Below are 55789 nucleotides of genomic sequence, written 5' to 3'. Positions count from 1 at the left end.
GTTCGGCGCGGGCTTCGCGGCGGTGCTGCTGCTGCCGTTCTACGGCACGGATTTCGGCAAGGGCGCGGTGCGCTGGGTGTCGCTGGGGTTTCTCTCCGTCCAGCCCTCGGAGTTCCTCAAGCCGGTGTTCGCGGTGTTCGCCGCCTGGCTGCTCTCCGCGTCGGCGCACCCCAACGGCCCGCCGGGGGCGCTGCTGTCGCTTCTGGTGACGGCCGCGGTGGCGGCGACGCTGGCCCTGCAGCCCGATTTCGGCCAGGCGACGCTGATCGTCGCGACTTGGGGGATGATGTATTTCGTCGCCGGCGCGCCGATCCTGCTGCTGATCGGGCTGGGCGGGCTGGTGATCGGCGCCGGCGTGGTCGCCTACGGCGCGTCGAGCCATTTCGCCTCGCGCATCGACAGCTATCTGCTGTCGGACGCCGAGCCGCTGACCCAGATCGGCTACGCCACCGACGCCATCGTGACCGGGGGCCTGTTCGGCGTCGGCGTAGGCGAGGGCACGGTGAAATGGAGCCTGCCCGACGCGCACACCGACTTCATCATCGCGGTGGCGGCGGAGGAGTACGGGCTGGCGCTCTGCCTGCTGATCATCGTGCTCTACCTCGCGATCGTCGGGCGCTCGGTGCTGCGGCTGCTGCGGGAGGAGGACATGTTCATCCGACTCGCCGGCGTGGGGCTGGCGGCGCAGTTCGGGATGCAGGCGATCGTCAACATGGGCGTGGCGATACGCCTCTTTCCCGCCAAGGGCATGACACTGCCGCTGATCTCCTATGGTGGCTCCTCGCTGGTGGCGACCGGGCTGACGCTTGGGATGCTGCTGGCGCTGACGCGGCGGCGCGCGCGGTCGGAGGGCCAGCTGTGAGCGCGGGTTCCGCCTTAGGGGCGGTCGCGTGAGCGCGCCGCTGCTGGTCATCGCAGCCGGAGGCACCGGCGGGCACATGTTCCCTGCGCAGGCGCTGGCGGAGGCGATGCTGGCGCGCGGCTGGCGGGTGACGCTCTCGACCGACGCGCGCGGCGCCCGCTACGCGGACGGCTTCCCGCCCGAGGTCGCGAAGCGCGAGGCCGCGGCGGCGACGACGGCGCAGGGCGGCGCGCTGACGCGGCTCGGCGCGCCGCTGACGTTGCTGAAGGGCGCCGCGCAGGCCTGGGGCTGGATGCGCGCCGACCGCCCGGCCTGCGTCGCGGGTTTCGGCGGCTACCCCGCCTTTCCCGCGCTCGCGGCCGCCTGGGCGCTGGGCCTGCCGCGGCTGATCCACGAGCAGAACGGCGTGCTGGGCCGGGTCAACCGCCTGTTCGCGCCGCGGGTGGGCGCGGTCGCCTGCGGAACATGGCCGCTGCGCAACCCGCCGCCGGGCGCGCGGCTGCTGCGCATGGGCAACCCGGTGCGCCCGGCGATCCTCGCGGCGCGCGCGCGCTACGCCCCGCCCGGCGACGGGGCGATCGAGCTGCTCGCATTCGGCGGCAGCCAGGGTGCGGCGCTCTTCGCGCGCGTCGTGCCGGCCGCGCTGCGGCTGCTGCCCGAACGCCTGCGCGCCCGCCTGCGCGTGACGCTGCAGGCCCGCCCGGAGGATCTTGACGCCGCCCGCGCGGCGCTGCACGGCGTGACGGCGGAGGTCGCGCCCTTCTTCGCGGACATGCCGGGGCGGCTCGCGGCGGCGCATCTGGTCATCGCCCGCGCCGGGGCGTCCACGGTCGCGGAGTTGTGCGCCATGGGCCGGCCCGCCATCCTGACGCCATACGCGGCGGCGATGGACGACCACCAGACGGCGAACGCGAGGGCGCTGGCCGAGGCCGGCGGCGCGGTGGTGATCGCCGAGGACGCGCTGACGCCGGAGGCGCTGGCGGGCAGGCTCGCGCAGCTGCTGGCCGACGACGCCGAACTGGCGGCGATGGCGGCGACGGCGGCGCGGCTGGCGCGGCCCGACGCGGCGGACCGGCTGGCCGAACTCGTGGAGCGGCTGGCCGCGGGAGAACGGATCGAGGGAGAAGCCCCATGATGACCACAGCCCTGCCGCTCGACATCGGCGTGCTGCATTTCGTCGGCATCGGCGGGATCGGCATGTCCGGCATCGCCGAGGTGCTGCTGAACCTCGGCTATCAGGTGCAGGGCTCCGACCTGAAGGAGAGCCCGATCATCGAGCGCCTGCGGGCGCTCGGCGCGACGGTCCACATCGGCCAGCGCGCCGAGAACCTCGGCGCCGCGAAGGTCGTGGTGATCTCCTCGGCCATCAAGCCCGGCAACCCCGAACTGGACGCGGCCCGCGCGCGCGCGCTGCCGGTGGTGCGGCGGGCCGAGATGCTGGCGGAGCTGATGCGCCTGCGCCAGAACGTCGCCGTCGCCGGCACCCACGGCAAGACCACCACCACCTCGATGGTCGCCGCCCTGCTCGACGCCGGCGGCATGGACCCCACGGTGGTCAACGGCGGCATCATCCAGGCATACGGCTCCAACGCGCGGCTGGGGGCCGGCGACTGGATGGTGGTGGAGGCCGACGAGAGCGACGGCACCTTCGTCAAGCTGCCGGCGACGGTGGCCATCGTCACCAACATCGACCCCGAACACCTGGACCATTACGGCGACTTCGACGGCGTGCGCGACGCCTTCCTCACCTTCGTCTCCAACATCCCGTTCTACGGGCTGGCCGTCTGCTGCATCGACCACCCAGAGGTGCAGAGCCTGATCGGCAAGATCGACGACCGCCGCGTGGTCACCTACGGCTTCTCGCGCCAGGCCGACGTGCGGGCGGAGAACATGGCGTGGCGCGACGGCGCCAACCGCTTCGACGTGGTGATCCGCACGGCCGAAGGACACGAGCGCATGGAGGGCCTCGCCCTGCCCATGCCCGGCGAGCACAACGTCCTCAACGCGCTCGCAGCCCTCGCCGTCGCCCGCGAGCTGAAGATCGGCGACGAGGCCATCGCGAAGGGGCTGTCGGGCTTCAAGGGCGTGCGGCGGCGCTTCACCCGCGTCGGCGCGTGGAACGGCGCCGAGATCATCGACGACTACGGCCACCACCCCGTCGAGATCGCCGCCGTGCTCAAGGCCGCGCGGGCCGCCACGCAGGGCAAGCTGATCGCCGTGCACCAGCCGCACCGCTACTCCCGCCTGCAGGATCTGTTCACCGAGTTCTGCGCCTGCTTCAACGACGCCGACGTGGTGGCGATCGCCGACGTCTACGCCGCCGGGGAGGCGCCGGTGCCGGGCGTCAGCCGGGACGCGCTCTGCGGCGGACTGCGCGCCCATGGCCATCGCGGCGTGCGCGCCATCGAGGGGCCCGACGACCTCGCGCGGCTCGTCGCCGCCGAAGCCGGCCCCGGCGACATGGTGGTTTGCCTCGGCGCCGGATCAATCACCGCCTGGGCGCAGGGGCTGCCCGAGGCGCTGGAGAAGGAACGCGCGGCATGAGCATGACGCTTTGGGGCCGGAAGAACTCGTCAAACGTCCAGAAGGCGCTCTGGGCGCTGCGCGAGCTGGGGCTGGCGTTCGAGCATGTGCGCGTCGGCGGCGGCTTCGGCGGCATGGACGACCCGGCGTATCGCGCGATCAACCCCAACGGCTATGTCCCGACGCTGAAGGACGGCGAGCTGGTGCTGTTCGAGTCCGACGCCATCCTGCGCTATCTGGCGCGCGCCTACGGCCATGGCGCGCTGTGGACCGACGAGGCCGACTTCGCGCTGGCCGACCAGTGGACGACGTGGAACACCGCCACGCTCTACCCTGCCGTCGCCGCGCTGTTCTTCCCGACCGTGCGCACGCCGAAGGCGCTGCAGGACATCTCGATGCTGGAGCACGCCGCCGCGGCGCTTGCGGCGCGCGTGGCGGTGCTGGAGCGGGCGCTGGAGGGGCGCGAGCACCTGTGCGGCGGCTTCTCCTTCGCCGACATCGGGCCGGCGATCTCGGCGCGGCGGGCGCTGCTGCTGCCGCACGGCGCGCCGCCGGCCACGCCCAACGTCGCGGCCTGGCTGGCGCGCGTGACCGCCCGCCCCGCCTTCGCGCCGCTGGACCAGCCCATCGGGACATGCCTTGAGGAGTGGATGGAGATCGAGGCGGCCCATGGCTGAGCCGGAGGCCGCGGCGACACGGGCCGGCGAGGGTCTGCACGGGCTGGCCCTGCTCGCCAGCCTGCCCCGCGCCCGCGGCGCGCTGACGCCGATGCGCCCGCTGGACGAGCTGACATGGCTGCGCGTCGGCGGGCCGGCGGAGGTGCTGTTCCAGCCCGAGGACGCCGACGACCTGTCGCAGTTCCTCGCCGCCCTCGCCCCGGACATCCCCGTGACCGTGCTCGGCGTCGGCTCGAACCTGATCGTGCGCGACGGCGGCGTGCCGGGCGTCTCGATCCGGCTGGGGCGCGGCTTCAACGCGCTCAGGCGCGAGGGCGAGACCGGCCTGCGCGCCGGCGCGGCGCTGCTCGACGCGCAGCTCGCCAAGGCCGCCGCCAGCTACGGGATCTCGGGGCTGGAGTTTTTGCGCACCATTCCCGGCGCCGTCGGCGGCGCGGTGCGCATGAACGCCGGCTGCTACGGCGCCTATGTGGCGGACGTGTTCACCGGCGCCGTCGCCATCGACCGCAAGGGTCGGCGCGTCGCGCTGGCGCCCGAGGACATGGCGTTCGGCTACCGCGACTGCGGCCTGCCCGACGACCTCATCTTCATCGAGGCGGGCTTCGACGGCCGCCCCGACGCGCCCGAGGCGATACTCGACCGCATGGAGGCGCTGCTGAAGCGCCGCGCCGAGAGCCAGCCGGTGCGCGAGCGCACCGCCGGCTCGACCTTCCGCAACCCCGCCGGCTTCAGCTCGACGGGACACGCCGACGACACCCACGAGATGAAGGCCTGGAAGCTGATCGATGACGCAGGATGTCGCGGGATGACCCTCGGCGGCGCCCGGATGTCGCCCATGCACCCGAACTTTCTGGTCAACACCGGCGACGCCACCGCAGCCGATCTGGAAAATTTGGGAGAAATCGTTCGCGGTAAGGTTTTGGAAACCACGGGCGTTCAGTTAGTATGGGAAGTCAAGCGGATAGGGATTCCCCTGACGACTTGAGACAGGCTCTGAGGCAACGGGGCCAACATTACACGCCACCGGAAAAATCCGGGGCGCGAATCAGGCGGCGCCGGAACTCCGGCGCGAACACAAAATGGCCCCGGGCGTTAACCGGAGCCGGACATCGAGGCGGGCATGTCGAGCAGGACGCCCCGCATCGCCGTGCTGAAGGGCGGTCTGTCCGCCGAACGCGAGGTTTCCCTTGCGTCCGGCGCGGCCTGCGCCGAGGCGCTGCGTCAGGCGGGCTACGCAGTGACGGAGATCGACGCCGGGCGGGACCTTCCCGCCAGGCTGGCCGACGTCGCCCCCGACGTCGCCTTCAACGCCCTGCACGGGCGCTGGGGCGAGGACGGCTGCGTGCAGGGCCTGCTCGAACTGATGGCGATCCCCTACACTCATTCCGGCGTGCTGGCCTCGGCTCTGGCGATGGACAAGGCGCGCGCCAAGACGGCCTTCGCCGCCGCCGGCGTGCCGGTCGCGGAAAGCCTGCTGGCCTCGCGGGAGGCCGTCGCGAGCGGGCACCCGATGGCGCCGCCCTATGTCGTGAAGCCCTACAACGAGGGCTCCTCGGTCGGCGTCCACATCGTCGCCGAGGGCGCCAACGGGCCCGCCCGGCTGGGTCCGGACGCGCCGGAGACGCTGATGGTCGAGGCCTTCGTTCCGGGGCGCGAGCTGACCGTCGCCGTGATGGGCGACCGCGCGCTGACCGTGACCGACATCGTCTCCGCCGGCTGGTACGACTATCACGCGAAATACAGCCCCGGCGGTTCGCGCCATGTCTGCCCCGCCGAACTGCCCGCCGAGGTGTTCGACGCCTGCCTCGACATCGCCCTGAAGACCCATCGCGCCGTCGGCGCCCGCGGCGTCTCGCGCACCGACCTGCGCTGGGACGAGGCGCGCGGGCTCGACGGGCTGATCGCGCTGGAGATCAACACCCAGCCCGGCATGACCGGCACCTCGCTCGCGCCCGAGCAGGCGGCGTCGGTCGGCGTCGACTTCCCCGCGCTCTGCCGCTGGATGGTGGAGGACGCCTCATGCGACCGGTGAGCTCGGGCGCGCGCCCCGCCGAGCCGGGGCGGCTGCGGCGGCGGCTCAACCGGCTGTGGCGGCGGCGCTGGGTGCGTCGCGCCGCCACGACCCATCTCCCGGCGCTGGCGCTGGCGGCGGCGGCGGCCATGCTGGCCTCGGACCCGGCGGTGCACGCGGCGGCGCAGGCGAAGCTGGCCGAGGCGCGCGCGGCGCTGACGGCGCGGCCCGAGTTCGCCATCCGCCGCATCAAGGTCGCTGGCGCCGACGCGGGGCTGGAGGGCGAGATCCTCGCCGCGCTGACCGACGCGACCGGCGCCTCCTCGCTCGATCTCGACCCCGCGGTGGTGCGTCGCCGCGTGGAGAGTCTCGGCTGGGTGGCGGGGGCGGAGGTGCATCTGGAGGCGCCGGAGGCGCTGCGCGTGATCGTGCGCCAGCGCAAGGCCGCCGCGATCTGGCGCATCGAGGGCGAGCCGGTGCTTGTCGACGCGGGCGGCGCGGTGATCGAGCCGGCGTTCTCCAGAGCCGATCACGCGGAGCTGCCGCTCGTCGTCGGGCCCGGCGCGGCCGAGGCGGTGGCGGACGCGCTGGCGGTGCTCACCGTTTCCGGCCCGCTGCGCCCCCGCGTGGTGGCGCTGACGCGCATCGGCGCGCGGCGGTGGGACGTGGCGCTGCTCGGCCCGGCGCCGGGCGAGACCATGACGCTGATGCTGCCCGAGACCGGCGCCCCCGCCGCCATGGCGCAGGCCGCCCGGATGCACGAGCGCATCGCGCTCTTCGACCGCGACCTCGCGGCGGTGGACCTGCGGCTGCCCGGCCGCCCCACCGTGCGGCTGACGGAGCGCGCGCTGACCGGTCTTCAGAAGGAGAACCAGACATGACGGCGCATCCCGGCGTCTCCCTCCACGGCCCGACCCTGAACGGGCTGCGCGCGATGCGCGAGCGGCTGAGGGCGGCGGCGCGCCGCGGTCTGGTGGCGGCGATCGATCTCGGCTCGGCCAAGACCGCCTGCTTCATCCTGCGCATCGACGCCCAGCGCCTCGCCCGCGCGCAGGAGATGGCGGAGGCCGGCGACGCCGGCGCGCATGACGCGCTGGGCGCGGTGCGCGTCGTCGGCGTCGGCGTGGTGCGCTCCGGCGGCGTGCGCCTCGGCGAGATCGTGGACATGGAGGAGGCCGGCCGCTCCGTCCGCGCCGCGCTGGAGCTGGCCGAGAAGATGGCGGGCGAGCGCGTCGATCAGGCGGTCGCGACGCTTTCCGGCGGCCGCCCGCGCAGCGCCGCGGCGCACGGGCTCGCCATGGTCGAGGGCGTCGCCGTCTGCGCGCGCGACGTCGCCCGCGCCGCCACCAGCTGCCGGCTGCCGCGCGAGGAGGGCCGCGCGCTGCTGCACGCCCAGCCGGTCAATTTCGAGATCGACGGCGTCGGCGGCCTCAACGACCCGCGCGGCATGAGCGGCGAGCGGCTCGGCTGCGACGCCCATGTGCTGACGGTCGCCGCCGGACCGCTGCGCAACCTCGCCCAGTGCGTGCGCGGCGCCGACCTCGAGCTCGCGGGCGTCGTCTCGGGCGCCTACGCCGCCGGCCTTTCGAGCCTCGTGGAGGACGAGCAGCGCCTCGGCGCCGCCTGCGTCGACATGGGGGCCGGCGCCACCTCGCTCTCGATCTTCCTGCGCGGCCACATGATCCACGCCCAGAGCGTGCGGCTCGGCGGCGACCACGTCACGCTCGACATCGCCCAGGGGCTCGCCATGCCGCAGGCCGACGCCGAGCGCGTCAAGACGCTGCATGGCGGCGCCGTCGCCACCGGCCTCGACGACCGCGAGATGATCGAGGCGCCACGGCTCGGCGACGACGACCCCCACGAGCGCCGCCGCATCTCCCGCGCCGTGCTGATCGGCGTGATCCGCCCGCGGCTGGAGGAGACGCTGGAGACGGTGCGCGACCGGCTGCGCGCGGCCGGCTTCGAGCACCTGCCCGGCCGGCGCATCGTGCTGACGGGCGGCGCCGCGCAGCTGCCGGGGCTGGAGGAGGCCGCCCAGCGCATCCTCGGCCGCCGCACCCGCGTCGGTCGGCCGATGCGCATCGCCGGCCTGCCGCAGAACGCCGCCGGCCCCGCCTTCGCGGCGGGCGTCGGCCTCGCGGTCTACGCCGCGCGGCCCCGCGACGAACTCTGGGACTATGACGCCCCGTCCGCCGCCGCAGGGAGAGGGCGCGTCGCCCGCGCCGTGCGCTGGTTCAAGGAGAACTGGTGATGTGTCGAAAAACGACCTGAATTCGCATACACTCTGAGCAATCAACGAAAAAATCACCCGATCGAGCAACAGAACAAACAGGCGGAACCCACGATGGCGCTCAACCTCAAGTCGCCCGAGGCCCATGACCTCCGGCCCCGCATCACGGTCTTCGGCGTCGGCGGCGCCGGGGGCAACGCGGTCAACAACATGATCCAGAAGCAGCTGGAGGGCGCGGAGTTCGTGGTGGCGAACACCGACGCGCAGGCGCTGGCGCAGAACTCCGCGCCGCGCCAGCTCCAGCTCGGGGCCAACGTAACCCAGGGGCTCGGCGCCGGCGCCAAGCCCGGCGTTGGCGCGCAGGCCGCCGAGGAGAGCCTCGAGGAGATCGTCGACCATCTCGCCGGCTCCCACATGTGCTTCATCACCGCCGGCATGGGCGGCGGCACCGGCACCGGCGCCGCCCCGGTGATCGCCCGCGCGGCGCGCGAGATGGGCATCCTGACCGTCGGCGTCGTCACCAAGCCCTTTCACTTCGAGGGCACGAAGCGGATGAACCAGGCCGAGGGCGGCATCGCCGAGCTTCAGCAGGTGGTGGACACGCTCATCATCATCCCCAACCAGAACCTGTTCCGCATCGCCAATGAGCGCACCACCTTCGCCGAGGCCTTCATGATGGCCGACGACGTGCTGTACCAGGGCGTCAAGGGCGTGACCGACCTGATGGTGCGCCCCGGCCTCATCAACCTCGACTTCGCCGACGTGCGCTCGGTGATGGACGAGATGGGCAAGGCGATGATGGGCACCGGCGAGGCGTCGGGCGAGACCCGCGCCATCGACGCCGCCGAGAAGGCCATCGCCAACCCGCTGCTCGACGAGGTGAGCCTCAAGGGCGCCCGCGGCGTGCTGATCAACATCACCGGCGGCTACGACCTGACGCTGTTCGAGCTGGACGAGGCGGCCAACCGCATCCGCGCGGAAGTCGACCCGGAGGCGAACATCATCGTCGGCTCCACGCTCGACCCGGAGATGACCGAGGTCATGCGCGTCTCGGTCGTCGCGACCGGCATCGACGCCGCCATGGCGCAGGCCCAGCGGCCCGAGGCCGGCGAGAGCCGCGTCGAGGGTCGGCGCGAAATGCGTGAGGCGCCGCGCCCAGCCGCCGCCGCCCACCAGGCGCCCCAGCCAATGGCCCAGCCCGCCCCGCCGCCCGCCCCCCAGCCCGCCATGGCGCGCGAGCCCGTGGAGCGGTCGGCCCCCCGCCGCGAAGCCGACCGCCAGCGGCAGGACGAGGCGGCGGCGCGCATCGCCTCCGCCAACCTCTTCTCGCTCGACCGCGACGAGGACGACGGCGCGGTGGCGCCGGACGCGCTGTTCGACCTCGACGACGGCTCGCTCGCCCGGCCCGCCCTGGCGGCGGCCGAGCCCGCCCGCGACCATCCCTTCGTGCCCGGCGCTCAGGAATCCCGCGCCGAGATGCGCCCCGTCCAGCGCCCGCAGGCCGTGCGCGCGGCGGCGCCGGCCCACCAGCAGCGGCAGGCGGCCGACGCCGAGGATCGGCCCGCACGCTTCGGCTTCAACAACCTCATCACGCGGATGACCGGCGCCGCGGCGCGCGATAAGGAGCAGCCCTCCTTCGTGCCCCGGCCCGGCGCGGTGCGACGCGAGCCGGAGGCCGCGCCGACGCAGCACCCCCACGACGACGAGGACGCCCGCATGGAGGTTCCCGCCTTCCTGCGCCGCCAGGCGAACTGAGCCCGAAGCGCCCGCGCGCGCTGCAGGGGGCGCCGCAGGGCGGCCCGTCTGAAACGACGCGCGGCCCCGGATCTGATCCGGGGCCGTTTGCCTGCCGCGCGGGGCCCGGCCGCCCGCAGCCTTCGCGCCGATGCGACGCCCCGGACCCCGCTCGCAGGCGATCCGCCCTCAAGCGGCGCTGCGCTCCGACGGCGAAAGCCGCCGCAACTCAGGCCGGAACGGCGGCCGCGTCCTGCGCCACCCAGGCGCGCCAGCCGCCATGGGCGGTGATGTCCTGCGCCGTCTCGCAGGCGGCGGCCTCCGCAAGGAAGCCGATCACCTCGCCGCCGTCCTCGAGCGTCACCCGGCCGAGGCCCAGCGGCGCGGGAATGCCGGCGAGGAACGGCCCGATCCGGTCCAGCGGCATCGCCCAGACCTCGGCCCTGATCGCCGCCCCGCCAGTGTCCGCCCCCCCAGTCTGCGCCCCCCCAGTCTGGGCCACGCGCACGAGGCCGGGCCGCGCCGGCGTTCCCGGCAGCGCCTTCAGCCGGTAGCGCGGCGCGGTCGCGGTCTCGCGCAGGAAGCGCGCGCCATGGGCTGTCATCTGCGGCGCCAGCGCCATGCCGCGCATGTGGGCGCCGACCACCAGCACCTCCGCCTCGTCGGGGCCCAGGGGCGCAGGCGCGGTCGGCGCCGGCGGGGCGACGGCCGTCGTCGCGCCCAGCCGCGGCGCGCAGAGCCCATGCAGCGCCGCGGCCAACGAGGCGGTCAGCCCGTCCCGCCCCGCCGCCGCCAGCAGCGTCACCGAGCCCGGCCGCCCGTCGGCGCGCGGGTCGACCGGCACGGCGATCCCGCACAGGTCGAGCAGGTTCACGAAATTCGTGTAGGTTCCGAAATCGCTGTTGGGCCCGATCGGGTCGGCCTCCAGCTCGGCGACGGTGTGAAAGGCGGGAAAAGTCGGGACCGCCAGCGCGTCGACGCCGGCGAGGATCGGCGCGGTGACGCGACGCGCCTCCGCAAGCCGATAGACGCCGTCGAACGCGTCCACCGCCGAGAGCGTCGTCGCGCCGCCGACGATCTGCTCCGTGACAGGGTGCAGGGCGCCGGGGTTGGCGGCGCGGAAGGCGGCGACCGCGTGCAGCCGCTCCGCCACCCAGGCCCCTTCGTAGAGCAGCGCGGCGCAGTCGTAGAAGGGCTGGAAGTCCACCTCCACGATCTCCGCGCCGAGCGAGGCCAGCCGCCCCAGCGCCGCCTCGAAGCTCGCCGCCTGCGCCGCGTCGCCGGAGAAGCGGCGCGTGGCGGGCGTCGGGACGCCGAGCCGGAGCCGCTCCGGCGCGGAGCCGAAACCCTGCGCGGGACGGTCTCGGGAGAAGCTGTCGAGCGGATCGTGGGCGGCGGCGGCGGCGAAGGCCGCCCAGGCGTCGGCGACGGTCAGCGCGAACACCGACACCGCATCAAGCGTCCGGCAGGCCGGCACGACGCCGCGCGTCGAGATCGCGCCGAGCGACGGCTTCAGCCCGACGATGTTGTTCAGCCCCGCCGGCACCCGGCCCGAGCCCGCCGTGTCCGTCCCCAGCGCGAAGCTCGCCACGCCCATCGCCACCGCCACCGCCGAGCCCGACGAGGAGCCGCCCGGCGGGATCGCCGGATCGAGCGCGTTCCTCGGCGCCGGATAGGGCGTCCGCAGCCCGTTCAGGCCGGTGGCGAACTGGTCGAGGTTGGTCTTGCCGAGGCAGATCGCGCCCGCCGCCTTCAGCCGCGCCACCACCGGGGCGTCGACCTCGGGCTCATAGGCGAAGGCCGGGCACGCGGCGGTCGTCGGCAGGCCGGCGACGTCGATGTTGTCCTTCACCGCGAAGGGCAGGCCCCAGAGCGGGAAGGCCGCCGGGTCGAAGGGCGGCAGCGCGCGCGCCGCCGCCTGCGCCGCCTCCAGCGGGGTCAGGGCGATGAACACGCCGGGGTTCTCCGCCGCCGCGAGCCGCCGGTGCGCCTCGGCCAGAACGGCGACGGGGTCGCCGCCGGCGGCGTAATGGGCGTGCAGGCTGTCGCGGTCGAAACTCAGGGCGCGCATCGGGCGGTCTCCATCAGGGGCGTCTCCGCGGCGAGCGCCGGCGGGACGGGCGCGGCGTCGAGCAGGCTGCGCGTGTAGGGGTGAGCGGGGCGCTCCATCACCGTCTCGGCGTCGCCCTCCTCCACGATCTCGCCGCCGCGCATCACCATCACCCGGTCGCAGAGCAGGCGCACGACGTGCAGATCGTGGCTCACGAAAAGATAGCTCATGCCGAGTTCGGCGCGCAGATCAGCCAGCAGGTTCAGCACGACGGCCTGGATCGAGACGTCGAGCGCCGCCGTCGGCTCGTCGAGGATCAGCAGCTTCGGCGAGGTCGCCAGCGCGCGCGCGATGCCGACGCGCGCCTTCTGCCCGCCCGAAAGCTGGTGCGGGAACCGGTCGAGCAGATGGAGCGGCAGCCCGACCTGCTCCGCCAGCGCCTCCACCTTCGCGGCGCGCTCCCGACCGCCCAGCGCCGTCAGGCGCATCAGCGGGTCGGCGATGGCGCGGCGCGCGGTGAAGCGGGGGTTGAGGCTGTCGGTCGCGTCCTGGAACACCATCTGGATCGCGCCGCGCCGCCGGTCGCGCGGGAAGTGCGCCGCCGGCACGGTGCCGATGTCCTCGCCGCCAAGCAGGATACGCCCCGAGCTCGGGTCGAGCAGCCGCATCACCATCGAGGAGGTGGTGGACTTGCCGCAGCCGGATTCGCCCACCAGCCCGAGGCTCTCGCCCTCGCGGATCGTGAAGCTGACGCCCTTCACCGCGCGCACCCCGTCGGCGAAGGTCTTGGCGAGGCTCTCCACCACCAGAAGGGCCGCGCCGGGCGCGGGGCGCGGCGCCTCGGGCTTCGGCGTCTCCAGCAGGTCGCGCAAGCGCGCGCCGGGCCGCGCCGTCGCGCGCATCAACTTGGCGGTGTAGGCGTGGGCCGGTCGGGCGAAGACCTGCGCCGAGGGCGCCGTCTCCACCACCTGGCCGTCCTTCATGACCGCGATGCGGTCGCAGTAGGCCGCCGCCAGCCCGAGGTCGTGGGTGATGAGGATCGCGCTCATCCCCCGCGCACGGGTCAGCCCCGCGATCAGGTCCATCACCGCCTTCTGCGTGGTGACGTCGAGCCCGGTGGTCGGCTCGTCGGCGATCAGCAGGCGCGGGTCGCAGGCCAGCGCCAGCGCGATGACGACGCGCTGGCACATTCCGCCCGACAGCTCGAACGGATAGGCGTGGGCGCGCGCCTCGGGGTTGCGGATCTCCACCGCCCTCAGCGCCTCCACGGCCCTGTCGTGGGCGGTCTGGCGGGTGGCGCGGGCATGGCGGATCAGCACGTCGCCGATCTGCCGCCCGACCTTGCGGATCGGGTTGAGCGCGGCGCGCGGGTTCTGAAAGATCATGCCGATCTCGCGGCCCCGGATCGCCCCCATCTCGCGCTCGCTGGCCGCGCGCAGGTCGACGCCCGCATAGCTGACGCGCCCCTCCGCGATGCGCCCGCCCCGGTCGAGGATGCGCATCACCGCGTAGGAGGTGACGGATTTTCCCGAACCCGATTCGCCCACCACGCCCAGCGTCTCGCCCTTCTCCAGCGTGAAGGAGACGTCCTGCACGGCGGAGACGACGCCGTGGCGGGTGGCGAACTCCACCCGCAGGTCGGAAACGTCGAGCAGGGCCGTCATGTGCGCCTCCGCGGGTCCACGAGGTCACGCAGCCCGTCGCCCAACAGGTTGAAGGTGAAGACCGCGAGCATCAGCGCCAGCCCCGGGAAGATCGCCAGCCACCACTCGCCGGAGACGATGAAGTTGGCGCCCTCGGCCACCATGATCCCCCATTCCGGCGTCGGCGGCCGCACGCCGAGGCCGATGAACGAGAGCCCTGCGGCGTTCAGGATCGCCCAGCCCATGTTGAGCGACAGCTGCACCATCATCGGCGGCAGCGCGTTGGGGAAGATGTGCAGCGCCAGCACGCGCAGGTCGGAGTTGCCGGCCAGCCTTGCGGCCTGCGCGAAGCCCGCCTCGCGCCGGATCGCCACTTCCGCGCGCGCCACGCGGGCGTAGAAGGGCAGGTTGATGATGGCGGTGGCGTAGACGATGTTCTCCACCGTGTTGCCGAGCGCCGCGACGATGCCCATCGCCAGCACGAACAGCGGGAAGGCCATGATGGTGTCCACCACCCGCCCCGTCACCGCGTCCACCCAGCCGCCCCAGTAGCCCGCCGCAGCCCCGATTGCGGAGCCCGCGCAGAACGATAGCGCCACGGCGGCGACGGAAATGGCGAGGTCGAGCCGCGTCGCGACCAGCACCCGGCTGAACACGTCGCGCCCGAGGCTGTCGGTGCCGAACCAGTGGTCCGCCGAGGGCGGCTGAAGCGCCCGCGCCGCGTTGCTCTCCAGCGGGTCGTAGGGCGCCAGCAAGGGCCCGAACACCGCGCAGAAGACGATGAACAGGAACAGCGCGAAGGCTATCAGCGTCACCGGATTGTCCCGCAGCACATAGGCGCCATGGGCGAGGAAGGCGCGCAGGCCCGTGGGCCGCGCCGGCGTCGCTGCGGTCATGCGCCCTGCCTCGTTCTGGGGTCGATGAGGGTGTAGATCACGTCGATCAGAAGGTTCAGCGCCACGAACAGCACCGCCATCGCCAGCACGAAGCCCTGCACGGCGGCGTAGTCCGACACCACCAGCGCCTCGACGGCGTAGGAGCCGACGCCGGGCCAGGCGAACACCTTCTCCACCAGCACATTGGCGCCGAGGGTGAAGCTGAACACCATGCCGAGCGTCGTCACCACCGGCAGCATGGCGTTGGAGAAGGCGACGCCGTAGAGCACCCGCGTCGGCGACAGCCCCGCCGCGCGCGCCGTGCGCACATAGTCCGAGCCCAGCGCCTCCAGCATCGCCGCCCGCGCCATGCGCGCCAGCGGCGCCATGGTGAACAGCGCCAGCGTGACCGCCGGCAGCGCGAGTTGCGCCAGCGCGCCGCGCAGCGTCTCCAATTCGCCGGCCAGCACCGCGTCGACGGTGTAGAAGCCGGTGACGGGCTCGGGCGGAAAGTAGAGAAGATCGAGCCGACCGAGCGGCGCCGGAGCCCAACCCAGGACATAGTAGAAGACATAGACCAGCGCGATGCCGGTGAAGAAGGTCGGCAGCGAGACGCCCGCCGTCACCACAGCGCGGCAGGCGTGGTCCACCCATGTTCCCTGTCGCGCCGCCGCCGCCACGCCCAGCGGCACCGCAACCAGCGTGGAGAGGATCAGCGCCGAGAGCGTCAACTCCAGCGAGGCGGGCAGGCGCCGCGCCAGTTCCTCCAGCACCGGCTGGCCGGTGGAGATCGACTGGCCGAGGTCGCCGCCCAGCAGGTCGCCGACATAGACGAGGAACTGCTCGGGCAGCGAACGGTCCAGCCCCAGCTGGGCGCGGATCTCGGCGATGGACTGCGCGTCCGCCGCCGGCCCGGCGAAATAGGCGGCAGGGTCGCCCGGCAGCGCGCGCGTCAGCACGAAGCTGACGATCACGACGCCGACGAGCGCCGGCAGCGACAGCAGCACGCGGCGGCCGATCATCCGCGCCCGCGCCCGCGCCGCCGCCCTGCCCGCCGCCAGCGCAATGGCGGCGTCCTCGCCCAGCCGCTCGCCCTTGAGCCAGCGGCCGAGCGCGGTGGGCGACGGCCCGCGCCGGGCGTAGGGGGCCGAGCCGCCCATCACCCCCGCCGCGCCGCCGACGCCGTGTCCGCCGCTCTCGGCCATGGTCAGGCCCGCTTCCAGCCGCGGATCGTCGGCTGGCGGTGGAACCAGTACTCGTAGCCGGTCATGTCGCGGTAGGCGGCGTTGACCGCCGGCTGCCACAGCGCGATGCGAGGAACCTCGTCCCATGCGATCTCGATCATGCGCTTGCACATCGCGATGTATTCGGGGTCGTCGACGGGCAGGTGCAGCGCCTTCGGCACCATCGCCTCGATCTCCTCGTTGCGATAATTCGCCGAGTTGAACAGGTTGCCCTCAAGATAGGCCCAGTAGAAGTAGTAGCAGGGATAGTTGAGCCAGCCGCCAAAAGTCTCCAGATGCAGCGGCAGGCGCTTCTCCACCAGCGAGGCCGTGCGCCAGTTCGCGCCCGGCACCTTCTCCAGCGGCGCGCTGATGCCGATCTTCGCGAGGTTCTCCTGGATCAGCAGCGCGGCGGGCTCCATCCAGTCGCTCTGCGAGAGGTCGATGTAGAACGGAACCTCGAAGCCGGCGCCGTAGCCGGCCTCCTCCAGCAGGGCCTTCGCCCGGTCGAGATCGGTCGAATAGGGGAAGGGCTGCGGCCACTCGATCGTCTCGGGCGTGAAAGACTTGCCGCCATGCATCGGCACGCCGCGCCCGTAGGCGGCGGTCTGGAACACGTCGTCATAGGGCACCGACCACGCCACCGCCTGACGCACCAGCTTGTTCTTGAACGGCTCGAAATTGAGGTTCGTGCCGAGGATGTAGATGGCGTTCTCGACAGGGGTGGTGTTGACCGTCAGCCCGTCGGTCCCCTCCAGTTCCTTGGCGTCCTTGTTGGGGATGTCGAAGCTCATCTGCACGTCGCCGCGCTCGATCAGCGCGCGGCGGGTGGCCGGCGACGGCACCTCGCGCACGATGACGCGGGCGATCTGGGGAACCGGGCCGGAGGTGTAGCCGTCGTTGCGCTCATAGACGAGCGACTGCCCCGGCTCCCACCGCGTCACCCGGAACGGGCCGGAACCGACCGTGTTCTTGTGGACGTATTCCAGCGCCCAGGGGTCGTCGGCGGTCGCATTCGCCAACGCAAGCCTGCTGTTGAGGATGAAAGGCACCGGCACCGCCATGTCGGGCAGGCTGAGTTTCGAGGGCCGCTTGAGCGTCACCCTGAAGGTGAGGTCGTCCACCGCCTCGAACTGCTCGGGGCTCTCCAGCCCGCCGGCGCGCATCTGGGTGGAGGGGAAGCCGCCGACCGTCACGGCGCGGTCGTAGGACCACTTCACGTCCTGCGCCGTGATCGGCGAGCCGTCCTGGAATTTTCCTTCGGGGCGCAGCCTGAAGGTGATCACGAGGCCGTCGTCGGAGAATGACCACGACTCCGCCACGCCGGGAACCAGCGTCGCGTAGTCGTAGGACAGCGAGCCGTCCGGCAGCGTCTTGACGCCGAACTCCACCAGCCGGTCATAGGCGTTGACGGCGATCTGGTAGCTCGGGCGGTTGGTGCCGGTGCGGTGCAGATCGAGGCTGTTGATGGTCTGGCCCATCACCATCACCACCGTGTCGGCGCCCTGCGCCGCGGCGGGCAGGACTTTCAGGAAGGGAAGCGCGGCGGCGCCGAGCGTCACGGCGCCGGCCCCGCGCATGAAATCGCGTCTCTGCATCAGTCTCTCCCATCGATGGCGCCTGCGGCTCTTGTGTGCAGGATCGCATGCAATTCAACAGGAGAAGTGCAAGATGCGGGCCAAGGTCCGCTACCGCGGATCAGTCAGGTTTTTCAACGGGCGGTCGGCGCGCCGCGCGACCCGGCGTTGCGAGCGGCGCCTGCTGCTTCGGCGGCGGGTCCGTTCAGCGCCGCATTTTGCGGCGCCGCATACTCAGGGATAGGTGGCTTCGGGCGCGCCAAGATGAGCGAAGGCGCGATAGGCGTCCTTCACCTTGAGAATATGCTCGCGCATGGCCGAGCAGGCGGTCTCGGCGTCCTGCGCAAGGATCGCGGACACCACCGCGTCGTGCTCTCCCCAGCTCAGCGAGGGCCTGCCATGCACCTGGAACTGAGCGCGGCGGAAAGGCGCCACGCGATTGCGCACGTCGCGCGTCGTCTCGACCAGCGCGGGATTGTGGGCGCCATCGTAGATAGCGAGATGGAACAGGCGGTTGGCGTCGGCGTAGCCCTCGACGTCCTCGGCTTCGGCGAGCCTGCGGGCGGCCTCGTGACCGGCCAGCAGGCGGGCGCGCTCGGCGTTGGTCATTCGCAGCGCGGCGAGCCGGGCGCAGACGCCTTCGAGCTCCGTCATCAGTTCGAACAGGTGCAGCAGCCGCTCCAGCGACAGCCCCGCCACAACAACGCCGCGATGCGGGCGGCGCTCGACCAGCCCCATCGCCGCAAGCTGCGCCAGCGCCTCGCGCACCGGCGTGCGCGACACGCCGAAGGCCTCCGCCAGCGACTGCTCGTCCAGCCGCACGCCCGGCGCGAGCGCGCCCTCGACGATCTGCGCCGAAAGCCGCTTCACCAGGAGCGCCACGGCCGTCTCGCGCGGCGCGCCGGCCTGCGTTCCCGTCCCGCCCGCCATGGATGCTCCTGCACTCATCGCGCGCAGCATTGCATGCAATCTCACATAGGCCAAGCCGTCGCGGGAAGGTCAGACGTCGAGGAACGCGACCGGCTTCGTCCACTGGATAAGCACGACGCAGCCCTCGTCGCTCCAGACGGAGTGGCTTGAGCCCGGCGTGTTGACCACCAGCGCCCCGGCCTCCCGTCGGCCGCGCTCGTCGGTCTGGGCGCCTTCGAGCACAAGGATGGTCTCGAGGCCGGGATGGGCGTGCGCCGGCACGCCGGCGCCGGGGGCGTAGCGCAGCAGCGCCAGCGCGGGTTCTCCGCGCAGCAGGTGGCAGATCTCAACGCCCTCGCGGAACGGCTCGAACGTCGCGTCGCGCCAGCCGCCCGAGAGGAGGCCGGGCACCGCGAAGGGCTCGGGAGCGGCGTCAGGCGGGGGCCGGGACATCGAGCGCCTCCAGTATCGCGTCCGTCGGCGCCGCCCAGCCGACGATGCCGCCCTGGGCTGTGATCATGGCGATGGCGGCGGCCTTGAACTCGGGAAAATAGCTTTCGGTGGCGTCGGTCGCGAGCAGGCAGTCGAAGCCGCGGTCGTTGGCCTCGCGCATCGTCGTCTGCACGCAGACCTCGGTGGTGACGCCGGCGAAGACCAGCCGGCTCACGCCGAGCCCGGCCAGCACGTCGCTCAGCGGCGTCGCGTAAAAGGCGCCCTTGCCGGGCTTGTCGATCACCGTCTCGCCGGGCGCCGGGGCGCAGTCGGTCACGATCTCCGCACCCGGCTCGCCGGCGACGAGGATGCGCCCCATCGGCCCCGCGTCGCCGATGCGCAAGGAAGGCGCGCCGCGCAGGCGCTTGGCGGGCGGGCAGTCGGAAAGGTCCGGGCGGTGGCACTCGCGGGTGTGGATCACCGGCAGCCCCGCCCGGCGGAACCCCGCGATCAACCGGGCCACGGTCGGCGTGATGGCGGCCAGCCTTGAGACGTCGTTGCCGAGCGCCGCGCCGAAGCCGCCCGGCTCGATGAAGTCGCGCTGCATGTCGATCACGATCAGCGCCGTCTCCGCGCGCTCGAACGGAAAGTCGAAGGGCTCCGCGCGCATCAGCGCCTGCCCGCCATGCGCCGGCCGATCTCGGCGCGGTCGGCCTCGGCCGCGGCCGCCTGATAGGCGATCCGGCCCTCCGACATCACCACCACGCGGTCGGACAGGTCCATCACCTCATCGAGGTCCTCGGAGATGAGCAGCACCGCCGCGCCGGCGTCGCGCGCCGCCATCAGCCGGGCGCGGATCTCGCCGGCCGCGCCGAAGTCGAGCCCGAAGCACGGGTTGGCGCAGATCAGCAGACGAACGTCGCCCGACAGCTCCCGCGCCAGCGCCGCGCGCTGGACGTTGCCGCCCGAGAGCGTCGAGATCGGCGCGTCGATGCTGGCGCATTTCACGTTGAAGGCGCTGGCGAGCGGCGCCGCCACCTTGCGCAGCGCCGCGGCCGAGACCCAGAAGCCGTTCGCGTCGAAGCTGCGAAAAGCCACGTTCTCCGCCACGCTCATCCCCGGCGCGCAGGCGTTGCGCAGCGGCTCCTCGGGCAGCCAGCGCACGCCGTGGGCCTGCGCCTCGGCGCGCGTGGCGTGGAACGGCGCCCCCATCACGGCGACCGTCCCCGCCTGGATGGGCCGCTGGCCGGCCAGCGCCTCCACAAGCTCCATCTGGCCATTGCCGGACACGCCCGCGACGCCGACGATCTCGCCCGCGCGCACCTCGAAATCCTCGATCTCGATGGTCTTGAGCCCGGAACGGTCGCGCGCGCACAGCCCGCGCACCGAGAGCGCCGCGGGCCCCGGGTTCTTCGGCGCCCGCTTCGGGCGCTCCGGCGGCGGCGCGCCGATCATCATCTCCGCCATCGCGCCATGGCTCAGCGTCGCCGCCCGCCCGCCGCCGACATGGCGGCCGCGGCGCAGGATGCTGACCTCGTCGCAGAAGGCGTCGACCTCGCGGAACTTGTGGGTGATCATCAGCACGGTGATGTCGCCCGAGCGCGCCAGCGCGCGGATGAAACCCAGCGCCTCGTCGGCCTCCTCCGGCGTCAGCACCGAGGTCGGCTCGTCGAGGATGAGGAAGCGGCGGCCGAGATAGAGCTGCTTGAGGATCTCCAGCCGCTGCCGCTCGCCGGCCGCAAGCCGGCCCACCGGCGTCTCCAGCGCCACGCGGAACGGCATGCCCCCCATGAACGCCTCAAGGCCGGCGCGCTCCTTCGCCCAGTCGATCACCGCCGGCGCGTCGTCGCGGCTCAGCACGAGGTTCTCCGCGGCGGTCAGCGAGGGCGCCAGCGTGAAATGCTGGTAGACCATGCCGAGGCCCATCGCGTGCGCGGCGCGCGGGCTGGGAACATCCACCTCGCGGCCCGCCACCATGATCTGCCCGTCGCTCGCCTTCTGCACGCCCATCACGCATTTCACGAGCGTGGACTTGCCGGCGCCGTTCTCGCCGAGCAGCGCGTGCACCGTGCCGGGCGCGACGGCGATGGAGACGTCCTCCAGCGCCGTGAAGGCCCCGAAGCGCATGGTCATGCCGACCGTCTCCAGCCCCGGCGCGCCCTTGGCGGTGGCGGCGGCGACGGTCACTTGAGCGCCGCGACGAACGCGCCGCTGTCGCCCACGGCGCCGAACACGCCGCCCTGCATCGTCACCATCTTCAGCGCGGCGTCGTGATTGCCGGGGTCGGTGGCGCCGCAGCAGTCGGCGAGGACAAGGCACTCGAAGCCGCGGTCGTTGGCCTCGCGCATGGTGGTGTGGACGCAGACATCGGTGGTGATGCCGGTCAGGATCAGGTTGTCGACGCCGCGCGTGCGCAGCATCAGTTCAAGGTCGGTGGCGCAGAAGCTGCCCTTGCCGGGCTTGTCGATGACCGGCTCGCCGGGCATCGGCGCCAGCTCCTCGATGATCTCCCAGCCCGGCTCGCCGCGCACGAGGATGCGCCCGCAGGGGCCGGGGTCGCCGATGCCGGCGCCGATCTGGCGCGAGCGCCAGCGCTTGTTGGCCGGAAGGTCGGCGAGGTCGGGGCGATGGCCCTCGCGGGTGTGGAACACATGCCCGCCCCAGGCCCGCATCGCCGCCAGCACCGCCTTGATGGGCTCGATCGGCGCGCGGGTCAGCGACAGGTCGTAGCCCATCTTGTCCACATAGCCGCCCTTCCCGCAGAAGTCGGTCTGCATGTCGATGACGATCAGCGCGGTGTTCTCGGGCCGCAGGTCGCCGTTCCACGGCCAGGCATAGGGGTCCGCGGCGACGGCGCCGGGCTTCAGCGCGAGGCTTGGCGCGTTCATTCCGCGGCCTCCAGCCTAGTCTCGCCATATAGCCGCGTCGGCGCGGGGAAGCCGCAGGACGTGCCGTCGCTCACCTTCACGGCGTCCTCATAGGGCAGGCGGTAGCGGCCGGCGGCGAGGTCGGTCATGTAGGTGTAGGGGCAGTCCCGCGCGCCGCCCTTCACCGCGACATAGCCGCGATGGCCGAGCTGGTAGAGGTTGTTCTCCACCCCCCAGCCGAGCCGCGCCTCGCGCACGAGGTCGGGCCGCACCTCTGCGGTGATGATCTCGTCTGGACGCCCTTGGGTGGCGTGGGCGATGATCGAGCCGTCGAAGTTCACGATCATCCCCTCGCCCATCGAGTCGAACGTGCCGTCGCTGCCGCACATGCAGACGTTGGCCGTCACCATCAGGTTGCAGAAGGCGTTGGCCTGGTTGGTGAAGCGCCAGCTCTCGCGGATCGGCGCGGTGTAGCCCGCCGTGCGCAGCATGATCTCGGCGCCCTTGTAGGCGCATTCGCGCGCCATCTCGGGGAACATCCCGTCATGGCAGATGATCAGCGCCAGCCTGCAGCCGTTCGGCCCGTCGATCACGGGAATGCCGAGGTCGCCCGGCTCCCACGGCTCGACGGGAACCCAGGGGTGCAGCTTGCGGTAGTAGAGCCGCTCCTCGCCCCTGTCGTCGTAGATCAGCCCGACGTTGTAGGGCATCCCGCCCGGGTTCAGCTCCATGATCGAGAAGCAGCCCCAGATGGCGTTGTCGCGGCAGGCCTTGGCGAAGGCCGCCGTCTCGGGTCCGTCGCGGCGGCACATGATGGCGGGGTTGGTGTCCATCGACAGGCCGTGCAAGGCGTATTCGGGGAACACCACGAGGTCCATCGTCGGCAGATTGCGCCGCGCCTTGGCGACCATGTCGACGATGCGCCGGGTCTGCGCCGCAAGCTGCTCGGGCGTCTCCACCACGGGAAGCTGGAGTTGAACCATCCCCAGCACCACGCCGTCAGGGGATTTGTTGAGACCGCCTAGGCCGCTCATGGGCGTCACTCCTATCGGTTGAAGCCAAGGGCCGCCGGGGCGCCGGCCAGCGCGCGCGAGGGCGAGCTTGCGGCGATCAGCAGGCCGAGGGTGAGGACGTAGGGGGCGGCGTAGAACAGGTAGTAGCCGCCCGTCACGCCGACCGACTGGAGCGCCGGCCCCAGCGCGCCGGCGCCGCCGAACAGGAGCGCCGCCCACAGGCAGTTGACCGGCTTCCACCGCGCGAAGATCACCAGCGCCACAGCCATCAGGCCCTGACCCGAACTGATCCCCTCGTTCCACGAGCCGGGATAGTAGAGCGAGAGATAGGCGCCGCCGACGCCGGCCAGCGCGCCGCCCGCCGCCGTCGCCAGCGTCCGCACCCGCACCGGATCGACGCCCAGCGCGCGCGCGGCCTCCGCCCCGTCGCCGGTCGCGCGGATCACGAGGCCGATGCGCGTCGCGCGGAACATCCACGCCATCGCCAGCGCCAGCGCCACGCCGACGAGAAACAGCGCGTTGACGTCGAGCGCCGCGCGCAGCTGGGGGATGTCGGACCAGAAGCCGAACGGGATCGACGGCAGGTCCGGCGCGACGGGCTGGACGTAGGGCTTGCCGAAGAAGAAGGCGAGGCCCATCCCCAGCAGCATCAGCGCGATGCCGATGGCGATGTCGTTCACCCGCGCCAGCGAGCACATGGCGCCATGCGCCAGCCCGAAGCCCGCGCCGCAGACAGCCGCCGCCAGCACGCCAAGCCAAGGCGAGCCGGTCTCGTAGGCGATCGCGTAGCCGGCCATCGCGCCGAAGACGAGCGTCCCCTCGAGCCCCAGGTTGATGCGGCCCGAACGCTCGGTGAGGCATTCGCCCAGCGAGACGAACAGGAAGGGCGTGGAGACGCGGATGGCGCCGGCCAGCATCGCCAGCGGCACGCCCCAGAGGCCGAGGTCGGTCTCGCTCATGCGCGCCCCCAGAGCTCGGGGCGGAACATTCGGAAGCGGCCATAGAGCGTCTCGCCGAGCAGGATCGCGACGAACACCATCCCCTCCAGCACCAGAACGGTGGCGTCGGGCAGGTCCATGCGCCGCTGCACCAGCCCGCCGGAGGCCTCCAGCCCGCCGACCAGCACCGCCACGGGGATGATCGCCAGCGGGTTGTGACGCGCGAGAAACGCGATGAGGATGCCGGCGTAGCCGTAGCCCGAGATCAGCGAGCCGTTGGCCGCGCCGTGCACCGCCGCCACCTCGAAGAAGCCCACCAGCCCCGCCATGGCGCCGGCCAGCGCGGTGAAGCCGAGGATCAGCGCGCCGACCGGCAGGCCCTGCAACTGCGCCGCGCGCACGTTGCCGCCGGCGATGCGCGCCGCGAAGCCCCAGCGCGTGCGCTCGATCAGCACCCAGGCCAGCACGCAGGCCAGCGCGCCGAAGGCGAGCCCCCAATGGACGCCGACGCCGGGGATCTCGCCGATGCGCAGCCAGTCGGGCAGCGGCGGGGTGGAGGGCTTGTTGAGCGAGGCGGGGTCGCGCAACGGCCCCTCGACGAGATGGTTCAACAGCGCGATGGCGATGTAGGCCATGAGCAGGCTGGCGATGGTCTCGTTGACGCCGCGATGGTGGCGCAGCCAGCCGACCGCGCCGATCCAGGCGCCGCCCACCGCCATCGCCGCCAGCGCCATCAGCGGCAGGCCGAGCGCGCCCGGGGCCCATCCGACGACCATCGCCGTCGCGCCCGCGGCCAGCCCGCCGAGCACGATGGCGCCCTCGCCGCCGATCACCACCAGCCCCAGCCGCGCCGGCAGCGCGACGCAGAGCGCCGCCAGCAGCAGCGGCGCCGCGCGCGACAGCGTGTTCTCCCAGCTGAAAGCCGTGCCGAAGCCGCCGCGCCAGACCAACGCGAAGAATTCCGCCGGGGAGTGGCCGAGCAGGGCGAGAAACAGGCTGAACGCCGCCACCCCCGCCAGCAGCGCGCCGAGCGGGATCGCCACCGCCTCCGCCCGGCGGGCGAGGGCGGCGAGCGCTCCCTCCGCCGAGGGCGCCGCAAGGGCGCGGGAGGCGGCGGCGTCGGTCACGAGGTCGCGCCGATCACGCCTTCCACGAGGTAGTCCATGCTCTCAAGCCGCACGTCCGTCTCCTCGAACGCCTCGCCGGCGGCCGCGACCACCGCGCCTGTGTTGCTCATGAGCGGCCCCTTGATGGCAGCGAAGCCGCCCTTCATGATCTCGGCCTTCGTCGCCTCGAACTGGGCGCGCGCGGCGTCAGTCACGGCGGGGCCGAGCGGGCTCATCTTGATGAAGTCGTCGGCGAGGCCGCCGCGCACGAAATTGTCGATGGTCCCGCCGTCGAGCATGGTCTGCGCCATGCGGGTGTAGACCACCGGCCAGTTCCACTCCGCCCCGGTGAGGTATTTTTCCGGCGCCAGCGCCGTCTGGTCGGCGTGGTAGCCGCAGACCCAGGCGCCGCGCCCGGCGGCGGTCTCCATCGTCACCTTCGGCCCGTCGACATGGGCGGTGATCACGTCGGCGCCCTGGTCGATGAGCGCGTTGGTCGCCTCGGCCTCCTTGACCGCCAGCGACCATTCGCCGGTGAAGATCACCTGGCAGGTGATCGACGGGTCGACCGAGCGCGCGCCCAGCAGGAAGCTGTTGATGTTCATCAGCACCTGCGGGATCGGCTTGGCGGCCACGAAACCGAGCTTCTTCGTCTTGCTCATGTGCCCGGCGACGACGCCGTTGAGATACTGCCCCATGCCGATGTAGCCGAAATAGGAGCCGACATTGGCGGGGTGCTTCTCGGCGCTCCACAGGCCCCCGGCGTGCTGGAACCGCACGTCGGGATGCTTCGGCGCCAGCGCCAGAATGTGCGGGTCGAAGTAGCCGAAGCTGGTCGGGAACAGCAGCGACGCGCCGTCGAACTGGATCATCGACTCCATCGACTTCTGGACGTCGACGGTCTCGGCGACGTTCTCCTCCTCGATGACCGTCACGCCGGCCATCGCCTTGACCGCCGCGGCGCCCTCGGCATGGGCCTGATTGTAGCCGAAATCGTCCTTCGGGCCGACATAGATGAAGCCGACCGTCAGCCCCGCCGCGTGCGCGGGGCGCAGCCCCGCCGCCAGCGCCGCGGCGCCCGCGCCCGCCCCGAGAAAGCCGCGCCGGCTGAGCCGGCCCGCGCCCTTGAACATCGTCATCGCCGATAACTCCCGTCTCGGCGCGCCCGCGCCGGATTCCGTTCCGGGAAAGCTTAGGGAGCGGCGTCTGGAAATGTCGTCTGCTATTCTCGCGCCGGAGCGGTGCGAAAAACGCACCACATCAGGAGACACGCCATGCGACACCAGACGACGCTGCGGGCGATCGACGCCGTGGCGCGCGCCGGCTCGATCCGCAAGGCGGCCGAGCAGCTCGCCGTCACCCACACCGCACTCAACCGGCGCATCCTCGCCTTCGAGGCGGAGCTCGGCGCGCCCGTCTTCGAGAGGCTGCCGAGGGGCGTGCGGCTGAACCCGGCGGGCGAGCTGGTGATCCACCACTTCCGCGCCCAGGTCGCCGATATGGAACGGGTCCGCAGCCAGATCGCCGACCTCGCCGGCGAGCGGCGCGGCCATGTCGCCATCGCCTGCAGCCAGGCGCTGCTGCCGTTCTTCCTGCCCCGCCACATCGCCGCCTATCGCGCCGGCCACCCCGCCGTCACCTTCAGCGTCGAATTGCGCGACCGCGACGTGGCCGAGCAGGCGCTCGTCGCGCATGAGGCCGACATCGCCTTGGTGTTCGAGCCGGTGCGGCTGGCGGAGGTGCAGGTGCTGCTCGCCGCGCCGCAGCCGGTCATGGCGGTGATGGCGGCGGATCATCCGCTCGCCGCCGGGCGCGGGCCGGTGCGCCTGCGCGAGTGCCTGCGCTGGCCGGTGGCCGCGCCGACCATTCCCTACGGCGTGCGCCACCTGCTCGACGCGGCGCTCGCGCGCTCCAGCGTCAGGCTCAGGCCGGCGGTGGTGTCGAGCAGCTTCGAGTTCCTGCGGTGCTACGCGCTGGCGGAGCAGGTGGTGACCTTCCAGATCCCCATCGGCCTGCCGCCGGAACGCGGCGAGCTTGTCGCGCGGGCCATCGACGCCCGCGACCTCGCGCCCGGGCTGCTCTACCTCTGCCAGCTGCGTGGGCGCACGCTGCCGGTGGCCGCCGCAAAATTCACCGATCAGCTCGCCCGCGCACTGTCGGAGGCGGAAAGCTGACCCGCACCGCCTTGCCGAAGCGGCGCAGGCGGGCGAACCTGCGCCCCGGCGTCGAAGCTGCATGACGGAGCTGGGCATGGGCGAAGGCTTGAGGGCGATAGCGGTCGAAACCGGCGCCACGGGCGCCTGCGCCGGCGTCGTGACGCTTGACCATGACGGCAGATGGCGGCGGCGCGCTGCGCTCTCGACCGATGACGGCCTGCCCTTCCTGCTCGACCTGCCGGAGGCGGCGGAACTTCCCGACGGCGCGGCGCTGCAGCTTGAGGACGGCCGCCATGTTCGCGTGCGCGCCGCGCCCGAACCGCTGACGGCCGTGGCGGCCGAGACGCCGCAGGCGCTGGCGCGGCTGGCGTGGCATCTCGGCAACCGCCACCTGCCCGTCGTCATCGAGGCCGGGCGCCTGCTGATCCGGCGGGACCATGTGATCGAGGCGATGCTCGCCGGGCTCGGCGCGACCGTGACGCCCGTGACCGCGCCCTTCACGCCCGAAGGCGGCGCCTATGGCCGCGGCCGCACCCACGCGCATCATCACGGCCATGACGCCCACGCCGACCCCAACGCCCATCTGCGCGAGCCGGCCCCATGAGGCTGTTCCACCCCGACGCCCGCACCCGCGACACCGAGAGCGCCCGGCTCTATGCCGAGTTCGAGGTCGCCTACACGGTCGTCGACTTCGCCGCGGCGGTCTTTTTCGTCGTCGGCTCGATCCTGTTCTTCAACGGGGCGACCGTAACGGCGGGGATATGGATGTTTCTCATCGGCTCGCTGTGCTTCGCGGCGAAGCCGTCGCTGCGGCTCGCGCGCGAGCTGCGCGACCGGCGCCGGGGCCAGATCGACAGGCTTGCGGACCGCGCCCGTGAGTGACGCTTCCGCCGCCGCCGTTCAGGCGCTCGTCGCCTGGCTCTCGCCGGGCTACCCCGTGGGCGCCTTCGCCTATTCCCATGGCCTCGAGCGCGCCGTCGCCGACGGGGCGGTGCGCGACGCGCAGACGCTGCAGGCCTGGGTCGGCGACGTTCTGGCGCGGGGCTCCGGGCGCAACGACGCCATCCTGCTCGCCGCGGCCCATCGCGCGCCCGACGACCTCGCACCTGCGGAGCTGGCTGCGGCGCTGGCCGTCAGCCGCGAACGCCTGCTGGAGACCGAGGCCCAGGGCGCCGCCTTCGCCCGCACCACGGCGCAGGCATGGGGGGCGGGAGACGGCGGGCCGGCGCCCTATCCGGTCGCGGTGGGCCGCGCCGCCGCGGCGGCCGGCGCGCCGCTCGAGACCGCCCTGACGCTCTATCTGCAGGCCTTCGCCGCCAATCTCGTCTCGGTCGCCGTGCGGCTCGTCCCGCTCGGGCAGACCGAGGGCCAGCGCGCGCTCGCCGCGCTGGCGCCGCTCTGCGCCGCCGTCGCGGCGGAGGCGGCGGGCGCAGGGCTCGACGACCTCGGCGGCGCCGCCTTCGCCGCCGACATCGCCGCCATGCGCCACGAGACGCAGGCCGTGCGCCTGTTCCGCACCTGATCTCCCCCAAGAACACGCGCCGAGGAGCCGCGCCGCCATGACGCCTTCAGCCAAATCTCCCCACGGCCCCCTGCGCGTCGGCATCGGCGGGCCGGTCGGCGCCGGCAAGACGGCCCTGACCGACGCGCTGTGCAAGGCGCTGCGGGACCGCTGGTCGATCGCGGTGATCACCAACGACATCTACACCCGCGAGGACGCCGAATTCCTGATGCGCTCGCAGGCCCTGCCGCTGGAGCGCATCCGCGGCGTGGAGACCGGCGGTTGCCCGCACACCGCGATCCGCGAGGACGCCTCGATCAACCTCGCGGCGGTGGACGAGCTGCGCGCGGCCTTCCCCGACCTCGACCTCATCCTGATCGAGTCGGGCGGCGACAACCTCTCGGCCACCTTCAGCCCCGAGCTGGCGGACCTGACGCTCTATGTGATCGACGTCGCCGGAGGCGAGAAGGTGCCGCGCAAGGGCGGACCGGGGATCACCCGCTCGGACCTGCTGGTGATCAACAAATGCGATCTGGCGCCCCATGTCGGCGCGTCGCTCGACGTGATGGAGCGGGACGCGAGGCGCATGCGCGGGCAGCGGCCCTTCGTCTTCGCCGAGGTGCGCAACGGGCGCGGCGTGGCGGAGATCGCGGCGTTCATCGAGCGGGCGGGCGGGCTGGTCGCGGCCGCCTGAGCGCGCGGCGGCGTCTCCCGGGCTGGAACGGACGCTGGGGCCGGCGCCCGTCGCGCCGACCCCTTGAGCCGGAGCCTGCGGGCCGGCGACCGTATGCGGAGCCCTTCTGGCTCCCCTGGCGCGCCGACCTCGCTGGCGATATCGCCGTTCTGGCGATGCCTGGGACGGGCGACGGAGCCCGCCGTCGTTCGGGGCGCAGGCGTCAGAGCGTGACGAGCTGCTCGGCGCGGCGCAGGGCCGCGCGGTTGGAGGGCATGCTGGCGGCCGCCATGATCGCCTCGCAGCGCTCGGACGCGGCCATGAGCAGCGCATCGTCGAGATGCTCGGCGAGACGGAAGAAGCCTGCCGAGCGGGCGCTGTCACGGGCGGTCTCGAGAGCATCGAAGAACGGCGACTGCGTCATGGTCCTGGTCTCCTGGGGAGGGCCCGGCGGCCCGCGGTTCATTTGCCTAAAACTGACCGCTTTCCAACCTTTGTCGTAGTCGCCAATTCGGTATCGCGGTTTCGGGGGAGGACACCGCCGCCAACTATCTGAAAAATTGAGGCGTCGATTCAAAAAACGCGCCGAATCGGCGCGTTTTCGAGAGCCGGGCGCGTCGGTCCGGCGCGGTTTGCGCCTGGACCGCCTTCCGGGCTGAACGGCTCGGTCAGCGACTCTGAAATCGTTGCAAGGCAATGACGTAGAGCGTTCGACCTGACGCGGTCAGGTCGAAAACCGCGCTAGTGACGGGCCGCCGTCGGCTCAGCCTTCGCCACCGGAGCGGGCCGCGGCGCGGCGAGGCTCGGCATGCCCGGGCGGGCCTGCGGGATCGCCTGCGCGGCGGGCCTGCGGCCGCTTGCAGGGGCGGGCGACGGGTCCAGAGCCCAGGCGTAGAGGCCGGCGACGAGCCCCGCGCCCACGAGGTTGCCGAGGAGCACTGCAGGCAGGTTGCCCATCAGGTCCGGCAAGCCGCCCGCCGCGCCGCTCACCAGACCCGCCGGCAGCAGGTAGAGGTTCGCGACGGAGTGCTCGAAGCCGATCGTGATGAAGGCCGCCACGGGCAGCGCCACGGCGACGACCTTGCCGGTGGCGTTGCGCGTGGCCAGGCTCATCCAAACCGCAAGACACACGAGGACGTTGCACATCACCCCGCGCGCCAGCGCCACCGAGGTCGGTTCGGCGAACTTGCCCTCCGCGATCGCCGCGGCGACGGCGCCGTGCCCGCCGGAAAAGAGCCCTCCCGCGCTCATCAGCGCCACTACGGCGAGGGCGCCGGCGGCGTTGCCAGCCAGAACGAGGCCCCAGTTGCGCAGCATCGGGAGCACGCCCATTGCGCCGCGCCAAACCGCCAGCAGCATCATGGCGTTGCCGGTGAAAAGCTCCGCGCCGGCGACGAGCACGAGCGCGAGGCCGAGGGAGAACACAAGACCGCCCAGCATCCTGGCGGCGCCGAGGCCCGGCTCCGCACCGACCATCACGGCGGTGAAGAACGCTCCGCCGAAGGCGATGAAGGCGCCGCCGAGCACGCCGAGCGCGAAGGTGGCGCGCGCCGACGCCGAAGCCTTGGCCACGCATGAGGCCACGAGCGCGTCGCCGATCTGCGAGGGCGTGAGCATGGTTTCCTGAGCGCCCTGCGGCGCCGTCGCGTTCCGATCCGAATCGACCATCGCACATTCTCTCCAACGCCGCCCCGGGCTTTCGGGGCGCTCACCCAAACACAAGCGCGGGCCGCGACAGGGCGGCCGGCGCGCCGCGCGGTCCGGCCTCAGGCGGCCGCCCTGACGCCTCCGGACGAAAGCTCCGCAAGGAAGACGCGGTCGCTCGCCTGCCGCGCGCCAGGCCCGATCTTGAGCGGGTAGCCGTCGATCTCCACCGTGTCGGCTTCGCCGCGCAGCGCCGCCAGGAAGTCGGCGCGCGTCGGGTTCGGGCCGCATCGCTCCAGAATCTCGGTGACGAAGCGGCCGATCATGTAGCCCTCCAGCCCGGCGTGGTCGCCCACCCGCCCTCCGGCCGCAAGGAAGGCGCCGGCGACGCCGTCCGCACCCGGCGCGACCAGCGGCACGACCTGGGAGGTGAGCGTTCCTTCGCCCGCCGGGCCGGCCGCCGCGACGAAGTCGAGGCCGCTGTTGAACGAGATCGCGGCGAAGCGGCCGCCATAGCCAGCCCGGCGCATCGCCTGCACGAATGCCGCCGACGGGACCGCCGTGCCGCCGAGCAGGATCGCGTCCGCGCCGACGCCCGCGAGCGCGGCGGTCGCGGGTCCGATGTCCCCGTCGGACCGCTGGTAGGAGGCCTCGGCGACGAGCGTCGCCTCGCTCCCCTTCAGCGCCCGGCCCAGGGCGCCGCGGATCGTCTGTCCGAAGGCGTCGCCCTGGAACATCAGGCCGAAGCGCTTGACGCCGTTGAGACGGACAAGCGACTTCACGAGGGCGGCAACCTCCTCGTCGTAGCTGGCGCGCAGGTTGACGACATGCGCGAGCGCGGGGTCGCGCAGGAACGCGGCGCCGGTCAGCGGGCCGACGAACGGGACTTCTCCGCCGCGGGCGACCTTCTCGGTCATCGCCGAGGTCGGCGTGCCGACCGGGCCGAGCAGGCCGAAGATGCGGCTTTCGCGCAGCATGTCGCAGACGTTGCGCACGGCGATCTTGGGGTCGTAGCTGTCGTCCTCCGCGACGAGCTCCAGCGAGCGCCCGTGGACCCCGCCCTCGTCGTTGATCTGCGAGAACGCCGTCAGGATGCCGTCCCGCACGGCCTGGCCGGTCGTCTTCAGCGGCCCCATGAACGGCGCCGTCTGGCCGAAGAAGATCGCGTCGTCGGCGACGCCGGGTTCGGAGGTGAGGCGGCCGAGGAACACGTCGACCGACGTCCCCAACCCGACGATGCTCTTCTCGATGTCGTTGACGCGGCTGCGGACCTCGCCCATTTTCTCCACGCCCTGCCGGGCGTTCGTCCCGATCTGCGCCGTCGCGACGGACTGCTCCTCCACGGCGCGGCTGACGTCATCCGTGGTCTCCGTGAGGCGCGCGCCCGATTCGCGCAGCTTGTCGACGATGGTCTCCACATGGCTGACGACATCGCGCAGGCCCGTCACCATCTGCTGCACCTCGGTCGTCGCGCTGGACGTCCGGTTGGCGAGCTGGCGGACCTCCGACGCGACGACGGCGAAGCCCTTGCCGTGGTCGCCGGCGCGCGCCGCCTCGATGGAGGCGTTCAGCGCCAGCAGGTTGGTCTGGAAGGCGATGTTCTGGATCAGGTCGGTCACGTCGTTGATGCGGTTGGCGGCGCTGGTGAGGTCAGACGCGGTGACGGCGGCGCGGTCCGAGCTTGCGGCGACCTCCTGGACAAGCTGGCCGGCCGACGCGGTCATGTCCGCGACGCGGCGCGCCGCGGAGTCGATCTCGCCGGCGCGCGTGTTCATCTGGTCGATGGCGTCCGTCGCCGTCTCGGTCGCGCCGGCGCACGCGGCGCTCATCTCCTCGATGCGGCGCAGCGCCTTGGCGACCGTCCCGTTGAAGACGTCGCCCGTGTCGCGCGCCTCGGCCCGGCGACGGCGCTCGGCCAGGCCTTCCGAGAGGGTCTGGTCGTCGAGAAGCTGCTGGGTCTCCCGCAGGCGGTTGATCAGCCCGGAGGTCAGCGCATAAAGCGGCGCGAAGTCGGCGGAGGCGGCCCTCGGCATCGGCGTGTCGAGGGCGCCGTCCACGACCGACTTCATCACGCCGGCGAGGCGCTCGATGTCCACCTGCGTCTGGTCGGGCTCGGCGGGCGGGGCGGGCTGGACGGCGTCGCGGGGCGCCGCCACGCCGCTGGCGGCCATCGCGACGGGCGAAGTCTGCGGGCCACGGGGCCTCAGCGAGAAGCGAATCATTTCGGGGCCCGCGAATCGGGCGCAACCACCGGTCGCGCGCAGCCCTTCTTCGAAGGCTGACCGACTGGGCCGGTCCGGCGGCGCCGCCTTTCAGTCATGGGCATTTCGACTCCCCTTCGCACAACCACTCACTGCGGTGTCGCTGAAAGGACTAGCCCCATGCGGTTAACGGAAGAAAAGTCGTCGGTCCCCAAACAAGGACGGATTTGAGATTTCATTGGCCGAAGGCGAGACGAACGCGGCTCAGTCGATCAGGTCGCCGAACGCCTCGAACACGGCGCGATACACATCGCGCTTGAAGGGAACGATGCTTTCGGCGAGAGCGCCGCGATCCATCCAGGCCCAGCGGCTGAACTCCGGCGGCGGGCCAGAGATGTCGATTTCCGCGTCGTCCCCGAGAAAGCGCATGGCGAACCATTTCTGGGTCTGCCCGCGATAGCGCCCCTTCCAGAGCTTGCCGACCAGTTCCGGCGGCAGGTCGTAGTCGATCCAGCCAGGCGTCTCGCGCAGGATCTCGACGCGATCCGGCCGCACGCCAGTCTCCTCGAAGAGCTCCCGCAGCGCAGCGTCGCGGGGCGCCTCGCCCTTGTCGACGCCGCCCTGGGGCATCTGCCAGGCGGGGCCGGGGTTGTCGATGCGCTGCCCGGCGAACAGCCGGCGGCCCGGGCCGATGAGCGCCACGCCGACGCAGGGCCGATAAGGAAGCTCGGATGGGGTCATCATGGGCGGGCCGCCGTCAGGATGTCGGCGGCGGCGCCGTCCGCGCCGCCGCCGGAGGAACAGCCGCCTACTGCGCCTGGCTGTAGACCGAGAGGCCGGTCAGCAGGTCGAGCGCGTAGGCCAGCTGCAGATCTTCGTTGCGGAGCCTGTTGGTGGCCTCGTGGCGGGCGCGCTCGGCGTCCATCTGCTCGCGCTCCTCGTCGGTGAGCACGTTCTCGAGGCTGCCGCGGAGATCGGCCTCCGAGCGCGTGCGACGCGCCGGCTGCTCGGCCTCCTCGGCGCCGTTGCCGAGGGTGCGCTGCTCCACGAGGATGTCGGGCTCGATGCCGAGAGCCTGGATCGAGCGACCCGACGGCGTGTAGTAGCGCGCCGTCGTCAGCCGCATCGCGCCCTCGCCGGACAGCGGCATGATGGTCTGCACCGAGCCCTTCCCGAAGGACTTCGCGCCGACGATGATCGCGCGGCGATGGTCCTGCAGGGCGCCGGCGACGATCTCCGACGCCGATGCCGAGCCCTCGTTGATCAGCACCACCAGCGGCTTGCCGCTGGTCAGGTCGCCCGCCTTGGCGTTGTAGCGGTCGCTGTCGGAAAGGTCGCGGCCGCGGGTCGAGACGATCTCCCCGGTCTCCAGGAACGCGTCGGAGACCGCGATCGCCTGGTTCAGCAGGCCGCCGGGGTTGTTGCGCAGGTCGACGACGTAGCCCTTCACGGCGTTCTCGCCGCCAAGCTCGTCCTGCACCTCCTTGATGCCGGCGCGCAGGTTCTCGAAGGTCTGTTCGTTGAAGGTCGTGATGCGCAGCACGCCGACGTCGCCCTCGACGCGCGTGCGCACGGCCCGGATCTTGATGACGTCGCGCGTGATGGTGATGTCGAGCGGCCCCTCAGCCTCCGGCCGCAGGATCGTCACCTTGATGTCGGAGCCGACCGGCCCGCGCATCTTGTCCACCGCCTCCGACAGCGTCAGCCCCATCACCGGCTCGTCGTCGATGTGGCTGATGAGGTCGCCCGCGAGCACGCCCGCCTGAGCCGCCGGCGTCTCGTCCATCGGCGCGACGACCTTCACGAGGCCGTCCTCCATCGTGACCTCGATGCCGAGGCCGCCGAACTCGCCGCGGGTCTGCACCCGCATGTCCTCGAAATTCTCCGGCGGCAGGTAGGACGAGTGCGGATCGAGCGAGGCGAGCATCCCGTTGATCGCCGCCTCGATGAGCTTCTGCTCGTCGACTTCCTCGACATAGCCCGAGCGCACGCGCTCGAAGATGTCGCCGAACAGGTCGAGATGCTCGTACGTCGAGCGCGTCGAGGTCTGCTGCGCCGCGAGCGGCCCAGCGAACTGGGTCGTCGCCAGCACGCCGGCCGCGACGCCCGCCATCGCCGCCATCGCAAGCTTTCGCATCACCGTGTCGTCCTTTCGTCAGTGAACCGGAACCAGTCGGCCGGATCGGTCGCCGCGCCGGCGCGCGTAACCTCGATATAAAGCGCCTCGGGCTGAATCGTCCCGTTTGACGCCGACGCGTCAATCAAAAACTCGTCGGCCGCCGGGTCAGCGCTCGGGTCGGCGTCCGGGGGCGGACCGGCCATGGCGCCGAGGAGCGCGCCGGCGGCCACCGTGTCCCCCGCAGCGACAGAGATGGCGCCGAGACCGCGAAGCGCAACCAGCACGCCCGCCGCTGGCTCAAGCACCACCGTCAGGGCGGGGCCGGGCCCGCCGTCGGGGCCCGCGTAGCGCACGCTGGCGACCATCGGCGCGCGCACGCCGGCGTGCGGCGCGGCGAGCACCGTCGCGCCCGTCCCCGGGCCTGGCCGGGCGGGGCCCGCGACCGGCGCGCGCCATGGCTCCGGCGGCGGCGTCCCGCCGACGGTCTCGAGCGGCGCATCCATCGCCGCGAGGGCGCCGAGCAGCCGCCGCACCGCGTCGGCGGTCTCCTGCGGGTCGGCCGGGCCGGCGACGGCCTCCGGCCGCGGCGTCGGGGCCGGGCCGGATTGCGGGGGCGCGGCGGTCGCGGGGGCGCGCGCGGCCTGCGCCGACACGGCGAGGCGCGCGGCCGACGCGGCCGCGGCCTCCCGCGCGCCGTTCAACCGGGCGATCCCGGCCCGTATCGCGGCGCCGCGCGCGGCGAGCGCCGGGGCCGCCGCTGCGAGCGTCATCGCGGCGCGGGCCGCCTGGGCGGGGCCGCCGGGATGGGTGAGCAGCGCCAGCGGCGGGGCCCGGCCGATCCGGTCGAGCGCCGCCAGCGTCGCGAAGGCGCGGGCCTGTTCGGGGCGCAGATCCTCGGCCGCGACCGCCCGCGCCCGCTCCGCGGCGCGCAGCGCCGCGCGCGCCTCGGCCAGACGCGCGAGCGCCGCATCCTCCTGCGCCTGCGCGAGCCAGGGGACGGCCGTCAGCCATGCGGTCAGCGCCAGCGTCGCCGCCGCCCTGAGCGCGAGCGCGCGGTCCGCCCCGCGCTCAGACATCTAGCCGCCGCAAGGGTATCCAGCCGACGGCGCCGCGCGCGTCCCGGCAGAGCGCCCAGCCGTGGCGGCGCTCAAGAACGGCGAGCGCATCGCCCGGCGCGCAGTCGAGTTCAGCGGCGCCGTAGTCGCGCGCCGCAGTCGCGACGCGGCCGCCCGCGTCCCCGGCGGCGCCGCAGGTCTCCGCGGACGCCGGCAGATCGCCCGGAACCCAGCCTTCGCGCCTATCCGCGGCGACGTCCCAGAGCCGGCGCCACCCGTCCCAGATGTCCCCGCGCCCTGTCAGGCGCATCGGTTCGCCCGCGCGCAGAGCGACAGGGCCGGGGCAGGACGCGCGATGCGCCTCGCGCGCGACGGCGCGCGAAGGCGTCTCCGCCTCGTCCGCGCGCCGCGACCGGTCTTCGGGCGAGGTTCGTTGCGAGGTCATCGCCCAAGGAGCGAGCGGCCGCTCATCTCGGTCGGCTGGGCGAGGTCCATCAGCGCTAGCGCCGTGGGCGCCACGTCGGCGAGCCTTCCCGCGCTCAGCTTCGCCCCCGACGGCCCGCCGACGAGGATCAGCGGCACCGGGTTGAGCGTGTGCGCAGTGTGCGGTCCGCCGGTCTCGGGGTCCGTCATCTGCTCGCAGTTGCCGTGGTCGGCGAAGACGAGCATCGCCCCGCCCGAGCGCCGCACCGCCTCCACCACCTGGCCGAGACAGGCGTCCACCGTCTCCACCGCCCTGACCGCCGCGGCTAGATCGCCGGTGTGGCCCACCATGTCGGGGTTGGCGTAGTTCGCGACGATCAGATCGTAGCCGCCCGAGGCGATCGCGCCGACGAGCTTCTCCGTCACCTCCGCCGCCGACATCTCGGGCGCAAGGTCGTAGGTGCGCACCTTCGGGCTCGGCGCCATGTGCCGGTCCTCGCCGGGATAGGCGTCCTCGACGCCGCCGTTGAGAAAGAAGGTCACATGGGGATACTTCTCGGTCTCGGCGACGCGGAACTGGCGCAGGCCGTGCTGCGCCACCCAGTCGCCCAGCGTGTTCTTCGGCGGGCTGGGCGGGTAGAGCGCGGTCATGTAGCGGTCATGCGCCTCGGAATAGGAGGTCATGCCGCACATCGCGCCCGGCCGCGGCCAGCCCGGCCGCTCGAATCCGTCGAAATCCGGGTCGCCGAGCGCGGCGAGCAGCTCGCGCATCCTGTCCGCGCGGAAGTTGACGCAGAGCGCGCCGTCGCCCTCTGCCATGCCGACGTAGTCGCCGATCACGGTGGGCGTCACGAACTCGTCGGTCTCTCCGCGGGCGTAGGCGGCCTCGATCGCCGAGCGGGCGGAAGGCGCCTTCTCGCCGCGGCCGAGCGCGACGGCGTCGTAGGCGGCCTCCACGCGCTCCCAGCGCCTGTCGCGGTCCATCGCGTGGAAGCGGCCCGAGACGGTGGCGATGCGCGCCTGCGGCGCGTCGGCCATGAAGGCGTCCAGCGCGGAGAGCGCGCTTTTCGGGGGGACGTCGCGGCCGTCGAGAAAGGCGTGGACGCGGACCTCCACGCCCATCGCGGCCAGCGCCTGCGCCGCTGCGGCGAGGTGGCGCTGGTGGCTGTGGACGCCGCCGGGGCTCATGAGCCCCATCACATGGGCGACGCGCCCGTTCTCACGCAGCGGCGCGGCGAAGGCCTTCAGCGTCGGGTTGGCGGCGAAGGCGCCGGTGGCGATGGCCCGGTCGATCCTCGGCAGATCCATCCAGACCACCCGGCCGGCGCCGATGTTGACGTGACCGACCTCGGAATTGCCCATCTGGCCCTTCGGCAGGCCGACGTTCTCGCCGCTGGTGACGAGCGTGGCGGTCGGCCGGTTCGCCGTCAGGTCGTCGAAGACCGGCGTGCGCGCCTGCGACACGGCGTTCGACCCGCCGGCGTCGGCGAGCCCCCAGCCGTCGAGAATGCACAGAACCACCGGTCGATAGGCCATCGTTTTCCCGTCCAGATTGCGGCGGCGACAGTGCCGCGCGCGCGCTGCGGGCGCAAGGCGCCGGGCCTAGGGCAGGCGTGCGACGGCTTTGCGGCGCCCGCGTATCGAATGCTTGTCGCTTCGGTGAATTTTTCGTCAGACATGCCGGAAAGTCGCGCGCACGCTTGAATTTTCAGGTATGGCCCCGGAAGGAAATAACAGCCAAGGTCGAACGATGCGGTTCATAGCCCATCGAATTCTGCGGGACGGGGAGCGGCTCGACAGCCTGGACCCGCGGCGTGTGCGCGGCTTCGACGGGGCCGAACTCGATCTGCGCCTCGACGCTGCAGGCAGTCTCACCGTGCGCCACGCACCCCTGATCCTGGCCGGAGGCGCACCGCGGAAGCTCCGCGGGCACTGCTTCGACGAGGTGTTGCGGGCGCTCACCTCGCTGCCCGAGGCGCCGAGGCTGCTGCTGCTGGACGTGAAGTGCGAGACCGCGGCCCGGGCCGCGGCGCTGACCATCGCGCGCCGCCCGCCGGCGGCGGAGATCGTGTTCGCGTGCTGGCACGAGGGCGAGGTCGCGGCGATCCGCGAAACCCTGCCCGAGGCGAAGATACTTTTCTGCGTCGCCCCCATCGTCTCGCAGCGCGCCGGCAGGCGGGCGGCGGCCGGTCGTGCGGCGCGGCGCATCGACGACCTCTACCTGTGCAACTCGTTCCCGTTCTTCTGGTCGGCGCAGAACTTCACGCCGCGGCTGGAGAAGCACAACCGCCACAACATCAACATCAAGCTCGTCGCGCCCGGTCACGGCATCTCGGCGCTGCCCGCCGGCGTCGACGGGCTGTGCCTGCACCGGCTCTTCTGGAACCCGGCGCTGGCGGCGCTGGCGGCGTCCGAGGGGCTTACGGTGGCGCTCTACGGGCTGGGCTCACGGGCGCAGGCGCGGCGCGAGGCGGCCCATGGCGGCTACGACTATGCGATCATCTCCGCCAAGGGACGCGAGAGCCACGCAGCCTCGGAGACCCGCGTCGCGACAGCGCCGGACGCCGGCGCCGCCGCCTGAACCCGGCGCCGCGTCAGTCCCAGCCGCATCAGTCCCAGCCGCGTCAGTCGAACCCGCGCCGGCCGGGGCCGCGATTGATCCTCAGCGTGTCGAACAGCGAAGGGTCGGTCGATTTCAGCCCCGCCACGCTCCACCTGTCCCGATCGCGCAGGATGTCGCGATAGAGGCGCATGTTGTCGGGCCAGGTGTAGTGGATCCAATGGTCCATCACGGCGAAGACGCCCTGGCTGTCGTCCCCGCTGACGCGATAATCGCGCGCGAGAAACCACGCCGCCACGTCGGTATCATCGAGCTGGATGTCCACCCATGACGGGTCGAGCTTCTCCAGCCCGTTGTGGCCGATCACCTGCTTCGAGCCCGGCGCGGCGGGGCCGAAATTCTCGCCGAGCTTGTCCAGCACGTCGTTCTCGCGGCTGAGGACGTTGAAGAAGCAGGGCCGGCGCTCGGGCCGCACCGCGGCCGCCCAGCCGTTCAGGTGCGTCAGCATGAGCTGCGCCTCCAGCACCTTCTCCGCGCCGGCCAGCAGCAGCACCCGGTCGAGCCAGCGCAGCACGGGGCGGACCACCCAGCGCTCCTTCGGCTCGACATGCATCGCGGCGAGGTTCGGCAGCGGCGAGGTCGCCATCGCCACCGCGCGCACGACCACCCGGCTGCCGAGCGAATGGCAGAAGACGTCGATGGGCCGCTGCAGGATTTCCGCCAGCACCTCCAGCACGCAGACGAGCTGCCACGCCGCCACTTCGGCGTTGTTGTAGGCGCGGGCGTAGAAGTTCTCGCCATGGTGGAACAGCGACGAGAAGAAGCCGGGGTTGGAGTACCAGCCGAAGCCTATGCACAGGCCGTCGCGCCCGCCGTCCTCGTTCGCGAAGCCGAGGCCGAGCGGCCAGCTCGTGGAATGCGCCCGCATCTCGCGCGCCAGCTCGTGCCGCTCGAAGTGATAGAGCCGGGCGTGCGGATTGTCCGCCTTGTGGTGGTGCGGCGGCGTCATCACGATGGTCGCGGGGTCGAACTGGAACCCGTGGACCATCACCGTCACCGGCGCGTCCGGCGGCAGATGCATCGCCTCGATCTGCAGCGAGCGGGCGAGATAGGCGAAGAGCGGGTCGCCCGGCTTGGGGCGCGCGCCGCGCTTGTATAGCCGCATCGCCCCCCTGCCCCGGCGGTCCTTGCCCTTCGCGCGCGAGAACGGCGCGACGTCGATGTTGCCTGCCTCGTCGGGCGCGTAGAGCGCGTCGGCCAGCATCGAGACCCGGATGATCGACATGCGCCCCGCCTCCCCCCTGACAGCTTCGCGCCATTAGGCTCAGGGCGACCGCGCCGTTGCAAGCGGCGCCGCGCGCGACAGGTCTCGCAGCGCCTCAGCCTGCGGGGCGTTCGGCCGTCAGCGCCACGGCGTAGCCGCTATAGAGGCTGCGCGCCTTGGGGTCGGTCAGCCCCGCCGCCTGCGCGGCCTCGGCCCAGGCGGCGGCGATGTCGTCGCGCGGCGCGACGTGAAACAGGCCGAGCCAGCCGCGCAGGCCCCTGCGCGCCAGCGCCGGATAGCCGGCCTGATCGCCGAAATCGACCGCCATCGCCAGCCCGCCCGGCGCGACGACCGCGAAACCGGCCCGCAGCGCGCCGCGCCAGTCCGGGATCATCGAGAGCGTGTAGGAGAAGGCCACGCGGTCGAACGCCGGCTCGCCGAACATCGCGGCGGGGTCGAAACCGGTCGCGTCGCCCTGCGCGAGGCGGATGCGGCCCTCCAGCCCGGCCCGCGCGACGCTCTCGCGCGCCGTCTCCAGCATCGCCTCGGAGATGTCGAAGCCGAAGAAGCGCGCCTGCGGCCAGCGCCGCGCAGCGAGGACGAGGTTGCGCCCGGTGCCGCAGCCGACCTCGAGCACGCGGTCGCCCGCCGCAGGCCGCAGATCCTCGATCAGCCCGTCGCGGCCGAACAGGAAGAACTTCCGCGTGGCGTCGTAGATGTGGCGCTGGCGGCGATAGACGCCGTCCATCAGCGCCGCGTGGTCGCGCGCCATCGGCTCAGCCCTTCAGTTTGTAGATGTGAAAGCCGCCGTAGATGGCCGACCGGTCCGCCCGGTGCAGCGCGGCCGAGCGCTCGGCAAGGTACTCCCAGCGGTCGAGCGTCTCGTGCTTGACGCGGCCCGGAAGGATCGTCTCCTCGCCGGCGGTGCGGTAGATGACGCGCGCGCCGGGCGCGGCGGCGCGGGTGATCGCCGTCCAGATCGCGTTGAGCTGCCCGTCGGTCATCCAGTCCTGCGCATCGAGCAGCACGACGGCGTCCACCGAGCCGGGCTCGGCGGCGGCGAGACGGTCCGTCATCGAGACGTTCTCGACGCTCACGCGGTCGGCGCGGCTGCGCACCGCGTCCCAGTTCTCCGCCTGCAGATAGGGCGGGAACGGCCCGTTCTCGCCATAGCCGCCGCAGAAGGCCTGCCACGCGAAGTAGTTCTCGCTCATCGGAAAGCCGCAGGCCAGCCTGCCGAGACGCTCGCGCAGCACCTCCGCCATCGGCCTGTCCCCGGCCAGCGCGTCGTACTGCGCCGGCGGGATGCCGAGCCCGAAGAGCGACGCCTTGCGCCGCGTGATCCAGCGCACGAGCCGGCGGTCCAGCATCGGTGAGATGCGCGTCTCGAAGAAGCGCCGCTGCTCATCGACGGTGCGGCAGGCGGCGATCTCGGAGAGGTCGACGCCGTAGCGCCGCGCCGCCCAGTTCGCGACCATGATGAAGCGGCCGAGCAGCCCCTGGCGGTAGAGCCCGGCGACGAACATGCCGATGCGCCGCCCGCGCAGGCTCCCGCCCTCCCAGTACCCGCGCGTCCCGGCGTCGAGCCCCGCGCGCACATGCGCGTCGTAGAGCGCGGGGTTCTGCGGGTGCTCCCCGCTGCCGAACATGCGCAGGAACGCCGCGTGATCGGGCAGCGTGCGGGCGGCGGCGGCCTTCAGCCGCACCAGCGCGACATGGTGCGGGTTGAGATCGACGGCGATCACCCGCGCCGGGTCCGCCGTCAGGTAGCTCATGACGTTGCAGCCGCCCGAGGCGATGGCGGCGATGGTCGAGCCGGGCTTCAGCTCCAGCGCCGCGAGGTCGACGGCGGGATCCTCCCAGATCTGGGCGTAGACGAGGCCGGAGAACGCGCTGGTGAAGGCCCGCTCCAGAAGCCCCTCGCGGCTCAGCGCGGCCGAGCGGTGGACGGCGCCGCCAAGAAGATCCGCGTCGCCGGGCTTCGCGCCCTCCGTGCCTGCCGCCATGTGCCCCGCCGCCCCCGTCCTGCGCCCCTCGCCGCGTCTGTCCCGCGCGACCGGCGTCCTTCTAGCTTGGCGATCCGGCTTGGTGAAGCCCGGGCGTCCGCAGGCCGCCGACGGGGAGGCGGGCGGGAACGTCAGCCCTCCTTAACCGCCTCCATCACCACGAAGGTCGAGGTCTGCGCCACATGGGGCAGCGCCGAGATGGTTTCGCCGAGCAGCCTGCGAAAGCCCGCGATGTCGCGCGTGCGCACCTTCAGCAGGTAGTCGAAGCCGCCCGCGATCATGTGGCACTCCACGATGCCCGGCGCGTCCCGCGCGGCGGCGTTGAAAGCTGCGAGCGCGGCGGAGCGGGTGTCGCTCAGCGTCACCTGCACGAAGGCGATGTGGCCGAGGCCGAGCCGGGCGTGGTCGAGCCGCGCGCCGTAGCCGCGGATCGCGCCGATCCGCTCCAGCCGCCGCACCCGCGCCTGCGTCGGCGACTTGGTGAGGCCCGCGCGCGCAGCGAGCGCGGCGAGGCTGAGGCGCCCGTCCTCGGCCAGCGCGGCCAGCAGCCTGCGGTCGGCGGCGTCCAGATCATCCTGCTTCTCCACCATTGGCGGGACGATAGCACCGTAAATGGGCGCAACAAAAGGCCGAATGACCTGAAGCGTCCTGCATTCGCGGACGGGCGCCTAGTGGGACGCCATGTATGATGCGACGATGACGCAGGAGGCGCTCGCCATGACCCATGCCCAGACCCACACGACGCCGGAACCCGGCCGCGACGCGCTTCGCGCCGCCATGACCGCCGGCGAGCCTGCGGCGGTGAACGCCGCGCTCGCCGCGGCCGAGCTGTCGGCGGAGGAGCGCGCGGCGATCTCCGCCGATGCGGCCGGGCTGGTGCGCGCGGTGCGCGGCGGCGACGGGCCGGGCGTGATGGAGACCTTCCTCGCCGAATACGGCCTCTCGACCCGCGAGGGCGTCGCGCTGATGTGTCTGGCGGAGGCGCTGCTGCGCGTGCCCGACGCCGCCACGGTCGACGCGCTGATCGAGGACAAGATTGCGCCGCATGACTGGGCGGCGCATCTCGGCGACTCGGGCTCGGTGCTGGTCAACGCCTCGACCTGGGCGCTGATGCTGACGGGGCGCGTGCTGGAAGATGAAGGCGAGGGCGTGGTCGGCGCGCTGCGGGGCCTCGTGCGGCGCATGGGCGAGCCGGTGATCCGCCGCGCCTGCGGCGCCGCCATGCGCGAGATGGGCGCCCAGTTCGTGCTGGGCCGCGACATTGGCGAGGCGCTGAAGAACGGCGCGCCGCTGGTGGCGAAGGGCTACGCCTACTCCTTCGACATGCTGGGCGAGGCCGCCCGGACCCACGCCGACGCCGACCGCTACTTCGACTCCTACGCCGGCGCCATGGCAGCGGTGGCCAAGGCGGCGAAGGGCGGCGACGTGCGCGCCAACCCCGGCCTCTCGGTGAAGCTCTCCGCGCTGCATCCGCGCTACGAGGCGGGGCGGATGGCGGAGGCCGGCCCCGCGCTCGCCGGGCGGCTGCTGGAGCTGGCGCGCGCGGCGAAGGCCGCCGGCGTCGGCCTGAACGTCGACGCGGAGGAGGCCGACCGGCTGGAGCCCTCCCTCGACGTCATCGCCCGCGCGCTCGCCGACCCGTCGCTGAAAGGGTGGGACGGCTTCGGCGTCGTCGTTCAGGCCTATGGCCTGCGCGCCGCGCCCGCGATCGACTGGCTCCACGGGCTCGCCGAGGCGCTCGACCGGCGCATCATGGTGCGGCTCGTCAAGGGCGCCTACTGGGATACGGAGGTCCGCCGGGCGCAGACGCTGGGACTCTCCGACTATCCCGTATTCACCCGCAAGGCGCACACCGACGCCAACTATCTGGGCTGCGCGCGCAGGCTCATGGGGATGCGCGAGCGCATCTATCCGCAGTTCGCCACCCACAACGCCCATTCCGCCGCGGCGGTGCTGCGCATGGCGGGCGCCCGGCGCGAGGACTTCGAATTCCAGCGCCTGCATGGCATGGGCGAGGCGCTGCACGAGGCGCTGCGGGTGCGCGAGGGCGTGCGCTGCCGCATCTACGCCCCCGTCGGCGCCCACCGCGACCTGCTCGCCTATCTCGTGCGCCGGCTGCTGGAGAACGGCGCGAACTCCAGCTTCGTGCACCAGATCGTCGACGAGGACGTGGCGCCCGAGACCATCGCCGCCGACCCGCTAGCGGTCGTGGCGGAGACCGGCGGCGAGCGTCACCCGCTGATCCCGGCGCCCGCCGCGCTGTGGGGGGCGGAGCGGCGCAATTCGCAGGGCTGGGATCTGACCGACCCTGGCGAATGGGCCGCCTACGAAGCCGCCCGCGCGCCCTTCGCGTCGCCGTTCCGCTGGGAAGGCGGCGACGGGTCGGGGGAAGCCCGCGAACTCCGCAATCCAGCCCGCCCCGACGATCTGGTTGGCTTGGCCCGCGAACTGACGGGCGAGGAGGCGTCGGCGGCGGTCGGCGCCGCGCAGGCCGCCCAGCCGGGCTGGGCCGCGACGCCGGTCGCCGAGCGCGCCGGGGCGCTCCGCCGCGCCGCCGATCTCTACGAGGCCAACGCGGGCGAGCTGTTCGCGCTGGTGGCGCGCGAGGCCGGCAAGACGCCGCTCGACGCGGTGGCCGAGCTGCGCGAGGCGGTGGACTTCCTGCGCTACTACGCGGCGCAGGCCGCGGAGGCCGAGGCCGGGACGAGCGCGCGGGGCGTGATCGTCTGCGTCTCGCCGTGGAACTTCCCGCTCGCGATCTTCAGCGGGCAGGTCGCCGCCGCGCTCGTCACCGGCAACGCGGTGGTCGCCAAGCCTGCGGAGCAGACGCCGCTGGTCGCCGCCCGCGCCGTCGCTCTGCTGCATGCGGCGGGCGTGCCGGCCGACGCGCTGAGGCTAGCGCTCGGCGACGGCCCGACCGTCGGCGCGGCGCTGACCGCCGACCCGCGCATCGCCGGCGTCTGCTTCACCGGCTCGACCGACACGGCGAAGGCCATCGAGCGCCAGCTCGCGAAGACGGCGCCGGCGGCGATGCTGATCGCGGAGACCGGCGGGCTCAACGCGATGCTCGTCGACAGCACGGCGCTGCCCGAACAGGCGGTGCGCGACATCGTGGCGAGCGCCTTCCAGAGCGCCGGCCAGCGCTGCTCGGCGCTGCGCGTGCTCTACGTCCAGAAGGACATCGCGAAGGGCCTGATCGAGATGATCGAGGGCGCGATGGACGCGCTCGCCATCGGCGACCCCTGGGGCCGCGACGTCGACGCCGGCCCGGTGATCGACGCCGAGGCGCAGGCCGACATCGAGGGCTATGTCGCGCAGGCCGAGGCGGAGGGGCGGCTGATCAAGAAGCTGGCGCCGCCGCAGGGCGGGTGCTTCGCCGGGCCCGCGATGGTGCGGGTGAACGCCATCGCCGACATGCCCCGCGAGGTGTTCGGCCCGGTGCTGCATGTCGCCACCTTCGAGGGCGACGCGCTGAAGGTCGCCCAGGCGGTGAACGCGCGCGGCTTCGGACTGACCTTCGGGCTGCATACCCGCATCGACGGCCGGGTGCAGGCGCTGGTCGACGCGCTGAAGGTCGGCAACGTCTATGTCAACCGCAACCAGATCGGCGCGGTCGTGGGCTCGCAGCCCTTCGGCGGCGAGGGCCTCTCGGGTACCGGACCGAAGGCCGGCGGGCCGCACTACCTGCGCCGGTTCCGGTTGGGGGGCTTCGCCGGGAAGTCCGCGCAGGCCGCTCCGGCGGCGCCTGCGGCGGCGGTCGCGTCGGCGCTGGCGGGGCTTGAGAAGGCCGGCGCGGCGGCGTGGGCGGCGCGCGGAGACCGCGTCGCCGCGCTGCGCGCCGCGCTGCGCGGCAAGGCCCACGCCGCCATGGCGGAGGCCGCGGCGGTGGACATGGGGCCGATCGATCTGCCGGGGCCGACCGGCGAGGCCAACCAGCTCCGCCTCGCCCCGCGCGGCGTCGCGCTCTGCCTCGGGCCGGACGCCGAGGCGTTGACGGCGCAGGCGGTCAAGGCGCTGGCGATGGGCTGCGCCGTGCTCGCCGTCGCGCCGGGCGCGACGCAGGCGCTCGCGGCCCTGGCCGCGGTCGCGCCGGTCGCGGCGCTTGACGGGACGCCGCCGCCGGAGGTCTTCGCCGAGACCGCCGTCGCCTGCGTCGGCTGGGACGGGCCTGCGGAGGCCGTGCGCGGCGCCATGGCAGCGCGCAAGGGAGCGCTGACGCCGCTTGTCACGGCGGGCGACGCGGCCAGTCTCTATGCGGTGGAGCGGGTCGTGAGCGTGGACCTGACCGCCGCCGGCGGCGACGCCGCGCTGCTGGCCGCCGCCGCCTGAAGCGCGCCGCGCGCCCCGACCGCCCGTTCGCCTTCGCGAGACGGCGGGCGGGCCGCGGCTTGGGCGCGCGCCACGGTGGACGCACGGCCGCGCGGTTGACGCTGGGGCCGATGCGCGGGGTGCGGGCGAGGGTGACGCTCAGGCGCGCGAAAGGATCTCCAGCGCGGCGTCGTGAACGCGGGGGTCGCCCGCGGCCACGACGCGCCCGCCCTGTGCGCAGGGCTCGCCCTTCCAGCCGGTGATCACGCCGCCCGCCCCTTCGACGACGGGGATCACCGCCTGCACGTCGTAGGGCTGGAGGCCAGCCTCGATCACGAGATCCGCGCAGCCCAGCGCGACCAGCGCGTAGCCGGTGCAGTCGAGCCCGAAGCGCGTCAGGCGCACCCGCCGCCGCACCGCGTCGAAGGCGGCCGACTCAGCCGCGTCGCCGATCTCGGGATAGGTCGAGAGCAGCGTCGCATCTTCCAGACGGGCGCAGGGGCGCGTCGCCAGGGCGCGCCGCTCGTCGCCCCGCGTCCAGCGCGCCACGCGCATGGCGCCGCTGACGACGCCCTCGAACCGCTCGCCGGTGAAGGGCTGGTCGATCACGCCGACGACCGGGCGCACGCCGTCGCTGGCGGCGACGAGCACGCCCCATGTCGGCGCGCCGGCGATGAAGGCGCGGGTGCCGTCGATCGGGTCGAGCACCCAGGTGAAACCGCTGCGGCCTGCGGTGGCGCCGCTCTCCTCGCCGATCACGCCGTCCTCGGGACGGAGCCGCGTCAGGACGGCGCGCATGGCCGCCTCGGCGTCACGGTCCGCGACCGTCACCGGGTCGAAGGCGCCGGGCTCGGCCTTGTCGTCGACGGCGAGGGCGGGCGCGCGGAACCACCGAAGAGTGACGGGTCGCGCAGCGTCTGCCACCGCATGCGCCGCTGCGACGAGCGCGTCGAGCATCGCCTGCGGAACGGGTGAAGGCGCATCGGCTGTCATCGGCGCTCACGTCGGCTGCTGCGCATCGCGCTTGAGGCGTCAGTGGTGGCGCGCGTCCGCGCGCAGGTCAATGCGCGCGGAGGGCGGCCGGGCGCGCGGCGCCCGGCGAGGGTCTTCGTGCGATCAGGCGCTCAGCACGCGGGCGAGGTCGAACAGGCGCTTGCGCTGCTCCTCGGGGATGGCGTTGTAGCTGCGCACCAGCTCGATCGCCTCGCGGTCGGCCATGATGTCGCCGCCGGCGTGCTCCATCATCGTCTCCGCGGCCTCCTCGCCGTCGACGCCCTCGAAGAAGAAGCCGATGTTCACGTCCATCGCATCCGCGATGTCCCAGAGACGGGAGGCCGAGATGCGGTTCATCCCGGTCTCGTACTTCTGGATCTGCTGGAACTTGATGCCGACCTTCTCGGCGAGCTGCTGCTGGGTCATGCCGAGCATCCAGCGACGGTGACGGACGCGCTTACCAACGTGCACGTCAACAGGATGTTTCATAATCTGGCCCTCCAACTGGCGATTGCAGATCGACAGTCGCAAGGGCCGTGCCAGTTGCGCGCCGCGCGCCGCATTCACGCCCTATTTTCGCCCGACCCGGCGAAAAACCCCTTCATTCGCATACGGTTGAGTTCCGGGGCGATAACTCGCGCCCCGCGGGTGCGGCCTGGCGAGCGACGCGATGTCGCCAGGTTCCGGCCCTGTCAGCCGACCCGCTTCGCACTCTGCATTGCAAGATGCGAAGCGTCGCGGATCACGCCATTGCGCTTCGCGACTCGCGCTTGCGCTGGTGCGGATCGAGGGTGCGCTTGCGGGTGCGCAGGGCCTTCGGCGTCACCTCCACCAGCTCGTCGTCCTCGATGTAGGCGATGGCCTGCTCCAGGCTCATCCGGACCGGCGGCGTCAGCCGCACGGCCTCGTCGGTGCCGGAGGCGCGGACGTTGGTGAGCTTCTTGCCCTTGAGCGGGTTCACCTCGAGGTCGTTCTCGCGCGAGTGCTCGCCGATGATCATCCCCTGATAGACCTTCTCCTGCGGCCCTATGAACATCTTGCCGCGCTCCTCGAGGTTCCAGAGCGCGTAGGCCACGGCGTCGCCATCCTCCATCGAGATCAGCACGCCCTGCCGGCGGCCCTGGATCGGGCCCTTGTAGGGCGCCCAGCTGTGGAAGATGCGGTTGAGCACGCCCGTGCCCCGCGTGTCGGTCAGGAACTCGCCATGGTAGCCGATGAGCCCGCGCGAGGGCACATGGGCGACGAGGCGCGTCTTGCCGGCGCCGGCGGCGCGCATCTCCACAAGCTCGCCCTTGCGCAGCGACAGCTTCTCGACCACCGCGCCGGCGTAGGGCTCGTCGACGTCGACCGTCACCTCCTCGATCGGCTCGAGGCGCTCGCCGTTCTCCTCGCGGAGGATCACGCGGGGGCGCGAGATCGAGAGCTCGAAACCCTCGCGGCGCATGTTCTCGATGAGCACGCCCATCTGCAGCTCGCCGCGGCCCGACACCTCGAAGGCGTCGCCGCCCGGCGTGTCGGCGACGCGGATGGCGACGTTGCCCTCCGCCTCGCGCATCAGCCGCTCGCGGATCACCCGGCTCTGCACCTTGTCGCCGTCGCGGCCCGCCAGCGGGCTGTCGTTGATGCCGAAGGTGACGGTGATGGTCGGCGGGTCGATCGGCTGCGCCGGCAGCGCCGCGGCGACGGCGGTGTCGCAGAGCGTGTCCGCGACGGTCGGCTTGGTCATGCCCGCGAGCGCCACGATGTCGCCGGCCTCGGCGCGCTCCACCGGCGTCCGCCCCAGCCCGCGGAAGGCGAGCAGCTTGGAGACGCGGAACCGCTCGATCTCCTTGCCCTCGCGCGTCAGCGCCTTGATGGCGGCGCCGGCCTCGAGAACGCCGCTCTCGATGCGCCCGGTAAGGATGCGGCCGAGGAACGGGTCGGCCTCGACGGTCGTGGCGAGCATGGTGAAGGGCTCGTCCTTGCGGGCGAGCTGCTTCGGCGCACCGACGTGGCGCACCACCAGATCGAACAGCGGCTTGAGGTTCTCGCGCGGCGCGTCGAGGCTGTCCGCCGCCCAGCCGTTGCGGCCCGAGGCGTAGAGCACCGGGAAGTCGAGCTGCGCGTCGTTGGCGTCGAGACCCACGAAAAGGTCGAAGACCTCGTTGAGCGCGCGGTCGGGCTCGGCGTCGGGCTTGTCGACCTTGTTCAGCACCACGATGGGGCGCAGGCCGAGCGCGAGCGCCTTTGAGGTCACGAACTTGGTCTGGGGCATCGGGCCTTCGGCGGCGTCGACCAGCAGGCAGACGCCGTCTACCATGCTCAGGATGCGCTCGACCTCGCCGCCGAAATCGGCGTGGCCGGGCGTGTCGACGATGTTGATGCGGGTCTCGCCCCACTCGACGGAGGTGCACTTGGCGAGGATGGTGATGCCCCGCTCGCGCTCGATGTCGTTGCTGTCCATCGCGCGCTCGGCCACGGCCTGATTGGCGCGGAAGGCGCCGGACTGCTTGAGCAGCTCGTCCACCAGCGTGGTCTTGCCGTGGTCGACGTGGGCGATGATGGCGATGTTGCGCAGATCCATCTGCGGCGCTCCCGAACTGTCCGGCCCAGATGGCGGCCCGGGGCGCTCTTAGCCGATGCTGCGGCGCCGCGCCATCCGCTTGACGAACCGACCGGGCAGACGGCCCCCCTGACGGGCCGCAGGGCCGGGCCGCGCGAGGGGCGGCCTACTGGAAGCAGACCATGTCGGCCTCGGCCTGCGCGCGGCGCAGATCGGCCACCATCTCCTGATGCCGGGCGGAGCCGCGGAAGGCCGCGACGCGCTCGCCCGTCACCATCACCGTGCGCAGGACGGTCTCGGCGTTGACATAGGCCTCGTAGGGCAGGATCCCCGCGATGTGATCGACGGAGCAGGCGCATTTCTGCAGCGTCTCGGCGTCGGAGCCGTTCGCCGCCATGCAGCCGAACACGTAGTCGGCGCGCACCGCGGTCGGGTAGTCGTTGACGGCCTGCGCCAGCGCGGCCCCCGAGTGCAGTCCGGCGGCGAGGGCGGCGGCGAGCGACGCGGCGGCGACGCGCGTTCTAGTCGGTCGTTTCAAGGCGGATCTCCTCTCTGTAGACCGGGGCCTCGTCGGGGCCCGCCTGGGCGCTCAGCGCGACCAGCATCCCCGGCGCGTCCACCGACACCTCGAAGGTCATCACGAGCTGCTCGAAATCGCCTAGCCGCGTCGCGTTGGCGTCGCCGGCGAACGGGCGCATTGCGAACACATGGTCCTGCTCGACGGTCTCGAGCCGGTCGGCCAGCGCCTCCCGCATCCGGTTGCGCAGGTAGAACGGGCTGCCGCCGGTCGCCTTGGCCGACGCCCGCAGCGTGTTCTCCAGAAACACGGCCAGCAGCGGATTGCCCGGCACGCCCTCGCTGACGTCGAAACCACGCGGAGCGCCGTCGGCGTCCATCACGAAACGGGTCGCGCGGCCGTCGCCGGTCTCCACTGCGATGACGGCGTCGAGGTCGGGCCCGATCCCCAGCGCGGGGTCGGACGCGCGGTCATGGTCGTAGCGCAACGTCCGCCCCGGCGCGACTTCCGCCATGTGCGGCGTGTTGAAAAGCAGGTCCACCGGCTCAGCGGCGGCGGAAGGGCCGCCATGCGCAACAATCAGCGCAAGCGAGGCGAGCGCCAGAACGGTGCGCATGATTTCCTCCATTTGTTTTTGCATCATTCGTGGGCGACGCTAGTTTCCGACGCTGATGAATTGCAAGGGTGGACCTTCGAAGGGAGAACGCCATGAACGGCGCGCTTGAAATGATCGTGACAGCCTGCCTCCTCGCTGCGCCGGCGGAGTGCAGGGACCATCGCGTGCGCATCACCGTGCAGGGCGGCGACCCGCAGCTGTGCGTGTACTACTCGGTTCGCGAGATCGCGCTGTGGCAGCAGCTCAATCGTAAATGGGAAGTTAAATCATGGCGTTGCGGATTCACATCACCCGATGAGGTGATCTGAGGGCGCGACGATGACGCGCGTGTGAACTTGCTTGGCGCCGCGCAAAGCTGCCCCTAGGGTTCGTCGCGAACCTGCGTGCACGGCATGCGTGCATCCACGATCCTGAGGGGGAAATCGCCATGCGTACTCGCGCCGCCGTGGCCTTCGAGGCCGGCAAGCCACTTGAAGTCACCGAAGTCAATCTCGAAGGCCCCAAGGCCGGCGAAGTGCTGATCGAGCTGAAGGCGACCGGCCTCTGCCACACCGACGAGTTCACCCGCTCGGGCGCTGACCCCGAAGGCATCTTCCCCGCCATCCTCGGCCATGAGGGCGCGGGCGTGGTCGCCGAGGTGGGCGCCGGCGTCACCTCCGTGAAGCCCGGCGATCATGTCATCCCGCTCTACACGCCCGAGTGCCGCACCTGCCCGTCCTGCCTGTCGCGCAAGACCAACCTGTGCACCTCGATCCGCGCCACGCAGGGCCAGGGCCTGATGCCCGACGGCACCTCGCGCTTCAGCACGCTCGATGGCGACCCGATCCACCACTACATGGGCTGCTCGACCTTCGCGAATCATACGGTCCTGCCCGAGGTGGCGGTCGCGAAGGTCCGCGAGGACGCCCCCTTCGACAAGATCTGCTACATCGGCTGCGGCGTGACCACCGGCGTCGGCGCGGTGATCTACACGGCGAAGGTCGAGATCGGCGCCACCGCCATCGTGTTCGGCCTCGGCGGCATCGGCCTCAACGTGATCCAGGGCCTGCGGCTGGCCGGCGCCGACATGATCATCGGCGTCGACGTCAACAACGAGAAGAAGGCCTGGGGCGAGCGCTTCGGGATGACGCACTTCGTCAACCCCAAGGAGGTCGAGGGCGACCTCGTCCCCTACCTCGTCAACATGACCAAGCGCGGGGCCGACCAGATCGGCGGCGCCGACTACACCTTCGACGCCACCGGCAATGTCGGCGTCATGCGCGCCGCGCTGGAGTGCTCGCACCGCGGCTGGGGCAAGTCGATCGTCATCGGCGTGGCGCCGGCCGGGGCGGAGATCAGCACGCGGCCGTTCCAGCTCGTCACCGGGCGGCAGTGGATGGGCACCGCCTTCGGCGGCGCGCGCGGCCGCACCGACGTCCCCAAGATCGTCGAGTGGTACATGGAGGGCAAGATCGAGATCGACCCCATGATCACGCATCTGCTGACCCTCGACGAGATCAACCACGGCTTCGACCTGATGCATGAGGGCAAATCGGTCCGCGGCGTCGTCGTCTACTGATCTTCGCAACGCCATGAAGGGACCTCCGCCGAGCATGGCGGAGGTCCCTTTTTCATGTCAGCATCACATCTGGGGAGAGCGCGAGATGGAGAAAGTCTCGGAGAACCGCAGCTTCGAAGGCGTCCAGGGCGTCTACAAGCACATGTCGAAAATCACGAACTGCGAGATGACCTTCGCGGTCTATCTCCCGCCGGCGGCGAAGTTCGGCCCGGTGCCGTGCCTGTGGTGGCTGTCGGGCCTCACCTGCACCCATGAGAACGCCATGACCAAGGCGGGCGCGCAGGGCTGGGCGGCGCAGGAGGGCTTGGCGCTCGTCTTCCCCGACACCTCGCCGCGCGGCGAGGGCGTCGCCAACGACGACGCCTATGATCTCGGCCAGGGCGCCGGCTTCTACGTCGATGCGACCGAGGAGCCCTGGAAGCCGCATTTCCAGATGCGCAGCTACATCGTCGACGAGCTGACCGGGCTGGTCGCGTCGGAGTTCCCCATCGAGACCGACCGCATGGGCGTGTCGGGGCACTCGATGGGCGGGCACGGCGCGATCACGCTGGCGCTGTCGAACCCCGAGCTGTTCCGCTCGCTCTCGGCCTTCGCGCCGATCGCGCACCCCACGGCGAGCGACTGGGGCCGCAAGCAGCTCGGCGCCTATCTCGGGGCCGACGAGAGCGCCTGGGCGCCCCATGACAGCACGCTGCTGCTGCGCGAGACCGGCTGGGACGGCGACATCCTCGTGGACCAGGGCGCGTCGGACCAGTTCCTCGACCTGCTGAAGCCCGAGGCGCTGGCCGGGGCGCTGGCGGAAACCCGCACCCCGAGCGTGTTCCGCATGCAGACCGGCTACGACCACAGCTACTACTTCGTCGCCTCCTTCATGGAGGACCATGTCCGCTGGCACGCCGAGCGGCTCTGACCTGACAGGAGGCGGCCCATGTGGGAGGTTCTGCTGACCGTCTGCATGGCCGCCGACCCCGGCGCGTGCCGCATGGAGCGCCTGCCGGGCGGCGGCGACCGCGCCGCCTGCGTCGCCGCAGCGGATGCGGCCGTCGCCGCCCTGCCGCGGGCTGAGCAGGCGCAGGAATGGCCCTGCGTTCCGGTCGGCGAGACGCCCGGCTTCACCGTCACCGAAATCGCGCCGGGCGTCTTCGTCCATCGCGGACGCCATGAGGAGCCGGAGGCCGCAAACGGCGGCGACGTCTCCAACGCCGGCTTCGTCATCGGCGGGGAGGCCGTGGCGGTGATCGACGCCGGCGGCGCGCCCGGCGTGGCGCGGAGCCTGCTCGCCGAGATCCGCGCCCGCACCGACCTGCCGGTGCGCTGGCTGATCCTCACGCACATGCACCCCGACCATGTGCTCGGCGCCGGCGTCTTCGTCGACGCCGGCGCGCGCGTCACAGGCGCCGAACGGCTCGGCCCCGCCCTCGCGGCGCGCGCGCAGACCTACATGGCGGCGATGTCGCGGCTTCTCGGCCCGGCCTTCGAGGACGCGCGCATCGTGTCGCCCGACGAGGGCGTGGCGACGACGCGCGAGATCGACCTCGGCGGCCGCACGCTCGTCCTGCGCGCGCATCCAGTCGCGCATACCGACAACGATCTGAGCGTCCGCGACATCGAGACCGGAACGTTGTTTCTCGGCGACCTGCTCTTCATGGGGCATGTCCCCGCGCTCGACGGATCGCTGCTCGGCTGGCGCAGGGAGCTCGCGGCGCTGGTCGAGGCGCCCGCCAAGCGCGTCGTTCCCGGCCATGGCCCAGCCGCGGCGGCGTGGCCCGACGCGGCCGGCCCGATCACCGGCTATCTCGACACGCTCATCGCGGACACCCGCGCGGCGATCGCCGCCGGAGAGCCGATGCTCGGCGCCACCGAGCGAATCGGACAGGGCGCCCGCGACGGCTGGCTGCTCTTCGACGCGTTCAACACGCGCAACGCGACCGCGGCCTACCAGCAGCTCGAGTGGGAATAGACCTCGGGCGCCGAAAGCGCGTGCGCCGAAGCGGCCTCCCTGCGGCGCCTCGTCATCACCCGTTCGGGTGTACGCTTTTGTCTGATCCGTAAGCGCCTTTTTGAGCAAAAAAGTTGCTAAAAGCAGGCTTGATCCATCTTGCATCCGAGCGCTAGCCGGCTATCTTGAGAAAAGAGTGAGAGAGCGTCTCAGGGAACGCTCATGAGCTCTGGCGGCAAGAGTCGTCGAACAAATGAATGCCCGAACATGCGCCGAAAGGCGCCAACGGGCGCGGCGGAATCTCGGGAGTCCGCCCCATGGAGGAACAATGAAAAAGCTCACAGCTGCTCTGCTCGCCGGCACCATGCTCGCCGCGCCGGCCATCGCCAACGACAGCGTCACGACGCTTAGCTCGAACCCGAACGGCTGGGTTCTCCAGACCGGCGACTACGCCAACACCCGCTACTCCAAGCTGACCCAGATCAATCGCGACAACGTAGGCGATCTCCAGGTCGCATGGTCGTTCTCGACCGGCGTGCTGCGCGGCCATGAGGGCGGCCCTCTGGTCATCGGCGACATCATGTACGTCCACTCGCCGTTCCCGAACAAGGTCTACGCCCTCGATCTGAACAACGACGGCAAGATCATCTGGAGGTACGAGCCGAAGCAGGACCCGGACGTCATCGCGGTCATGTGCTGTGACACCGTCAACCGCGGCCCCGCCTACGCCGACGGCAAGATCTTCCTCCATCAGGCTGACACCACCCTCGTCGCGCTCGACGCCAAGTCGGGCCGCGTAGTCTGGACCGCCGTGAACGGCGACCCCTCCGTCGGCGAGACCAACACCGCCACCGTGCTGCCGGTGAAGGACAAGATCATCGTCGGCATCTCCGGCGGCGAGTTCGGCGTGCGCGGCCACACCACGGCCTATGACATGAACACCGGCGAGCGCGTCTGGCGCGCCTACTCGATGGGCCCCGACGAGGAGATGCTGGTCGATCCCGAGCAGACCACGCACCTCGGCGAGCCGATCGGCGAGAATTC

General features: G+C 72.2%; 52 protein-coding genes (1 of these 52 cut by a window edge). 21 read left to right on the top strand and 31 right to left on the bottom strand.

Features of this window, described 5'->3' with window-relative positions; all coding sequences use genetic code 11:
* The 9 genes from BLW43_RS10360 to ftsZ form a co-directional block, all read left to right on the top strand.
* A protein-coding gene (locus tag BLW43_RS10360; RefSeq protein WP_093252854.1) for a peptidoglycan glycosyltransferase FtsW crosses the window boundary here: on the top strand, positions 1 to 862 show its 3' portion. 281 nt of this gene lie to the left of the window's left edge; the window shows 862 of its 1143 coding nt (coding positions 282–1143); its start codon lies off the left edge, out of view; it ends in the stop codon at positions 860 to 862.
* 28 nt (positions 863 to 890) lie between these two features.
* Positions 891 to 1997: a UDP-N-acetylglucosamine--N-acetylmuramyl-(pentapeptide) pyrophosphoryl-undecaprenol N-acetylglucosamine transferase gene (locus BLW43_RS10355; RefSeq protein ID WP_093252851.1), complete on the top strand. Its 1107-nt coding sequence runs from the start codon at positions 891 to 893 to the stop codon at positions 1995 to 1997.
* Positions 1994 to 3406, top strand: coding sequence for a UDP-N-acetylmuramate--L-alanine ligase (gene murC, locus BLW43_RS10350; RefSeq protein ID WP_245731004.1), 1413 nt, complete (start codon positions 1994 to 1996; stop codon positions 3404 to 3406). The genes BLW43_RS10355 and murC overlap by 4 nt, the downstream gene beginning before the upstream one ends.
* The gene (locus tag BLW43_RS10345; RefSeq protein ID WP_093252848.1) at positions 3403 to 4062 is read left to right on the top strand and encodes a glutathione S-transferase family protein; all 660 of its coding nucleotides are present in this window, start codon (positions 3403 to 3405) and stop codon (positions 4060 to 4062) included. Before murC ends, BLW43_RS10345 begins: the two co-directional genes overlap by 4 nt.
* The gene (gene murB, locus BLW43_RS10340; protein ID WP_093252846.1) at positions 4055 to 5047 is read left to right on the top strand and encodes a UDP-N-acetylmuramate dehydrogenase; all 993 of its coding nucleotides are present in this window, start codon (positions 4055 to 4057) and stop codon (positions 5045 to 5047) included. Before BLW43_RS10345 ends, murB begins: the two co-directional genes overlap by 8 nt.
* 135 nt (positions 5048 to 5182) lie before the next feature.
* Entirely contained in the window at positions 5183 to 6094 is a 912-nt protein-coding gene (locus BLW43_RS10335) for a D-alanine--D-alanine ligase (RefSeq protein ID WP_093252844.1), read from the top strand.
* Positions 6082 to 6954, top strand: coding sequence for a cell division protein FtsQ/DivIB (locus BLW43_RS10330; protein ID WP_093252842.1), 873 nt, complete (start codon positions 6082 to 6084; stop codon positions 6952 to 6954). Before BLW43_RS10335 ends, BLW43_RS10330 begins: the two co-directional genes overlap by 13 nt.
* Positions 6951 to 8324, top strand: a complete 1374-nt coding sequence (gene ftsA / locus BLW43_RS10325) for a cell division protein FtsA (protein WP_245731003.1) — start codon at positions 6951 to 6953, stop codon at positions 8322 to 8324. The genes BLW43_RS10330 and ftsA overlap by 4 nt, the downstream gene beginning before the upstream one ends.
* Before the next feature lie 93 nt (positions 8325 to 8417).
* On the top strand, positions 8418 to 10058 hold the full coding sequence (gene ftsZ / locus BLW43_RS10320) for a cell division protein FtsZ (RefSeq protein ID WP_093252840.1): 1641 nt from the start codon (positions 8418 to 8420) through the stop codon (positions 10056 to 10058).
* Between the two features lie 208 nt (positions 10059 to 10266).
* Here the strand turns inward: ftsZ and atzF are convergent, their stop codons facing one another.
* The 14 genes from atzF to BLW43_RS10250 all read right to left on the bottom strand — a co-directional run bounded on the left by atzF (position 10267) and on the right by BLW43_RS10250 (position 25809).
* Positions 10267 to 12108 (bottom strand): allophanate hydrolase, encoded by a 1842-nt coding sequence (gene atzF / locus BLW43_RS10315; RefSeq protein ID WP_093252838.1) that lies wholly within the window; start codon positions 12106 to 12108, stop codon positions 10267 to 10269.
* Entirely contained in the window at positions 12096 to 13751 is a 1656-nt protein-coding gene (locus tag BLW43_RS10310; RefSeq protein WP_093252836.1) for a dipeptide ABC transporter ATP-binding protein, read from the bottom strand. Before BLW43_RS10310 ends, atzF begins: the two co-directional genes overlap by 13 nt.
* A complete protein-coding gene (locus tag BLW43_RS10305) occupies positions 13748 to 14626 on the bottom strand; it encodes an ABC transporter permease (RefSeq protein WP_093252833.1) in 879 nt (292 codons plus the stop codon). The genes BLW43_RS10310 and BLW43_RS10305 overlap by 4 nt, the downstream gene beginning before the upstream one ends.
* Positions 14623 to 15810 (bottom strand): ABC transporter permease, encoded by a 1188-nt coding sequence (locus BLW43_RS10300; protein ID WP_245731002.1) that lies wholly within the window; start codon positions 15808 to 15810, stop codon positions 14623 to 14625. The genes BLW43_RS10305 and BLW43_RS10300 overlap by 4 nt, the downstream gene beginning before the upstream one ends.
* Before the next feature lie 2 nt (positions 15811 to 15812).
* Positions 15813 to 17426, bottom strand: a complete 1614-nt coding sequence (locus BLW43_RS10295; protein ID WP_093252830.1) for an ABC transporter substrate-binding protein — start codon at positions 17424 to 17426, stop codon at positions 15813 to 15815.
* 213 nt (positions 17427 to 17639) lie between these two features.
* Entirely contained in the window at positions 17640 to 18335 is a 696-nt protein-coding gene (locus BLW43_RS10290; RefSeq protein ID WP_093252827.1) for a GntR family transcriptional regulator, read from the bottom strand.
* A gap of 69 nt (positions 18336 to 18404) precedes the next feature.
* Positions 18405 to 18767 carry a cupin domain-containing protein gene (locus BLW43_RS10285; protein ID WP_093252825.1) on the bottom strand — a complete coding sequence of 121 codons (363 nt, stop codon included), beginning with the start codon at positions 18765 to 18767 and terminating at the stop codon, positions 18405 to 18407.
* Positions 18748 to 19416 (bottom strand): cysteine hydrolase family protein, encoded by a 669-nt coding sequence (locus BLW43_RS10280; RefSeq protein ID WP_093252822.1) that lies wholly within the window; start codon positions 19414 to 19416, stop codon positions 18748 to 18750. The genes BLW43_RS10285 and BLW43_RS10280 overlap by 20 nt, the downstream gene beginning before the upstream one ends.
* Positions 19416 to 20933 carry an ABC transporter ATP-binding protein gene (locus BLW43_RS10275; protein WP_245731001.1) on the bottom strand — a complete coding sequence of 506 codons (1518 nt, stop codon included), beginning with the start codon at positions 20931 to 20933 and terminating at the stop codon, positions 19416 to 19418. Before BLW43_RS10275 ends, BLW43_RS10280 begins: the two co-directional genes overlap by 1 nt.
* Positions 20930 to 21634: a biuret amidohydrolase gene (biuH, locus tag BLW43_RS10270; RefSeq protein WP_093252819.1), complete on the bottom strand. Its 705-nt coding sequence runs from the start codon at positions 21632 to 21634 to the stop codon at positions 20930 to 20932. The genes BLW43_RS10275 and biuH overlap by 4 nt, the downstream gene beginning before the upstream one ends.
* Positions 21631 to 22647: a formamidase gene (locus BLW43_RS10265; RefSeq protein WP_093252817.1), complete on the bottom strand. Its 1017-nt coding sequence runs from the start codon at positions 22645 to 22647 to the stop codon at positions 21631 to 21633. Before BLW43_RS10265 ends, biuH begins: the two co-directional genes overlap by 4 nt.
* An 11-nt stretch (positions 22648 to 22658) precedes the next feature.
* Entirely contained in the window at positions 22659 to 23585 is a 927-nt protein-coding gene (locus BLW43_RS10260) for an ABC transporter permease (RefSeq protein WP_093252814.1), read from the bottom strand.
* Positions 23582 to 24691, bottom strand: a complete 1110-nt coding sequence (locus BLW43_RS10255; protein ID WP_093252811.1) for an ABC transporter permease — start codon at positions 24689 to 24691, stop codon at positions 23582 to 23584. Before BLW43_RS10255 ends, BLW43_RS10260 begins: the two co-directional genes overlap by 4 nt.
* Positions 24688 to 25809: a BMP family ABC transporter substrate-binding protein gene (locus BLW43_RS10250; RefSeq protein ID WP_093252809.1), complete on the bottom strand. Its 1122-nt coding sequence runs from the start codon at positions 25807 to 25809 to the stop codon at positions 24688 to 24690. Before BLW43_RS10250 ends, BLW43_RS10255 begins: the two co-directional genes overlap by 4 nt.
* 135 nt (positions 25810 to 25944) lie before the next feature.
* On the opposite strand from BLW43_RS10250, the gene BLW43_RS10245 reads away from it, so the two are divergent.
* The 5 genes from BLW43_RS10245 (at position 25945) to ureG (ending at position 29021) form a co-directional block, all read left to right on the top strand.
* Positions 25945 to 26844 (top strand): LysR family transcriptional regulator, encoded by a 900-nt coding sequence (locus BLW43_RS10245; protein WP_093252807.1) that lies wholly within the window; start codon positions 25945 to 25947, stop codon positions 26842 to 26844.
* A gap of 76 nt (positions 26845 to 26920) precedes the next feature.
* Positions 26921 to 27430, top strand: a complete 510-nt coding sequence (locus tag BLW43_RS10240) for an urease accessory protein UreE (RefSeq protein ID WP_217632152.1) — start codon at positions 26921 to 26923, stop codon at positions 27428 to 27430.
* On the top strand, positions 27427 to 27708 hold the full coding sequence (locus BLW43_RS10235; protein WP_093252803.1) for a YrhK family protein: 282 nt from the start codon (positions 27427 to 27429) through the stop codon (positions 27706 to 27708). The genes BLW43_RS10240 and BLW43_RS10235 overlap by 4 nt, the downstream gene beginning before the upstream one ends.
* Entirely contained in the window at positions 27701 to 28348 is a 648-nt protein-coding gene (locus tag BLW43_RS10230) for an urease accessory protein UreF (protein ID WP_093253304.1), read from the top strand. Before BLW43_RS10235 ends, BLW43_RS10230 begins: the two co-directional genes overlap by 8 nt.
* Positions 28349 to 28385: 37 nt before the next feature.
* Positions 28386 to 29021, top strand: a complete 636-nt coding sequence (ureG, locus tag BLW43_RS10225; RefSeq protein WP_093252800.1) for an urease accessory protein UreG — start codon at positions 28386 to 28388, stop codon at positions 29019 to 29021.
* A 202-nt stretch (positions 29022 to 29223) separates the two neighbouring features.
* Here the strand turns inward: ureG and BLW43_RS10220 are convergent, their stop codons facing one another.
* From BLW43_RS10220 to gpmI, 8 genes are all read right to left on the bottom strand, one after another.
* A complete protein-coding gene (locus BLW43_RS10220; protein ID WP_093252798.1) occupies positions 29224 to 29424 on the bottom strand; it encodes a hypothetical protein in 201 nt (66 codons plus the stop codon).
* Positions 29425 to 29741: 317 nt separating this feature from the next.
* Positions 29742 to 30668 carry a formate/nitrite transporter family protein gene (locus BLW43_RS10215; protein WP_245731000.1) on the bottom strand — a complete coding sequence of 309 codons (927 nt, stop codon included), beginning with the start codon at positions 30666 to 30668 and terminating at the stop codon, positions 29742 to 29744.
* Positions 30669 to 30766: 98 nt separating this feature from the next.
* On the bottom strand, positions 30767 to 32815 hold the full coding sequence (locus BLW43_RS10210; protein ID WP_175478844.1) for an ABC transporter substrate-binding protein: 2049 nt from the start codon (positions 32813 to 32815) through the stop codon (positions 30767 to 30769).
* Positions 32816 to 33109: 294 nt separating this feature from the next.
* Positions 33110 to 33586: an RNA pyrophosphohydrolase gene (locus tag BLW43_RS10205; RefSeq protein WP_093253299.1), complete on the bottom strand. Its 477-nt coding sequence runs from the start codon at positions 33584 to 33586 to the stop codon at positions 33110 to 33112.
* A 67-nt stretch (positions 33587 to 33653) separates the two neighbouring features.
* Positions 33654 to 34982 carry a S41 family peptidase gene (locus tag BLW43_RS10200; RefSeq protein WP_093252793.1) on the bottom strand — a complete coding sequence of 443 codons (1329 nt, stop codon included), beginning with the start codon at positions 34980 to 34982 and terminating at the stop codon, positions 33654 to 33656.
* A complete protein-coding gene (locus BLW43_RS10195) occupies positions 34982 to 36040 on the bottom strand; it encodes a hypothetical protein (protein ID WP_093252791.1) in 1059 nt (352 codons plus the stop codon). Before BLW43_RS10195 ends, BLW43_RS10200 begins: the two co-directional genes overlap by 1 nt.
* Entirely contained in the window at positions 36033 to 36329 is a 297-nt protein-coding gene (locus tag BLW43_RS10190) for an SH3 domain-containing protein (RefSeq protein ID WP_139284030.1), read from the bottom strand. The genes BLW43_RS10195 and BLW43_RS10190 overlap by 8 nt, the downstream gene beginning before the upstream one ends.
* A 131-nt stretch (positions 36330 to 36460) precedes the next feature.
* Complete coding sequence (gene gpmI / locus BLW43_RS10185; RefSeq protein WP_093252787.1) at positions 36461 to 37978, bottom strand: 2,3-bisphosphoglycerate-independent phosphoglycerate mutase; 1518 nt, start codon at positions 37976 to 37978, stop codon at positions 36461 to 36463.
* A gap of 214 nt (positions 37979 to 38192) precedes the next feature.
* Here gpmI and BLW43_RS10180 point away from each other — a divergent pair, with 214 nt between their 5' ends.
* On the top strand, positions 38193 to 39023 hold the full coding sequence (locus BLW43_RS10180) for a hypothetical protein (RefSeq protein WP_093252785.1): 831 nt from the start codon (positions 38193 to 38195) through the stop codon (positions 39021 to 39023).
* 43 nt (positions 39024 to 39066) lie between these two features.
* On the opposite strand, the gene BLW43_RS10175 is transcribed toward BLW43_RS10180, so the two are convergent.
* The 4 genes from BLW43_RS10175 to BLW43_RS10160 form a co-directional block, all read right to left on the bottom strand.
* Complete coding sequence (locus BLW43_RS10175) at positions 39067 to 40287, bottom strand: hypothetical protein (RefSeq protein ID WP_093252782.1); 1221 nt, start codon at positions 40285 to 40287, stop codon at positions 39067 to 39069.
* A 94-nt stretch (positions 40288 to 40381) separates the two neighbouring features.
* The gene (locus BLW43_RS10170) at positions 40382 to 41038 is read right to left on the bottom strand and encodes a class I SAM-dependent methyltransferase (protein ID WP_093252780.1); all 657 of its coding nucleotides are present in this window, start codon (positions 41036 to 41038) and stop codon (positions 40382 to 40384) included.
* Between the two features lie 4 nt (positions 41039 to 41042).
* Entirely contained in the window at positions 41043 to 42272 is a 1230-nt protein-coding gene (locus BLW43_RS10165) for a BtaA family protein (RefSeq protein WP_093252778.1), read from the bottom strand.
* A 131-nt stretch (positions 42273 to 42403) separates the two neighbouring features.
* Positions 42404 to 42862: an Lrp/AsnC family transcriptional regulator gene (locus BLW43_RS10160; RefSeq protein ID WP_093252776.1), complete on the bottom strand. Its 459-nt coding sequence runs from the start codon at positions 42860 to 42862 to the stop codon at positions 42404 to 42406.
* Between the two features lie 127 nt (positions 42863 to 42989).
* Between BLW43_RS10160 and putA the strand changes: the two genes are divergently transcribed.
* On the top strand, positions 42990 to 46601 hold the full coding sequence (putA, locus tag BLW43_RS10155) for a bifunctional proline dehydrogenase/L-glutamate gamma-semialdehyde dehydrogenase PutA (RefSeq protein WP_093253296.1): 3612 nt from the start codon (positions 42990 to 42992) through the stop codon (positions 46599 to 46601).
* A gap of 138 nt (positions 46602 to 46739) precedes the next feature.
* On the opposite strand, the gene hisN is transcribed toward putA, so the two are convergent.
* The 5 genes from hisN to BLW43_RS10130 form a co-directional block, all read right to left on the bottom strand.
* Complete coding sequence (gene hisN / locus BLW43_RS10150; RefSeq protein WP_093252774.1) at positions 46740 to 47573, bottom strand: histidinol-phosphatase; 834 nt, start codon at positions 47571 to 47573, stop codon at positions 46740 to 46742.
* A 123-nt stretch (positions 47574 to 47696) separates the two neighbouring features.
* Positions 47697 to 48062 carry a helix-turn-helix domain-containing protein gene (locus tag BLW43_RS10145; RefSeq protein WP_093252771.1) on the bottom strand — a complete coding sequence of 122 codons (366 nt, stop codon included), beginning with the start codon at positions 48060 to 48062 and terminating at the stop codon, positions 47697 to 47699.
* A 253-nt stretch (positions 48063 to 48315) separates the two neighbouring features.
* On the bottom strand, positions 48316 to 50136 hold the full coding sequence (gene typA / locus BLW43_RS10140; RefSeq protein ID WP_093252768.1) for a translational GTPase TypA: 1821 nt from the start codon (positions 50134 to 50136) through the stop codon (positions 48316 to 48318).
* Positions 50137 to 50281: 145 nt separating this feature from the next.
* Positions 50282 to 50653, bottom strand: coding sequence for a hypothetical protein (locus tag BLW43_RS10135; protein ID WP_093252764.1), 372 nt, complete (start codon positions 50651 to 50653; stop codon positions 50282 to 50284).
* Positions 50637 to 51248, bottom strand: a complete 612-nt coding sequence (locus BLW43_RS10130; protein ID WP_139284029.1) for a hypothetical protein — start codon at positions 51246 to 51248, stop codon at positions 50637 to 50639. Before BLW43_RS10130 ends, BLW43_RS10135 begins: the two co-directional genes overlap by 17 nt.
* A 92-nt stretch (positions 51249 to 51340) precedes the next feature.
* Between BLW43_RS10130 and BLW43_RS10125 the strand changes: the two genes are divergently transcribed.
* From BLW43_RS10125 to BLW43_RS10105, 5 genes are all read left to right on the top strand, one after another.
* Entirely contained in the window at positions 51341 to 51556 is a 216-nt protein-coding gene (locus BLW43_RS10125; RefSeq protein ID WP_093252757.1) for a hypothetical protein, read from the top strand.
* A 119-nt stretch (positions 51557 to 51675) separates the two neighbouring features.
* Positions 51676 to 52806: an S-(hydroxymethyl)glutathione dehydrogenase/class III alcohol dehydrogenase gene (locus BLW43_RS10120; RefSeq protein WP_093252755.1), complete on the top strand. Its 1131-nt coding sequence runs from the start codon at positions 51676 to 51678 to the stop codon at positions 52804 to 52806.
* Positions 52807 to 52891: 85 nt separating this feature from the next.
* Complete coding sequence (gene fghA, locus BLW43_RS10115; RefSeq protein WP_093252747.1) at positions 52892 to 53716, top strand: S-formylglutathione hydrolase; 825 nt, start codon at positions 52892 to 52894, stop codon at positions 53714 to 53716.
* 18 nt (positions 53717 to 53734) lie between these two features.
* Positions 53735 to 54766 (top strand): quinoprotein relay system zinc metallohydrolase 2, encoded by a 1032-nt coding sequence (locus BLW43_RS10110; RefSeq protein ID WP_093252743.1) that lies wholly within the window; start codon positions 53735 to 53737, stop codon positions 54764 to 54766.
* Between the two features lie 307 nt (positions 54767 to 55073).
* Positions 55074 to 55789: outer membrane protein assembly factor BamB family protein (locus tag BLW43_RS10105; RefSeq protein WP_175478843.1), on the top strand; the 716-nt coding region annotated here is incomplete at its 3' end.

It is taken from the genome of Rubrimonas cliftonensis (assembly GCF_900107585.1).
Taxonomy (GTDB): Bacteria; Pseudomonadota; Alphaproteobacteria; order Rhodobacterales; family Rhodobacteraceae; genus Rubrimonas; species Rubrimonas cliftonensis.
This window is presented reverse-complemented; position numbering and strand designations above follow the sequence as displayed.

What these genes read in the sequence shown, in the direction of transcription:
- BLW43_RS10300 (WP_245731002.1), bottom strand. Translation starts at nt 15,810, where the DNA reads ATGGCCGAGAGCGGCGGACACGGCGTCGGCGGCGCGGCGGGGGTGATG.
- BLW43_RS10220 (WP_093252798.1), bottom strand. Translation starts at nt 29,424, where the DNA reads ATGACGCAGTCGCCGTTCTTCGATGCTCTCGAGACCGCCCGTGACAGC.
- ftsA (WP_245731003.1), top strand. Translation starts at nt 6,951, where the DNA reads ATGACGGCGCATCCCGGCGTCTCCCTCCACGGCCCGACCCTGAACGGG.
- putA (WP_093253296.1), top strand. Translation starts at nt 42,990, where the DNA reads ATGACCCATGCCCAGACCCACACGACGCCGGAACCCGGCCGCGACGCG.
- hisN (WP_093252774.1), bottom strand. Translation starts at nt 47,573, where the DNA reads ATGACAGCCGATGCGCCTTCACCCGTTCCGCAGGCGATGCTCGACGCG.
- fghA (WP_093252747.1), top strand. Translation starts at nt 52,892, where the DNA reads ATGGAGAAAGTCTCGGAGAACCGCAGCTTCGAAGGCGTCCAGGGCGTC.
- murC (WP_245731004.1), top strand. Translation starts at nt 1,994, where the DNA reads ATGATGACCACAGCCCTGCCGCTCGACATCGGCGTGCTGCATTTCGTC.
- BLW43_RS10295 (WP_093252830.1), bottom strand. Translation starts at nt 17,426, where the DNA reads ATGCAGAGACGCGATTTCATGCGCGGGGCCGGCGCCGTGACGCTCGGC.
- BLW43_RS10130 (WP_139284029.1), bottom strand. Translation starts at nt 51,248, where the DNA reads ATGCGCACCGTTCTGGCGCTCGCCTCGCTTGCGCTGATTGTTGCGCAT.
- BLW43_RS10110 (WP_093252743.1), top strand. Translation starts at nt 53,735, where the DNA reads ATGTGGGAGGTTCTGCTGACCGTCTGCATGGCCGCCGACCCCGGCGCG.
- BLW43_RS10145 (WP_093252771.1), bottom strand. Translation starts at nt 48,062, where the DNA reads ATGAAACATCCTGTTGACGTGCACGTTGGTAAGCGCGTCCGTCACCGT.
- BLW43_RS10260 (WP_093252814.1), bottom strand. Translation starts at nt 23,585, where the DNA reads ATGAGCGAGACCGACCTCGGCCTCTGGGGCGTGCCGCTGGCGATGCTG.
- biuH (WP_093252819.1), bottom strand. Translation starts at nt 21,634, where the DNA reads ATGAACGCGCCAAGCCTCGCGCTGAAGCCCGGCGCCGTCGCCGCGGAC.
- BLW43_RS10265 (WP_093252817.1), bottom strand. Translation starts at nt 22,647, where the DNA reads ATGAGCGGCCTAGGCGGTCTCAACAAATCCCCTGACGGCGTGGTGCTG.
- typA (WP_093252768.1), bottom strand. Translation starts at nt 50,136, where the DNA reads ATGGATCTGCGCAACATCGCCATCATCGCCCACGTCGACCACGGCAAG.
- BLW43_RS10310 (WP_093252836.1), bottom strand. Translation starts at nt 13,751, where the DNA reads ATGACGGCCCTGCTCGACGTTTCCGACCTGCGGGTGGAGTTCGCCACC.
- BLW43_RS10210 (WP_175478844.1), bottom strand. Translation starts at nt 32,815, where the DNA reads ATGGCCGCCAGCGGCGTGGCGGCGCCCCGCGACGCCGTCCAGCCCGCC.
- BLW43_RS10345 (WP_093252848.1), top strand. Translation starts at nt 3,403, where the DNA reads ATGAGCATGACGCTTTGGGGCCGGAAGAACTCGTCAAACGTCCAGAAG.
- BLW43_RS10175 (WP_093252782.1), bottom strand. Translation starts at nt 40,287, where the DNA reads ATGTCGATCATCCGGGTCTCGATGCTGGCCGACGCGCTCTACGCGCCC.
- BLW43_RS10250 (WP_093252809.1), bottom strand. Translation starts at nt 25,809, where the DNA reads ATGACGATGTTCAAGGGCGCGGGCCGGCTCAGCCGGCGCGGCTTTCTC.
- BLW43_RS10285 (WP_093252825.1), bottom strand. Translation starts at nt 18,767, where the DNA reads ATGTCCCGGCCCCCGCCTGACGCCGCTCCCGAGCCCTTCGCGGTGCCC.
- BLW43_RS10330 (WP_093252842.1), top strand. Translation starts at nt 6,082, where the DNA reads ATGCGACCGGTGAGCTCGGGCGCGCGCCCCGCCGAGCCGGGGCGGCTG.
- BLW43_RS10305 (WP_093252833.1), bottom strand. Translation starts at nt 14,626, where the DNA reads ATGACCGCAGCGACGCCGGCGCGGCCCACGGGCCTGCGCGCCTTCCTC.
- BLW43_RS10190 (WP_139284030.1), bottom strand. Translation starts at nt 36,329, where the DNA reads ATGCGCCTGACAGGGCGCGGGGACATCTGGGACGGGTGGCGCCGGCTC.
- BLW43_RS10180 (WP_093252785.1), top strand. Translation starts at nt 38,193, where the DNA reads ATGCGGTTCATAGCCCATCGAATTCTGCGGGACGGGGAGCGGCTCGAC.
- ureG (WP_093252800.1), top strand. Translation starts at nt 28,386, where the DNA reads ATGACGCCTTCAGCCAAATCTCCCCACGGCCCCCTGCGCGTCGGCATC.
- ftsZ (WP_093252840.1), top strand. Translation starts at nt 8,418, where the DNA reads ATGGCGCTCAACCTCAAGTCGCCCGAGGCCCATGACCTCCGGCCCCGC.
- BLW43_RS10195 (WP_093252791.1), bottom strand. Translation starts at nt 36,040, where the DNA reads ATGTCTGAGCGCGGGGCGGACCGCGCGCTCGCGCTCAGGGCGGCGGCG.
- BLW43_RS10235 (WP_093252803.1), top strand. Translation starts at nt 27,427, where the DNA reads ATGAGGCTGTTCCACCCCGACGCCCGCACCCGCGACACCGAGAGCGCC.
- BLW43_RS10240 (WP_217632152.1), top strand. Translation starts at nt 26,921, where the DNA reads ATGGGCGAAGGCTTGAGGGCGATAGCGGTCGAAACCGGCGCCACGGGC.
- BLW43_RS10165 (WP_093252778.1), bottom strand. Translation starts at nt 42,272, where the DNA reads ATGGCGGCAGGCACGGAGGGCGCGAAGCCCGGCGACGCGGATCTTCTT.
- BLW43_RS10120 (WP_093252755.1), top strand. Translation starts at nt 51,676, where the DNA reads ATGCGTACTCGCGCCGCCGTGGCCTTCGAGGCCGGCAAGCCACTTGAA.
- BLW43_RS10280 (WP_093252822.1), bottom strand. Translation starts at nt 19,416, where the DNA reads ATGCGCGCGGAGCCCTTCGACTTTCCGTTCGAGCGCGCGGAGACGGCG.
- BLW43_RS10125 (WP_093252757.1), top strand. Translation starts at nt 51,341, where the DNA reads ATGAACGGCGCGCTTGAAATGATCGTGACAGCCTGCCTCCTCGCTGCG.
- BLW43_RS10170 (WP_093252780.1), bottom strand. Translation starts at nt 41,038, where the DNA reads ATGGCGCGCGACCACGCGGCGCTGATGGACGGCGTCTATCGCCGCCAG.
- BLW43_RS10335 (WP_093252844.1), top strand. Translation starts at nt 5,183, where the DNA reads ATGTCGAGCAGGACGCCCCGCATCGCCGTGCTGAAGGGCGGTCTGTCC.
- BLW43_RS10205 (WP_093253299.1), bottom strand. Translation starts at nt 33,586, where the DNA reads ATGACCCCATCCGAGCTTCCTTATCGGCCCTGCGTCGGCGTGGCGCTC.
- BLW43_RS10160 (WP_093252776.1), bottom strand. Translation starts at nt 42,862, where the DNA reads ATGGTGGAGAAGCAGGATGATCTGGACGCCGCCGACCGCAGGCTGCTG.
- BLW43_RS10215 (WP_245731000.1), bottom strand. Translation starts at nt 30,668, where the DNA reads ATGGTCGATTCGGATCGGAACGCGACGGCGCCGCAGGGCGCTCAGGAA.
- gpmI (WP_093252787.1), bottom strand. Translation starts at nt 37,978, where the DNA reads ATGGCCTATCGACCGGTGGTTCTGTGCATTCTCGACGGCTGGGGGCTC.
- BLW43_RS10200 (WP_093252793.1), bottom strand. Translation starts at nt 34,982, where the DNA reads ATGCGAAAGCTTGCGATGGCGGCGATGGCGGGCGTCGCGGCCGGCGTG.
- murB (WP_093252846.1), top strand. Translation starts at nt 4,055, where the DNA reads ATGGCTGAGCCGGAGGCCGCGGCGACACGGGCCGGCGAGGGTCTGCAC.
- BLW43_RS10290 (WP_093252827.1), bottom strand. Translation starts at nt 18,335, where the DNA reads ATGGCGGGCGGGACGGGAACGCAGGCCGGCGCGCCGCGCGAGACGGCC.
- atzF (WP_093252838.1), bottom strand. Translation starts at nt 12,108, where the DNA reads ATGCGCGCCCTGAGTTTCGACCGCGACAGCCTGCACGCCCATTACGCC.
- BLW43_RS10245 (WP_093252807.1), top strand. Translation starts at nt 25,945, where the DNA reads ATGCGACACCAGACGACGCTGCGGGCGATCGACGCCGTGGCGCGCGCC.